The sequence below is a fragment of the Acinetobacter terrestris genome (genome assembly GCF_004331155.1).
GTDB lineage: Bacteria > Pseudomonadota > Gammaproteobacteria > Pseudomonadales > Moraxellaceae > Acinetobacter > Acinetobacter terrestris.
In genome coordinates, this window is sequence record NZ_SJNZ01000014.1 from 57,672 (window position 1) to 110,626 (window position 52,955).

Sequence of the window (52,955 nt, forward strand, 5' to 3'; positions counted from 1 at the left end):
CAGGGCAGAGATATAAGCGACACGACATGAAATGTTGTTGGATTTTTTAAAAATCAACACCTTTAATTTAACATGATCTAAAATAAGCCCATGAAAACACTTAAATTACGCATAAAAGACAAACATTGCAAGGTGCTAGACCAATTAGCATCTGAGGTGAACTTTGTTTGGAATTATGTGAATGATTTAAGTTTCAAACACCTAAAAAGAACAGGTGACTTTTTCTCAGCATTCGATATGGCTAAATACACAAAAGGGACTTCAAAATTGTGTGGGCTGCATAGTCAAACGGTGGATGCAATCAGAGAAGAATATGCTGGTAAAAGAAAACAGTTTAGAAAAGCAAAATTAAAATGGCGTGTGAGTAACAAGAAGTCAGCAAGACGTTCACTTGGTTGGATACCATTTAAGAAGTCAGGGATAAACTATGCTGATGGCTATGTGCAATACGGCAAGCAGAAATTCAAGCTATGGGATAGTTACGGTATAGGCAAATACAGCGTTAGAACAGGCTCATTTGTTGAGGATAGTCGTGGGCGCTGGTATGTGTGTCTTGTTGTGGATAGCCCTAAAGCTGAGAAACCCACCGCCCCCAAAGCGATCGGGATTGATCTAGGCTTAAAAGATTTAGCCACCTGCTCAGATGGTACTGTGATTTCAAATCCTAAATTCTATCGAAAATATGAGAAGAAATTAGGTATAGCTCAACGAGCAAGAAATAAAAAACGTGTACGTGCATTACACGCCAAGATTACAAACTGTCGTAAAGACCATTTGCATAAAGCAAGCACTCTGCTTGTGAAAGAAAATGCACTGATTGTTGTTGGTGACTTAAGTGCGAAAAAGCTGGTGAAAACCAAGATGGCGAAATCTGTTTTGGACACAGGATTTTCAGCAATCAAAACAATGCTCAAGTATAAATGCGAGAACGCAGGGGTATTGTTTAAAGAAGTCAATGAAGCCTATACCACCCAGATCTGCTCGTACTGCAAGAAAATATCAAGCAGTAGTCCGAAAGGTAGGGTTGATCTTGGAATGAGAGAATGGACATGCCAGAACTGCGGTACAGTCTGGCAGCGGGATTTGAATTCCGCCCTGAACATACTCGCGCTTGGGCATGAGCGTCTAGCAGTAGGAATCCCCTTGCTTTAGCTGGGGGAGGATGTCAACATCCCACTCTGAAAGAAGGTTTAAGAACTGCCTTGAAAGATGCCAGAAGACTGTTAAAGGATTGATAAAGGTTTCAACGTTCAGCCAGCACTTTTGATAGTCTTTTGGTATGGGCGATCAATCGGTCCAGCCAGCGTTTTGCAGCAAGAAGCTTTAAACTTCTTGCTGCACTCAGCCGGTTTAAGGTGGCATATTGCATCACCTCTTCACGTAAGGTTGCGCGGTTCTCATCGGTCCAGTGTTTAAGATTGGCCAGTTCCTGTTTAAAATTATCAATGACTTCAGCATTTTCTAAGAATTCCAAACTGGTTGCATAATGATCCAGAATATTTAGGAAATCTAAAGCCACTTGATAAATATGGGGTTGGGTCCGAATAACCAATGCATAGGAAACACCTTCCAAATCACTTCGCAGAACATGCATATAAACCATCATGCGTAATAAAAAGGTCAAGCGTTGTTTATCTTGTTGATATTCTGGAACCACAATTTTCTCTAAATAGGCTTCTAGCTGTTCAATCACTTCATCTAATTGCTGGAATTCTTTTGGGCTAACAGTCGCCCCATCCTGAAAAGCACGACGCAATATCTCAAACATCTGAATCAGGCTTTGATACGCTACTTTTTCTGCAGCGATGATGGCCACACTTGGAATCTCCAGATTGGATTCATCCAGAATTTCGAGCACCCCGGAGGTTTTCTGAGGTAAAAACTTACAAATGAGGTCATTAAATTGATGGATCAAAGGTATAAAAATACATGCGCCCATTACACTAAATAAAGTATGGAAGGCCGCCACTATAACGACCTCATCCCATGCAGCAATAGATTGAATATGATAATAGGTCCAGTTAAATAAGGGCAGCAATACAAAGAAAGCAAATACCGCACTGACCACATTAAAAACCACATGCACCGCTGCAGTCCGCTTGGCATTAACCGAGCCACCAATAACAGCCAGTACTGCAGTTGCCACTGTCCCGATATTTTGTCCAATCACCAGTAATAAGGCTTGCTGCAGGTCAATTGCTGTACTGGCTAAAGCAGCTAGAGTCGCAGTAATGGCGGCACTGGAAGACTGCAGCAAGACCGTCATGATCAGGCCAATCCAAACCAGAAACAGCTTTTGCCCAAATGAGTGATAGTTAAAAATTGACAAATCGACTTGTTTAGCAAATCCTGACATCGCAATCTGTAATTGATCAATTCCAAAGAAAATCAGACCAAAACCTGCCAGTACAAAACCCAATAATGCTAAACGGCCATGGGTTAATAATTTTAACAGCGCGCCTAAAGCAATCAGAGGCAAGGCAAAAGTGGCAATAGAAAACTTAACCCCGAGCAAAGCCACCATCCAACCGGTACTGGTTGTTCCGATATTGGCACCAATAATCACCCCAATCGCTTGGGTAAAACTCAATACTCCTGCCCCGACAAAACCAATAGTCGCAAGGGTAGTGGCTGTAGAAGATTGGACAATCAAGGTCAGACCAATACCAGAACACAGTGACTTAAACGGTGTCCCTGTAAATTTGGTCAGCCATATTCGTAAAGTTTCACCTGCCATTTCTTTAAGACTGTCGGTCATTAAAATCATGCCAATTAAAAATAAACCAATACCGCCACACAGCTGAGCAATAATTTCGAGCACAGTTCTCTCAATATGTATTTTTTACAATCAGAATACAGTCTGATCAAGGTGATGTCATTAAGAGTGGCGATGGAATAGCTAAAATAGGATGTGCTCGGGACAATCCCCCCGGTAGTCTTTGAGTGACTTATTACTCGGTTATAGAGGAGGATTAAATATTCTTCTTGGTGATTTTATCAGTTGATGCCTAGAATCTAGCGCGTACAGTTACGCCCCTCATGCTTGGCTTGATACAGTTTTTGATCCGCCATTCTCAGAACGTCCTCTACATCTTCAGAATTTCGAGGCCAGTAAGCGATACCAATTGAAATGGTCACCGTTCCCATATCCTCCATCTCTGTGAGTTCAACCGCTTTTCGTAGCCGTTCCGCAGCCTGAAAAGTAATTTCCGGATCCGAAGTAGCCATTAAAATAATAAACTCCTCCCCCCCTGAACGGCAGCAGATATCATTGTCTCGAAAATGATATTTCATTACGCTCGCCAGCCTTTTTAAGACCACATCGCCTTTGTCATGACCATAGGTATCGTTCACCTTTTTAAAGAAGTCGATATCCACCGCCAGCACAGCAAACTCGGTACGCATACGCACAAATTCTTCAATAAACAGCTTCATCCCACGGCGATTGTACAAACCGGTCAGCGGGTCGCTATTCACGGACTGATTCAGCTCATCAATTTTTTCATTAAAATTCTGACAGCTCAGCATCAGGGAGTTTTTGAATTGATCGACTTCAAAATACAAAGGATCAATTTTGTTAATTTTTTCCTGAATATCCGTCCTGTTCAACATACTGGCCATTTTCGCCAAATGATTTAAAGGCAGTGCAATAAAGCCAGATAAACGCCAGACCACAAAGAAAATGAATAGATAAAATAGTGTAATTCCGATGGACACTTTGAAAATGATGCTGTTGGCCTGAGCAAATAGCTCATCAATCGGCTGCTGCGATACCACAATCCAGCTCACGCTGGGAATATGCGAGAAACCGACAAGACTATCTATTCCTTTACTGTTCATCAGACGGAAAGCTCCATCCTGTTGATGAAGCATAGCTGTTAATCCATCACTGGCCTGAACTTTCTGGCCAATTTGCCGAGTATCTGCATGAAAAATGATACGTTTTTGGTCATCCATGACATAGGTATAATTTTTCTTGTAGCCATATTTGGAGGCCAGCATTTCACTGACCAAATTCTTGCTCTGCAGATAAATCGTGCCCGCAATAAAACCCAGATATTGCCCTTTGTCATCAAAGATCGGTTGAGAAACAATGACAATCAGTCTTTTGGTCGAAGACCAGTACGGAGAAGAGATATAAGTTTGCTTACGCTTGAGCGACTCGGTAATACCATGTGTTTTCTGGATATGTTTGGGATCAATCTTTAAGGTCGTCGGGAAAAATGAAACGACATGGCCTTGCCTGTCAGCCAGAAAAACACTATTGAAATTTCCAGACTGGCTTTTTAGGCGCGCCGCTTCACTGCTTCTCAGGCTTTCACTGGAAAAATTTTTGCCCAGCAGGTTCGCACTAAATCTTAAATTTTTTAATATTTCCTCAAACTGATAATTGGTATGCGCAGCAATTCTAGACGAATATTCTGCATTTAATGCCAAGGAATTATCCATTAGGCGTGCTTTAACTGTTTGGTTTATAAAGAATAAAGAAAAGATAAACAGACAGGTCACACTTAGAATAGTTAAAAGTAAGATTAACCTGCGCAGATTTAAGTTGAGCGCCCATAAAACCTGTCTCACTAGATCAATCCTAAGTGATTATTTGTGATACTTATATCATAAAAATTATTTCATAAATCATTTTTTATTCAGATCTAAGTTATAGATTTCAGTCATTAAATTGAATTTAAAGCCAAGTCTTTTACTTCTGTTTCGATAGCCTTCGACAAGGATCTTAAAGGTTTTCAGGCTGAATCATTGGCATACCCCACCACTTTAACGATGTTCAAGTGTGGGGGATTCTGAAAGCAAAACTATTGTGTGACTTCCTTACGGAGTTCACTTGCTTTCTGCTTCTTCGGGGAGCCTTTACTATATTTAATAACCCCCAATTAAAACGGACACTCAAAATTAAGACCTAGGCATAGAACTAGAGTTAAGGAGTGTCTTATGGAACGTATCGAAGTTATTACATCCGTCCAGCGTCGCAGACGTTATACAGGTCAAGAGAAAGCGCAGTTTGTTGCCATGACCCTGCAACCCGGATCATCTGTTTCTTCCGTTGCCAGACAGTATGGAATTACTCCAAGTTTACTGTTTAAATGGAAAAAACTCATGCAAGATGGTGGAGTGACTGCCGTGGAAGCCAATGATCAGGTCGTCAGTGTTTCAGACTACTGCTTTAATGACATAACACTTTATCCAAGCCTATGCGAATGTAGAAAATGTAGAAGAGGTATTAAAGCAAATGAAATTGCATATGCGGCGGGTGTTCAAGTAGAAACAAAAATCCTAAAAAGCGTACTGTTTGAAGAGGGTATTGTTGAAACTGCCAAACAGCTTGAAACTGATCTCATTGTGATGGGATAGCATGGTCGTAAAGGTTTTAAAAAATGGATACTCAGAAGTGTGGTCACAGCTGTACTTTGCTCAACGGAATTGCCAGTGATGGTCATAAAATCTTAATGTCTATATAACATGTATACTTAAAATATCAGGAGTCTAAAAAATGGCGAGTTCTAAAAAAGAATCTCAAACAATGAAAATTGATATTGGCATTTCTCATAGTGATCGTGCCAAAATTGTTGAAGGTTTATCCAAACTATTAGCGGATAGCTATACCTTATATTTGATGACCCATAACTTTCATTGGAACGTGACTGGGCCACAATTCAATAGCTTACATAACATGTTTATGACTCAATATACGGAGCAATGGAATGCCCTGGATATCATTGCTGAGCGAATTCGTGCTTTAGGCTTTCCTGCTCCTGGAACCTATAAACAATTTGTAAAATTAACCGCAATTAAAGAAGTAGAAGGTATTCCTAAAGCCGATGAAATGATCAGCCTGCTGGTTAATGCACATGAAACTGTGGCACGCACTGCTCGAAGTCTCTTTTCCACCGTGGATGAAGTTAATGACCAGCCAACAGCTGATCTGATCACACAAAGACTTGAAGTCCATGAAAAAACAGCCTGGATGTTAAGAAGCCTTTTAGAAGAGTAAGCAGCAAGAATTTGTCTCGCCATTTTTTATACACATGGCGAGACAGGTTATGCCTGATTTAAGAAAAAATTAAGCTTTTATTCACCTATCACTGCTGAGACTGGCGTAAATATCAGCCAAGTGTAAAAAATAGCGGACAGTGAGTGTGGTTTTCCGATTGAATCTTGCGTGTTGGCTTTTTTATTCACAGATAAAATCAGTTACGAATTGCTATCACGCTTATAAATATCCAATTGTCAGTAAATAGGGCTAAGCTAGACGTTGCTCAGAGGGGAGCGTTTTTTTGCATCCCATCGACAATAGGTCAAAATGAGATTGGAAATGACAACGAAGAATTTGGATCAAAAGCAACCTTTATATACTCCTTATGCCGGTACCACCCTTTTAGAACTGCCCTTGTTAAATAAGGGTTCTGCATTTACTGAACAAGAACGTAGTCACTTCAATTTGCACGGCCTTATTCCGCATGCAATTGAAAGCATTGAGGAGCAGAGCCAGCGTTCCTATCAACAATATTGTGCTTTTAATGATGCCATCAATAAGCACATTTACCTGCGCAATATTCAAGATACCAATGAAACTTTGTTTTATCATTTAATTGAACATCATTTAAGTGAAATGATGCCGATCATTTATACCCCTACCGTAGGAGAAGCCTGTCAGCGTTTTTCCGATATTTATCGCCGCCATCGCGGGATTTTTATCTCCTACCCAGACCGGGCGTATATTGATGATATTTTACAAAATGTGAATAAAAAAAATGTCAAAGTCATTGTGATTACCGATGGTGAACGCATTTTAGGTTTGGGTGACCAAGGCATTGGCGGGATGGGCATTCCGATTGGAAAACTGTCTTTATACACTGCCTGTGGCGGCATAAGTCCTGCTTATACCTTACCGATTACTCTAGATGTCGGGACCAATAATCAGCAGTTGCTGAACGATCCTATTTATATGGGCTGGAATCAGCCACGCATTAGTGGAGATGAATATTATGAATTTGTTGACCATGTGATTGCAGCGATTCAGCGTCGTTGGCCAAAAGCGCTGATTCAGTTTGAAGACTTTGCCCAAAAAAATGCCATGCCTTTGTTGAGTAAATACCGCAATCAAATTTGCTGTTTTAATGATGATATTCAAGGCACCGCTGCGGTATCCGTAGGTAGCTTAATTGCTGCTTCGCATGCTGCAGGCAAGCAACTGAAAGATCAGACGGTGGCTTTTTTGGGTGCAGGTTCAGCCGGTTGTGGGATCGCGGAACAAATCGTGGCACAAATGGTGACTGAAGGCTTAAGTGATGAACAGGCACGTACGCGTGTTTATATGGTAGACCGTTTTGGACTGATCACTGAAAATCAGCCGAATTTGCTTGATTTCCAACGCAGGCTCGCGCAAAAACCTGAAAACGTGGCGCATTGGGGTAATGCGGATGAGATCATTTCTTTATTGGATGTGGTACAAAACGCCAAACCCACAGTGTTGATCGGTGTATCGGGTCAATCAGGTTTATTTACTGAAGAAATCATTAAAACGCTGGCGGCCAATTGTGAACGTCCGATTGTTTTGCCATTATCGAATCCAACTTCACAAGTTGAAGCCGTGCCAGCAGATATTTTGCAATGGACCGAAGGCAGGGCACTGATCGCGACCGGCAGTCCATTTGCGCCTGTGAATTATCAGGGCAAGATTTACAACATCTCGCAATGTAATAACTCTTATATCTTTCCGGGTATTGGTTTGGGAGTGATTGCCTCGGGTGCAACTCGGGTAACTGACAGTATGCTGATCGCATCGAGCAATACCCTGGCAGCATGCTCACCGATGTTACGACATCCGGAAGCCGATCTATTGCCAGATTTGAATGAAATCCAGCAGGTCTCTAAAACGATTGCATTTAAAGTGGCCAAAGCAGCCATGGAAGCCGGTGTTGCTCCGCTAATCAATGATGAGCTGTTAACGCAAGCCATTGAAGCAAATTTCTGGAAGCCAAGCTATCGTGATTATAAGCGTGTGACATTCTAATCCTACCTAAATATGGCGCTATGATTATGTAGATGAGTCACTTTTAATCTTAAACCGAGTTAGACACATAGCTCGGTTTTTTAAATCAAGGATCATTGTTCAGTTGCTGTAGATAGCATGATGTGTATAGATTGCAAGGAGATCAGGGATTAAAGTAGAAAAGTTTAGAGCAGCTAAATCCACGTTATCTTTAATTATCTTAAAAAATACTTTTATATTCTTGTGATTAAAAATATAAAGTTTCCAGTTTATTACAAAGCAATTTATTAATTTGTTTGGTGAATATGTTATAAATTGTAAACTTAGTCACAGTTTTGTGAGATTGCATTTTTGAAACGGTTTCTTTTGTCCCTTAAATTAAATCTTCGTAAATTGATTCTGATTTCGACCATTATCAGTGTTTCGTGCTTATTTATTGTGTCTGTATTTATTCTCAATTATGTGATTAAAGAGCAACTGATCCAGAACTCGCTTTCTGTTAATGCCAAATATGCTTCAAAGGTTGCCACCAGCGCAGATCAGCATTTCGATGATATGCTCAAAGAGTTAAAATATAGTGCTGATTTATTAGGACAGGATTTTTCTAATCGTCAATTAACTGAGGAAGAAGTCAAGCGTCTTAAAAATCAATCCAGCAAATTTAATAGTTTATTAATTGTGGATAAGCAAAAAAGAATTGTCTCTTTTGAACCGAAAAGCCTGAACCTGAATACCCAGATTTTATATAAAACAGAAGGGATTTCTGAGTCCTTAAAGCATAAAACCACCTATATTTCTGCGCCTTATTGGTCGGTGAAACATAATCTGGTGGTACTCCTGTCTCAACCTATTTATGACCAGAATAAAAATTATCAGGGCATGATTGGCGGCTCGATTTATTTACAAAAGAATAATCTGATTCAGCGGATGCTCTCCACCGAGTATGATTTTAAAAAAAGTTATATGTATGTGATTGATCCCAATAATCGCATTATTTTTCATCCTGATCCGAGCAGAATTGGAGAAAAAATTCTCAATAATAATCGTCTGGACTATATGGTGAGCACACAGACGGGGAGTGTCCGCCTGATCAATAGTCGTGGTGTGGAAAATCTGGCAGGTTTTGCCTATATTCCGAGTATGAATTGGATCGTGGTCTCCCAGCAACCAACGCAAGAGTTGTTAAAACAGGCCAATGTGATTCTTTTAAAAGTTTCAGTCGGGATGTTTATTTTTTATTTCTTTATATTCTTTATTGTCTGGAGAATGTCGCGCTTTATTTCTTCCCCTTTAAATAGCTTGGCTAAAATGGCCAGCATGCTCAATCAGCCCGACATACAAGATAAAATCAAACAGATTGATCCATGGTATTTTGAAGTATTAAAATTTAGAACCTCTTTACTGCTCAGTTCACGGACATTCAGTGAAAAGATTACCGAGCTGCATCAACATGTGAATACTGATCCACTCACAGGTTTATATAATCGTCGTGGGATGAACATTTTCTTAAAAGAGTTAGTCAAACTAAACAGAGATTTTGCTGTCCTTGCCATTGATATCGATTTTTTTAAAAACGTCAATGATAGCTATGGTCATGATCAGGGCGATGAAATTTTAAAGATACTAGCAAGTTTTATGAAAAGTAATTTCAGAGACGAAGACATTTGTTGCCGTTATGGTGGAGAAGAGTTCATTGTATTAATGACGACTTCCGATTTTAAAGTGGCCTATAATGCGGCAGAACGCTTAAGAAAGACCATGGAAGCAAGCAATATCAATTCTATTGGCCCGATTACCATATCTGTTGGAATTGCATTCTGGCCTCACAATTCAGATGAAGTGAAGGAAGTGTTTAAAATGGCGGATAACAAGCTTTATGAAGCTAAAAATAGAGGACGCAACTGTGTTCGTCATTAGAGAGCGGATCTATATTTATTTTCATAATAATTCTACCTGTTCATAACTCAGTTTGAGCTCCGCAAGGGAAGCAGGTCTAGCAAAATAGTAGCCTTGAAAATAATCACATTGATATTTTCTGAGAAACTGAGCTTGAGCTTGAGTTTCTATGCCTTCCGCAACCACTTGTAATCCCAGTTTATGGGCCATGACAATAATGGCTGCAACAATAGCACCATCTTTTTCATTTTCAGGTAAATGTTCAATAAAACCGCGATCAAGTTTTATCTCATCAATAGGTAAAGTCCGTAGATAGCTCAGACTGGAGTAGCCTGTTCCAAAGTCATCTACAGACACTTTGACACCTAAATCACGCACAGCATTTAAAATTTCTGAAGAACGATCAGCACCCGCAATTAACATGGTTTCAGTGACTTCAATTTTTAACAATTCAGGTGGCAATTGCGTATCTGCAAGCGTTTTTTGCAAGTCATGCAGAAAGCCTGTGCGTCTAAATTGTAAAGGAGAAAGATTGACTGCCACACTGAGTGTAGCCGCATGTTTCTTATTCCATTCCACAATATCTTGACAAGCTTGTTGTAAAACCCACTGGCCAATCACTACAATTTGACCAGTTCTTTCAGCAAACGGGATAAAGTCTGCTGGAGAGATCAAACCTCTTTGTGGATGCTGCCAACGGATTAAGGCTTCTACACTTTTTAATTGGCCTGAGTCAGCATCAATAACCGGTTGATAAACTAGCTTAAACTGTTTTTCTTCGAGGGCGAGCATTAATTCATGGCGCATATGCACGTAATCAATTTTTGGGGTGCGGGTTGCATTAAAAGCATACCAATGCCAGGTATTTCCACCTTCTTTTTTTGCTTCACTCATGGCATGTATCGCATGATGCAGCAATTGTTTAGACTTCTCTATCTGAGGGTCATTATCTGCAATGCCGATACTGGCACTAATATGGATTTTATGATTATCAATATCAAATGGAACAGATAAACTTTTTAATATTCGCTCTGCAATAACAGCAACCTCTTTTAAGTCATGACATTTATTCAGAAGTATGGCAAATTCATCTCCTGAAAAATGAGACACCACATCCTCTTCTTGAATGACCTGACGCAGGCGATTTGCTACTGCACTCAGGAGTTGGTCACCAATGAGGTGCCCCAAGCTTTGATTTAAAGGTTGGAAGTCATCCAAATCTATATACATGACAATTAAGGATTGATGACTCTCATGTTGTATGCAAAATGCGACGTCGAGTGTTTCTTCAAAGGTATGATGATTAATTAATCCAGTTAAATTATCGTGGGTTTGCTGACGCTCTATATATTCGCTATTTGCCCGTTGTTGAGTGATATCTTGCTGAATTCCAATAAAATGTGTGCAAAAGTTTTTGTCATCAAAAACCGGTCCTAAGATCAGTTGATTCCAGAACCAGCTACCATCTTTGCGATAATTTTTTAAGACCACCTGAATTTCTTGCTGTTCTTTAATCGCATTTTGTATTTTATTAACCGTTTCGGGTTCTGTATCAGGACCTTGCAGAAAACGACAATTCTGGCCTATCACTTCTTCTTTCGTATAACCGGTCAGGCTTTCAAAAGCAGGGTTCACATATTCAATGGCTTGGTTCTGGGTGGCATTGGCCAATACGATGCCATGAGGATTAGCATCGACACTACGTTTAAGCAGGCGTAGCATTTCTTCAGTTTCACGCCGATCTGTAATATCTCGAGCGATACCGAATACGCCAACCACCTGTTCAGCTTGTTTAATCGGTAAATAAGTGACATCTAACCAGTGACATTCCCCCAAGGCATTCAGTGCTTGGATTTCGAGGTGCTGACCATTGCCTTTCACCGCTTTTTCAAAAGCAGTTTGAGCTATGGATTGAGATTCAGCACAAATAAATTTCGAGAAATGTAAGCCTAGGGTCTGTTCAAGACTAAATTTAGAGAGGTCTTTAGAGGCAAGGTTAACGTCAATAATGATGCCTTCTAGATTATGTTCAAAAATTGCATCTGGATGGTAAGTGAAAAAGGACCGGTATTTATCATTAAGAGCCAGTCTTTGTTGTCGTTCTGCATGAAGATCCATGCTTAATGCAACTAAAGAGGCTGCATGACGAATTAACTTAATATGAGTATCATTGGGACATTTAGGAGAACGATAATATGTGCCAAAGGTACCATACAGTTTTCCTTGCACATTAATAATAGGCGTAGACCAACACGCATTTAGATTTTCTTCTTGAATCAGGTTTTTGAGAAATTCCCAGTTCTTATCAATCGCTAAATTTTCACAAATAATGAGTTTACGATGAAAAGCGGCTGCTCCACACGCACCTACATTTGGCCCTATTTTTAGATCAGTGATCGCTTCTTTATATCGATTAGAAAAATGCTCTGTACCGCTGATCAAATTTAATGTTTGTTCAGTTTCTGAATACAACATGATGGATACCATGGAGTTCGGTATCCGAGCTTCTAACCATTCACTGACAGTATGAAAGATGACTGTTAAGTCGGCATGCTGCCCAATTAAATTAAAAATCGATTGAGTATCTAAATAATTCGCTGTTTGACTCATATCACCTCCCATTCTTGAGTTGTATTGCGCATTTTTGATAGATTCTCAACTGAAATTTATTAAATTTTAGATCTAAATATTGATTACTAGTCTCACTTAAACAATATAACAAAAATGTGATAATTCTCACATATAATTATCTACAAGTTTTATAGATATGAGACTTAAAATTAGACAATTGCATACATCATGTAATAGCTCTCAATTGAGATGAATAATCTCAATTAAGAATGATTCGTGATGCGAGGGTTAGTGAGGGTTCTATCATCTTACCTAAATAATAATATTTATAATAATCAACTGGATAGATGGTATTAAAGTGAGTGATGATATATTAAATAAATACTTATAAAATATGTAGATATCATTAAAATTTTTATTTCGTGAAAAATATACCCTCACTAAAAAAGCCTACCAACATTCGCATGTGGTAAGCATTTGCCGTAATAAGTTCGGCTAGAGAGGGCTATACAAATATCTTATTGTGGTTTTTGCCACATTTTCGGCACACTTTAATCACATTACCTTTACCGTCTTGTTCATACTCATAAGCATGTAAACAGAACCACTCTTTTAAAAATGAAAGCATTGAATTCTCCCTTTAATCCCAGCGAATTTAAAGGAATTAGCGCTTTATTGAGTAAGCGACTAACGCACTAGTCCAATGAGAATAATAATGATGTCCAGGTGAATTTTTTGTGAAACTAAAGGCAAGAATCTATTTAGATATTGCATAAAAACAACTTGGTTTTTTTAAGATCTCAATTTTATTTAATTTTTCACAGTTTGTTCACATGCCTTTAGTGTATTTTTGAAGAATTGAATACCTAACAGGTCATAAAATGAAAAGCTTGCTCAAACCTCTTTTAGCTACTGGCTTAATGGCATTCGCTAGTCTAGGTTTTTCTCTCACTGTTCAAGCAGAATCCATAAAACCCAAAGCAGTAGAAAGTATTGATGTTCATCAATATGCGGGGAAATGGTATGAAATTGCGCACTTACCTATGTATTTCCAACGCAACTGTGTGAGTGCCACGTCAGCGCAATATACGGTCAATCCCGATCAAACGATTGGGGTCTTAAATAGCTGCCGGACTGAAACAGGAAAAATCATCGCTTCACAAGGGCTAGCTTATCCTCAAAATAAGGGAATGAGTGAACTGAAGGTGAGTTTTCTTCCAGCCGGTTTGAGATGGTTGCCGTTCACTAAAGGCGATTATTGGGTGTTAAGAGTGGATCCTGAGTATCAGGTTGCGCTCATCGGTGGACCGACTCATAAATACTTATGGATTTTATCTAAAAATTCTCATTTGGATGAAGCGACTTATCAATCTTATTTAGAAACAGCGCGTCAGTATGGATATGATCTGTCAAATTTAATCAAAACACCACAACAGTAAGGGCTCACTTCATACTGAGCTAATCTGGGTTGCCTCAGTAGAGAATAGGAAATGAGCTTCACATAAATTTCATATCGCATTTCCTAGAATGAAAAATATAAATAAATATTCAATATCCGGAAGAAACAATGTTTAAATTTTTTCTACGCTGGATGGATAGCTGGTCGGGTGATGCGAATACTCCAACAGGGCAACCCGTCAGGCATGCTAAAGACATCCAAATTCAATGGGTGCGAATCTTGCCATTTATTTTATTGCATATTGCCTGTCTGGCAGTATTTTGGGTCGGTGTGTCGTGGTTTGCAGTGGTGTTTATGCTGTTTTTTTATCTGCTCAGGATGTTTGCAATTACGGCATTTTTTCACCGTTACTTATCTCATAAAACCTTTCAGACTTCGCGGCTTGTTCAGTTTATTTTTATCTTGATAGGCACCATGAGTGCTCAGCGCGGTCCTTTGTGGTGGGCGGCCCATCATCGTTACCACCATCGCTTTACCGATACCGAGCAAGATCCGCATTCATCTACCCATGGTTTTTGGTATAGCCACGTTGGATGGTTTCTGAATGAGCAAAATTTTAGTACCCGTAAAGCAGTGATTAAAGATTGGCTTAAGTATCCTGAACTGATCTGGTTAGATCGTTTCAGTCTTCCGGTGGTCTTAACAACAGCCGTTGGAATCTATGCTTTAGGGGAGTGGCTGGCTGTCGCATATCCAGTATTGGCTACCACTGGACCCCAGCTTTTGGTCTGGGGCTTTGTGATTTCAACCGCATTACTAATTCATGCCACATTGTGTATCAATTCCTTGGCCCACCTATATGGTTCACGGGATTTTGAAACCCCAGATCATAGTCGTAACAATCTATTCCTTTCGATTATTACCTTGGGTGAGGGTTGGCACAACAATCATCATTATTATGCAGGCAGTGCCCGCCAGGGCTTTTATTGGTGGCAAATTGACGTGACTTATTATCTGCTGAAACTCATGTCGTGGTTTGGGTTGGTGTGGGGATTAAAACCGATTCCTGAACGGGTATATACAGCAAGCATCCGGACAGCATCAAAAATTAAAATCAGTTCAAATAAAGTTGAACATGGGGAAGGTTCATGAAAATTGCCATTATTGGGTCTGGCATTTCAGGTTTGTATGCTGCATGGAAACTTTCGGGGCAGCATCAAGTTACTGTATTTGAGAAGAATATATACTTTGGTGGTCATACTGATACCCATCAGTTTCAGATTGAGGGGCAGCAAGTTGCCGTAGATAGTGGCTTTATTGTATTTAATGACTTTAATTATCCGTTATTTAGTGAAATGTTGGCTCAACTTGGGGTGGAAGCCCAAAGCAGTGACATGGGGTTTTCAGTCAATAATCTGGTTACTGGGCTGCAATATAATCCGTCTCAGAAATGGTCTTTATTGACCCGTCCACAAAACTTTTTCAATAAAAAGTTCCGCCGCATGCTTTCTGACTTGCTGCGTTTTTATAGTGATAATAAAGATCTATCTGTGGCTGATTATGACCCTGAACTTAGCATTGAAGCTTATTTGAATCAAAATGATTACTCGGAAGAATTTCGTCAAGAACACCTCTATCCGATGTGTGGTGCCTTATGGTCGAGTCCGGTCGATCAGATCGGTAAAATTCCATATAAGTTTGTGATCAGTTTTTTTCAGCATCACCGGATGCTGCAGCTAAAAGAACGCCCACAATGGCAAACGGTCAAAGGTGGCTCAGCAACCTATATCCGTGCGATTCAGCAGCAATGTCCATCGATTCAGTGGAAAAATTTGGCGGTAGATGGGGTTACCCGGCATGATAATCAGGTGTTGATTGATACTGCCGAAGGATTGCAAACCTTTGACTGGGTTATTTTTGCCAGTCATGCCGATGACAGCCTAAAACTGCTCAAAGATCCGACTGCCCTAGAGTTAGATGTGCTGAAAAATTTCAGTTATCAGGATAATCATATGGTGGTGCACCATGATGAATCCATCATGCCGAAACAACGTTCGCAGTGGGCCAGTTGGCATGTCCATGTCACACCTGATCAGAGCACATCAACACCGTCTGAGCCTGACATTCATTATGGCTTTAGCTACTGGATGAATAAGCTGCAAAATTTACCTTGCAAGACCCAAATCTTTTCTACCCTAAATCCCAATATGCCTATAAACCCAAGTCAAATCCTGGTAGAACGGCATTACCGTCATCCGGTTTTTGATGAAAAAGCCATTAAAGCACAATCGCGCTGGCAGGAGATTCAAGGACAAAATCGAAGTTCATTTTGTGGGGCCTATTGGGGCTGGGGATTCCATGAAGATGGCGCCCGCAGTGCAGCCCGTGTGGTTGAACAATTGACTCATTTGTCATGATTGGCCATGGAGCTCACAGATGTTAAATACCTCGCTTGCAATTGCAGACGTGAAAATTCGTCACAGACGCTATGCGCCAAAAGCACATGCTTTTGAGTCGAATTTAAGCTATTTATGGTTTGATCCCGATCAACTCGAGTCGATTACTGAAAAGTCATGGCTTTGGTCATCGCGGCACTGGAATGTTCTGACCTTATATCCGCATGATTTTCTCACGGCCTATCAGGGTACAGTTCGAGAAAAAGTTAAAAAAGTGCTGCTGCAATATGTCGGCACGTTATTGTTGCCCGATTGGCAGATCCGTATTCTGGCTTTACCCCGCTGTCTGGGTTTTCGCTTCAATTCGGTGGTGTTTTATTTCATTCTGAATCAAGACCATCAACCGCTCTTTATTTTAAGTGAGATTACCAACACGCCATGGAATGAACGCCAGGTCTATGTGCATGACTGCCGTGATCAGGTTCAGGTACACGGTGATTTTCAGGGCTATACCTTTGATTTTGAAAAATCCTTTCATGTATCGCCATTCATGCCGATGGATATTGATTACCGCTGGCGATTTAATTTTTCTAATCACCTTAATGTGATTCACATGCAGTTGTTTCAGCAGCAACAACTGATCTTCGATGCCAGCATGCGCTTTAGCTTAAATGCCATCACATTTCCTTCACAGCAGCATGGTTATGCTCTAATGCATAGTATTGGGCCTTTTAAGATGGTGGCTTCCATCTATTTTCAAGCCTTGCAGTTATGGTGGAAAAAAGTTCCATTTCATCGGCATCCAAACAAAGATAAGGACAGATAAGTCATGCTGAAAACATTTATTTACGGTGAGCAAGATGCATTGCCATGGGTGTTAAGACGGGTATTTAAACTGCGTCATGGTCAGATCCATTTTCATGGGGTATGGACCGGTACAGTCGGTGAGCCTTCTGACTTAAATGTAGATATTCATGTGCATAATGCTGAATTAATTGACCTGATTATCAAAAATGGTGTTTTAGGTGCAGCGGAAGGTTATATTCGCGGCGATTGGAGTAGTGATGACTTAGTTCAGCTGATTCAACTCCTGGCACGCAACCGTGATGTATTAGATAAAATTAATCAAAACATTATCGTGCAAGCCAGTCAGGTCGCGCTGAAAAGCTGGTACAAGACCCGCCAAAACACGCTGAAAGGCAGTCGTAAAAATATTGCAGAGCATTACGACCTCAGTAATGACTTTTTTAAACTGTTCCTTGATTCTTCCATGATGTATTCCAGTGCAGTATTTAAAGATACGCACACCAGTCTGGAACAGGCCTCTGATGATAAAAAAGAACTGATCTGTCAGAAATTACAGCTGAAACCGCTCGATCATCTGGTCGAAATTGGCAGTGGCTGGGGTGGTTTTGCCATTTATGCGGCACAGCATTATGGCTGTCAGGTCACCACCATTACCATTTCTCAGGCCCAGTATGATGAAGCCGTTAAACGTATTGAGGCTGCCGGTTTAAGTCACCGTATTGATGTACAGCTTAAAGACTACCGTCTGCTGGATGGCAAGTTCGATAAATTGGTTTCGATTGAAATGATTGAGGCGGTCGGTGAACAATATCTTCCGACCTATTTTGAAAAATGCCGGGCCTTGCTTAAGCCACATGGTTTGGCACTGATTCAGGCCATTACCATTGAAGACGCGCGCTATAAAAAAGCACTGCATACCGTGGACTATATTAAACGCTATATTTTTCCGGGCAGTTTTATTCCCTGCATCAGTGTTTTAACGCAAAGTGCCTCTGAACAGAAGTTACGTTTGAAGCAGCTGGATGATATCGGTCAAAGTTATGCCCAAACCCTGCATCACTGGCGTGAACGGTTTTTAGCGGCTCAGGGTCAGGTCAAGGCATTGGGTTTTGATGACAACTTTATTCGGATGTGGGACTTCTATTTATGTTATTGCGAAGGCGGCTTTAAAGAAGGCGTGATTAGTGACGTGCATATGCTGTTTGAAGTCAGTCCTTATTAAGTTGGCTTAACCCACAGAACTAGGAGACAAGATGATGCTATGGAACTTATTCTTGCTGAATGTATTGATCATGTTGTGCTGCTGGGTGGTTGCTATATTTAATAAACGTGCCGGTATTGTCGATGTGGCCTGGAGTTTTTGTATTGGGTTAAATGTGCTGTTAAGTGCGGTATTGATTGAAACTGCACCTGACTGGCTTCGTGTTTTTATCGGTGTATTGAGTGGCTTCTGGTTCTTACGTCTTTTTTGGCATTTGCTGCGGCGTTATCAGTCAGAACAGCAGGAAGACCGCCGCTATGCCAATATGCGACGCGCCATGGGCAAGTTTCAACATCTTGGCTTTTTGGCTTTTTTCATCTTTCAGGCAGGTTTAGCGATTCTTTTTTTCCTGCCGATGTGGCTGCTGTTAAATACCCCTGCAGAACAGTGGGGAAGTGAGAGCATGATTTTGCTGGTTGTCTCTGCATTGATTATGGTTATCGCATTGATGGGTGAAACAGTCGCTGATCAGCAATTGTATAAATTTAAACTCAATCCTGAAAATCATGGCAAAACCATGGACCAAGGCTTGTGGAGATATTCGCGCCATCCCAATTATTTCTTTGAATGGTTGCACTGGTTTGCTTATCCCATCTTAGGTTTGGCTGTGGGTTTATATGGGTTATGGATTTATCCCGTGCTGATGTGGCTGTTTTTATATTACATCACCGGGATTCCGTTTAACGAGCAACAAGCCCTGAAAAATCGTGGACAAAATTATCGCGATTATCAACAACGAACATCTATGTTTATTTTGTGGAAACCCAAAAAGTAGGTACTCCCATGGATTTTATCATTCATAAGTCATTAAAATTAGTTGAAAGTGGACTGATTCCAGATCAGGCCATTCGCGCTGCAATCCGGGCACTGAGTAAAAAAAGGCTGATTCAGGAAGGGCGTTATGATCCTGAACAGGCGGCTCAGCGTTATATGGATGTGCTGAATTTGCTGAAAAACAGTGAAATTGCCGTGGCTACAGACAAAGCCAACGAGCAACACTATGAATTACCGACCGAGTTTTTTCAGGCGGTACTGGGCAAGCGTTTGAAATATAGCGCCTGTTATTTTCCCAGTGAACAAACAACGCTGGATGAAGCAGAAGAAAATGCCCTACACATTTATGCAGAGCGTGCCCAGTTAAAAGATGGTCAGCACATACTTGAGTTAGGTTGTGGCTGGGGATCTTTAACCTTGTGGATGGCAGAGCATTATCCCAATGCAAAAATTACCGCGGTATCTAATTCCGCGACACAGCGCCAGCATATTATGTCTCAGGCACATGCGCGTGGGCTCACCAATCTGAATGTGATGACCTGTGATGTGAATGTACTTGAACTTGAACCTGCTTCTTTTGACAGGGTGGTTTCGGTGGAAATGTTCGAGCATGTGCGTAATTATCAGCGCCTGTTTGAAAAAATTCAGGGCTGGTTAAAAGCCGATGGTTTACTGTGGTGTCATATTTTCTGCCATCGTTTTTTACATTATCCTTTTGAAATCCAGTCCGAATATGACTGGATGTCGAAGTATTTCTTTACCGGCGGTCTTATGCCTTCGGCCTCTACCTTCCTGCACTTTCAGCAGCATCTCGAGCTGAGTCAGCACTGGCAATGGTCAGGTGTACAATATCAAAGAACAGCAAATGCATGGCTAGACAATATGGATCGCCAGCAGGCTGAACTGAAGCCTTTATTTCAGCAGGTCTATGGCAAAGATGCAGATGCCTGGTGGCAACGCTGGCGCATTTTCTTTATGGCTTGTGCTGAACTGTTTGGTTTCGAGCAGGGGCAGGAATGGGTGATTGGTCACTTCCTGTTTAAAAAGAAAGGCGTATAATTTCCTCAGCTTTATCATAGCGGTCAGTTTATGTTGAAACCCGATTCAAATACTACCGGCACACACCCATTAAGCAAGGTGTTCAACCGATATTACTGGTTGCAGATTGCACTAATCGCCCTGTCTGTGGTGATTGGTCTAGCCTGTAGTGCATGGGTGATCAAAGGTTCACTGCTGAAAACTGCACTTGAACAGGAAATGGATCATTACTGGACCCGGGTAGAACGTAATCCCAAAGCCGACTTGCCCGATACCAAAAACCTGTATGGTTATCGCTGGACAACAGAAACTCCGCCAGTCCGCTTTCAGTCCATGCAGCTTGAGGACGGTGTGCATCGTATTTTCATTGATGGCAAGGAGCGCATGACGGTTTATGGCGAGCGCAATGGTCAGCATGTGTTACTGGTGTTTGGGGAAAGCAATGTCAATAAGCTGATCTGGTTGTTTGGTCTGGCTCCGCTGATGTTCAGCTTATTTGTACTGTATAGCTTTCTACTCTGGTCCAATCGCCGTGCAAAACGTTATTTTTCTCCGATTACCCGACTGGCGAATGCACTGGAGCATATTGACTGGGCACATCAGAATAAACAGCTTTCGCCTTTTCTGGGCATTCATACCAATGGCAACATGGAAGCAGAATACCTCAAACAGGCACTGGAAAAATATCATCAGGTCCTGAATGAGTTTATACAACGTGAACGTGAGTTTACTGGAGATGTGAGTCATGAGCTGCGTACTCCACTCACCATTTTAAAGGGTAATGTACAGCTTTGTCAGACGCGTTATGGACATGATAAGGCATTGATACGCTTAAACAATACCATTGAAGACATGCAACTGCTGGTTGACACACTACTGGCGATTGCACGTAATAAAACTAATGATTTAAGCACTGAACTATGTATGTTGTCTGAAATCATTGAAGATTTAGTCACAGATTTAGATCCAGTCAGTGCAAGTAAAGGCATGAGCATTGAAGTGCAAGATGAGGTCGGAGAACAACCGCGTTTGCTGTATCCTTCAATGACCAAAATGGTACTGAGCAATATTTTACGTAATGCACTGAACTATTCTCAAGGATCAGAAATTCATATTATTCAGCAAAAAAATAAGATCGTGATTGCAGACAATGGCATTGGCATTAGCTTACCCAATAATGTCAAGGTACAAGCCTTGAATGACTCGCAACTCTCTCTCACCGCCAAGGGGCATGGTATAGGCTTACAGCTGGTTCAAAAACTATGCAAACAATTGGCATGGCGAGTGGAGTTATTTGACCGACAGTATTATTTAAGTACCCATAGCGAGCTCAATCTGGCAGATACAACGGGACTGATTGTGGTGGTGTATTTACATTAAGCTGCGTTGTCATTTTAACTTTCAAGGGCAATTTTTAAACCCACTCCAGACACGGTATGAATCAGTTTTTGCGCAAAAGGTTTGTCAATGACTTTACGCAAATTATAAATATGACTGCGTAAAGCATCGCTTTCCGGCTCTTCATCGCCCCACAGTTCCATCATGATTTCCTGCTTGCTAATGACTTTGGGAGAATGGCGCATGAGAATTTTAAGCAATTTAAATTGAATCGGCGGTAGGTCAAGAGTCAGACCGGCACGACTGACTGTTTGAGTTGAACTGTCCAGAATCAAATCGTGAATCTGTAGTTTACTGTTAGATACCTCACCTAATGAGCGTTTAATCAGGGCACGAATCCGCATCACCAATTCATTAAAATCAAACGGCTTCACCAGATAATCATCGGTTCCGGAGGCAAAGCCTTTGAGCTTGTCATCCAAAGTGTCGCGAGCGGTAAGCATTAGTACCGGTAAATCCAGATCCTGCTCATGACGCAGCCAATCGCATAAATCATAGCCTGAACCATCGGGCAAATTAATGTCCAGTAATAATAGGTTATAATGCTGATTTTTTAATAAATGACGTGCAGCATCTAGAGTCCGTGCATGATCAATGATATAGCCGTGTTCTTCTAGAAATTCGCATATCGTTGCTGCTAATTCAAAGTGATCCTCAACCATGAGGATAAAGTGATTGCCCATAAGTCGATGATTAAACCTTTAATTTAATAATTGCTGCTTTAATTTAGCATTAAAAGGCGTCGCACCAAACCAAATATTAAAATATTGATTTATTTGAGTATCACTCACTTTCCCAAGGACTTTCTGGTTCAGTAATAACGTCATTTTTTGTGCAGTATGTTGGTAATTTAGACGATATAAATCGCCTTTTTTGACAGGTTTGTACCATTGGGTAATCTGGTTTAGTGCCATGTTTGGGTTATAGCCTGCAACGTTCTTTTTCAGAAAATGAGTAGCTGCCCGTTTAAATGCCCATTCGGGAATATCATAACTATAGGCAAAATCCAGTTGAATACTTTGAGTGTCCCAGGCTTTTTCACAGTTTTCAGCAAAATAGCTGACCTGTCCCACATTTTTTGTCGTAACGATCAAAGGCGCTGTATTACATTTTTTTAATGTTGCAGCACCCGCTGGTACATTAACAGCTAGGATGGCCGTAGCCATCAGAGTTAAAGCGATTTTTTGAAGGGTAAGATCCATCCGTATGCTCCGCCGACCAGGGGTAGTGAACGATAAAGACCATTTGCAGGATCCCAAAAATCTTGTTGGAAAATAATCTGATTTGCCGGATTTATTTTAATTTCACTTATACCATAAGAATCCATGGTTTTAGTGCGACCAAACATCTTAAAGTCATAGGCCATTTGCCAGTGAATGTAGGCAGAATCCTGATGATGTGTAGCACTGATCAGTTTGACGCTGACATTACTTACCCGATTATTCATGCCTTGAAAATGTTGCACCAAATCTTTTTTTTGAGAAAATTGTGAGAGGGTATCGTTAATAAATAATTGATCTGCATATAAATTACTGGCTTGTTCCACGAAGGCAGGAGTGCCTAAGGTATTAAATGCAGCAACAAAACGAGTGCCGATATCTAAAGCTTGTTGATCTGTTAAATTCATACCCTGAATTTTATGATCTGCCTGAGTATAGTCACTGCTATAACTTGGAACGGTTTTGCAGGCGGCTAGACTGACGAGCGCCAAGGTCGAGACCAACAGTGTTTTTATAACCTTCATCACAATACTCCTTCCTTTTTATTTAATTTAAAAGAAGAGATGTGAAGGGCACGTGAACAGCTTATATATTTATCCGTTGGAGCGTAAAACTTCACCCTTTAGGTCGGGGAGGATGTCAACTCCCCATTAACAGATCTTGCTGAATATCCGCCTGTTTACGCAAAAAATCCCATACCAACTTAATTCTTGGTTCATGCTGTAAGTCAACTAAAGTGAGCATCCAAAAAGTATGTGCAAAATTCACCTGTTCACTGAGCACCTCTTCTAGTTCGGGTTTATCGTGGGCGATAAATCGCGGCAAAATTGCCAGTCCGGCACCCGCACTGACGGCAATTTGCTGCGCCAGAATACTGTTACTGCGAAAACAGGCAGTCAATTGCAGCGGCAAGCGTTCCAGCGAATACAGTGCTGAGCTATAGACCAGATCATCAATATAATCGACAAAACGGTGCTGAGTTAAATCTTCTACACGATTAATTTTGGGGTTTTGTTGTAAGTAGTTTTTACTGCCATACAGCTTTAAACAGTAATTTGACAGACGGGTAATGATATAGGGGCCAGATTTGGGCCGGTCGATTGAGATCACAATATCTGCTTCACGATGTGACAATTTAATCGTTTTCGGCACGGGAATAAGGTCGATGGTTAAGGAGGGATAATGCTGAGAAAACTCGGCCAATAACCGGGCTAAAAAAGCCGTTCCAAAGCCTTCTGGTGCACCAATCCGCACCCGGCCATGTAAGGGATTCAATGGCTTATCAATTTGAATAAATGACTGTTCCATTTGTTCTACACGCGGCACCAGTGCCAGGCCTTCTGATGTCAGCTCATAACCTGTCGCTTCGCGCTTAAACAGTTGAATACCCAGGGTACTTTCCAGAGCCTGAATCCGCCGTGCCACGGTACTGTGTTCTACCCCAATCAAGCGTGCTGCATTGGTGAGTGTTTTAGCACGCGCTAAAACCAAAAAGAAACGTAAATGATCCCAATCCACTTTCATCTTCTATTTAACATCCTGTTAAATTCCTGTGCAAATTTGCACAATCATCGTGCATCATTTTCTATTGGTGGTCAAAGTGTTCTTTGTTAGTCTGCTGAAACAGCGTAAAAATAATACGCTAAATACAGCCAGTAAAGGCAGATACAACGACAATAACAAACCAGCACGGAGCGACCATGAACGCCATTCATCATCCACAGCAAAGTACCGGATTCACCACTGCAAAACTCCTTATTAATGGTGAATTTGTCGAATCAAAAACCAGTCATTGGCAAGATATTGTCAATCCTGCCACTCAGGAAGTTTTGGGTCAGGTGCCATTTGCGACCGCAGAAGAAGTCAATGCTGCCATTGCTGCCGCACAAAATGCCTTTGCCAGCTGGCGCCAGACCCCGATTCAGGCACGTATGCGGATTATGCTGAAGCTGCAGGACCTGATTCGTACTAACCTAAAAAGTATTGCCCAAGTATTAACGGCGGAACAGGGCAAAACCCTGGCCGATGCCGAAGGTGATATTCAACGTGGTCTGGAAGTGGTGGAACATGCCTGTTCTATCGGTTCACTACAAATGGGCGAGTATATTGAAGGGGTGGCACGTGGTGTCGATACCTATACCTTGCAGCAACCACTGGGTGTTTGTGCGGGAATTACGCCGTTTAACTTCCCGGCAATGATTCCACTGTGGATGTTCCCGATGGCGATTGTCTGCGGCAATACCTTTGTCTTAAAACCTTCGGAACAGGATCCGCTATCGACAATGATGCTGGTTGAACTGGCGATTCAGGCAGGCGTACCTGCAGGGGTACTGAATGTAGTACATGGCGGTAAAGAAGTGGTCGATCTACTGTGTACCCATCGCGACATCAAGGCCATTTCCTTTGTCGGTTCGACAGCGGTCGGTACGCATGTATATAACCTGGCGGGACAACATGGCAAACGTGTACAGTCGATGATGGGGGCCAAAAACCATGTTGTGGTGATGCCAGATGCCAATAAGGAGCAGACCTTGAATGCTTTGGTCGGTGCAGCCTTTGGTGCAGCAGGCCAGCGTTGTATGGCGCTTTCAGTGGCGGTGATGGTCGGTGATACCAAGCACTGGGTTGATGAACTGGTTAATAAAACCAAAACTTTGAAAGTCAATGCAGGCCATGAACCGAATACCGATGTTGGACCGGTGATTTCAACCCGTGCCAAAGCTCGTGTAATCGATCTGATTAACAGTGGCGTTGAACAAGGTGCTGAACTGCTGCTGGATGGCCGTGATGTACAGGTTTTAGGTTATGAAAAAGGCAATTTTGTCGGACCAACGATTTTTAATCAGGTCACCACCGATATGCGTATTTACAAGGAAGAAGTATTTGGTCCGGTACTGGCGATCATGCATGTCGACACTTTAGAGCAAGCAATTGAGCTGATTAATGCCAATCCATTTGGCAATGGCGTTGGACTCTTTACCCAAAATGGCCACACTGCACGTACATTCCAGAACCAGATTGATATCGGTCAGGTCGGCATTAACATTCCAATTCCTGTACCTGTGCCTTTCTTCAGCTTTACCGGTTCACGCGGTTCAAAGCTCGGCGATTTAGGTCCTTATGGCAAGCAGGCGGTACAGTTCTATACCCAGACCAAAACCATTACCAGCCGCTGGTTTGAAGATAACCAGGAAACCACAGGTGTCAATACTACGATCAGTTTGCGTTAAGGAGCATGAGCATGAAGATTGCATTTATTGGTTTAGGCAACATGGGCGGCTCTATGGCGCAAAACCTGCTCAAGTCGGGCCATCAGGTGTTTGGTTATGACTTAAGTGCAGTGGCGTTGCAGCATTTTGCTGAAGCGGGCGGTGTGGTCTGCGACAGTCCGCAAGCCGCCGCGAAGCAGGCGGATATCGTGGTCAGCATGTTGCCTGCAGCCAAGCATGTCCGTGAAGTTTATCTCGGTGAACACGGTATTCTGGAGGTACTTCAAGCGGGCAGTTTGTGTATCGACAGCAGCACCATTGACCCGCAAACCATTCAGGAAGTGGCTGCAGCAGCTCAGGCCAAACAGATTCGCGTCTGTGATGCACCGGTATCAGGCGGCACTTTAGGCGCCAAAGACGGCAGCTTGACCTTTATGGTTGGCGCAGATGTCGCGACCTTTGAGGCAGTCAAACCGGTACTCAGTTGTATGGGCAAAAATCTGGTGCATTGTGGGGATGTGGGAACAGGACAGGTGGCAAAAATCTGCAATAACCTGATTCTCGGTATTTCCATGACCGCCGTTGCAGAAGGAATGGCACTCGGTGCCAAACTGGGGATTGATCCACAGGCCTTGGCCGGGGTGATCAATAGCTCAACCGGCCGTTGCTGGAGTTCTGAAATCTATAATCCGTGGCCGGATATTTGCGAAAATGCGCCGTCATCGCGAGGTTATACCGACGGTTTTGCAGCACAGCTGATGCTCAAGGATTTGGGCCTAGCCGTAGATGCAGCGCAACAGGCTGACCAGCCGATTGTACTCGGGAGCATGGTGCAGAAACTCTATCAACAGCTTTGCCAGGAAGGTAATGCCCATCTGGACTTCTCCAGCATCATGCATCAATACACCCCCCAACCTGCTTAAGAATTAAATCATCATGATGGAGCAAGGATCTGCTCCATCAAAAATACCCTGTCAGTAATAACTATAAATTCAGGCTGAGGTTTACTATGCTAAATTATCAAAAAACGGCTCAAGATTTTGATTTAAATACGGTTACAAGTCAGCTTTTATCCGGGTCAGCGCAGGCGGTGAATGCCTGTTATGAATGTTGTGACCGCCATGCCGATTCCGATGCCATTGCCTTGTACTGGTATGGCAAAGATGGCCGCAAAGAACAGTATAGCTTTCGTGAGCTGAAAAAATATTCCAGCCAGTTTGCCAACTTTTTAAAATCTCAGGGAATCCGCAAAGGCGACCGGGTCTCGGGATTATTACCGCGTACCCCAGAGCTGATCATTACTATTTTAGCCATCTGGCGGATTGGTGCGGTGTACCAACCTTTATTTACCGCCTTTGGTCCCAAAGCTATCGAGCACCGTATTCAGCTAGCGCAAAGCAAACTGGTGGTGACCGATTTGGCCAATCGGGATAAATTATCCGAGATTAGTCACTGTCCGGCCATTGTAACGGTACATGCCGAAACACAGGCCGAAGCTTATCCGCACGATCTCAGTTTCTGGACGGTGTTGAACCGCCAGGCTGAAAACTGTGAACTGGAAATGCTCAGTATGGATGAGCCATTTTTACTGATGTTCACCTCAGGCACCACTGGGCCTGCGAAACCGCTCAAAGTTGCACTCAAAGCACTGATTGCTTTTGGCGGCTATATGCAAAATGCCATCGGTCTAAGCCCTGAAGATGCGTTCTGGAATATTGCCGATCCGGGTTGGGCCTATGGCTTGTACTACGGTATTACAGGACCCTTGCTGCTCGGGCATTCCACCTTGTTTTATGAAGGGGGTTTCAATGCCGAAAGTGTCTGCGAAATCGTCAAGGAATATGGCATCACCAATCTTGCCGGTGCACCGACTGCCTACCGCATGCTGATGGCAGCAGACCCTGCGCAAATGGCGCAACTGCGCGGTAAACTGCGTGTGGTCAGCAGTGCCGGAGAACCCTTGAATCCGGAAGTGATCCGCTGGTTTAAAGAAGCCCTTGATGTATCGATTTATGACCATTATGGCCAAACCGAAGTTGGCATGGTGGTGTGTAATCATCATGCCCTGGAGCATCCGGTTCATGCGGGTTCAGCAGGCTTTGCCAGTCCAGGTTATCGAATTGCAGTCGTCGATGAACAAGGTCAGGAACTCGCTGCTGACACCCCGGGAATCTTGGCGATCGATATCAGCCAGTCCCCAATGATGTGGTTTTCCGGCTATGAAGAAAGCCGCAAATCGCCCTTTGTCGGACATTACTATTTAACCGGTGATACTGCAGAAATTCATGCCGATGGCAGTATGAGTTTTGTGGGTCGTAGTGATGATGTGATTACCACCTCTGGTTATCGGGTCGGTCCATTTGATGTGGAAAGTGCCTTGCTGGAACACGATGCCGTCATTGAAGCCGCGGTCATTGGCGTACCTGATCTGGAACGTACCGAAATCATTAAAGCTTTCGTGATTCTGGCCCATCATTCTAAAGCGACTGCTGAGCTGCAAGAAGAATTGGGGCAGTTCGTGAAAAAACGTCTGTCTGCACATGCCTATCCACGCCTGATTGAATTCGTTACTGAACTGCCAAAAACCCCGAGCGGCAAAATTCAGCGCTTCTTATTGCGTAATCAGGAAATCAACAAGCAGCAGCAAACGAAGACTGCATAACCAGCCCAAGCCACCAGATTGAATAAAAGATCGAATTAAAGAGATTGAAGGAAGAATCGATGCAATTTACGGAAGAACAACAACTGATTCAGGATATGGCAAAGAGCTTTGCCCAGGAACAGATTAAACCGCATGCCGGTGAGTGGGATCAAAAAGGCATATTCCCCAAAGATGCCTTGGCTCAAATGGGAGAATTGGGTTTTCTGGGCATGCTGATTCCGGAAGAATGGGGCGGTTCGGGTACCGGTACGCTGGCTTATGTGCTGGCTTTAGAAGAAGTGGCGGCTGCCGATGGAGCCACCTCTGCGATTATGAGCGTACACAACTCGGTCGGTTGTGTACCGATTCTCAAGTTTGGTACGGAACAGCAAAAGCAGCAATTTTTAAAGCCTTTGGCTCGAGGTGAAATGATTGGTGCTTTTGCCTTAACCGAACCGCATACCGGCTCGGATGCGGCTGCGATTAAAACCCGTGCGGTCAAGGACGGCGATCACTACATCATTAATGGTGCCAAACAGTTTATTACCTCTGGGCATAATGCCGGGATGATTATTGTTTTTGCCGTGACCGATCCAAGCGCGGGTAAAAAGGGCATGAGCGCATTTTTAATCCCGCGTGATACTCCAGGTTATGAAGTGATCCGGGTAGAAGAAAAACTCGGCCTGCATGCTTCAGATACCTGTCAGATTGCCTTAACCGATGTCCGCATTCATGAAAGTTTAAGACTCGGTGCTGAAGGTGAAGGCCTGAAAATTGCCCTGGCCAATCTGGAAGGTGGACGCATTGGTATTGCCGCACAAGCGGTGGGTTTGGCCCGTGCCGCTTTAGAAGAAGCCACCAAATATGCACATGATCGGGTGGCTTTTGGCAAACCGATTTTTGAGCAGCAGGCGATTTCTTTCAGGCTTGCCAGCATGGCCACCGAAATTGAAGCAGCACGACAACTGGTCCATTTTGCCGCACGTAAAAAGGAAGCCGGTGAAGCCTGTTTAACCGAAGCCTCCATGGCCAAGCTATTTGCTTCGGAAATGACAGAACGTGTCTGTTCCAAAGCGCTGCAGATTTTTGGCGGCTACGGTTATCTCAAAGATTTCCCGATTGAACGGATTTATCGCGATGCGCGTATTTGTCAGATTTATGAAGGCACCAGCGATATTCAGCGCCTGGTAATTGCACGCAGTTTATAATTTTAAAGGGATTTTTATCATGCAATGGCAAACGATTTTATTGGAACAGCGTAACGGTGTCGGACTGATTACCTTAAACCGTCCGCAAGCGTTAAATGCACTGAATAACCAGCTGATTGTTGAAGTCAATCAGGCCCTTGATCAGCTGGAAAAAGACCCGAAGATTGGCTGTATTGTCATCACCGGTTCAGAAAAAGCCTTTGCTGCCGGGGCCGATATTAAAGAAATGGCGGACCTAAACTTTCCGCAAATTTATCTGGATGATTTTTTCAGTCTGGCCGACCGGATTGCACAGCGCCGTAAACCTTTAATTGCAGCGGTGAGTGGCTATGCCTTAGGCGGTGGTTGTGAACTGGCGCTGATGTGCGACTTTATTTACTGTGCCGATAATGCAAAATTTGGCTTGCCTGAAGTCACCTTAGGCGTATTACCCGGCATTGGTGGAACCCAGCGTTTAACTTTGGCGATTGGTAAAGCCAAAGCCATGGAAATGTGCCTGACCGCACGGCAGATGGGTGCACAGGAAGCCGAGCAAAGTGGCTTGGTGGCACGGGTATTTGCCAAAGAAGAGTTACTGGAACAGACCTTGCAAGCCGCAGAAAAGATTGCCGAAAAATCACTGACCGCGGTGATGATGATTAAAGAGTCGATTAACCGGGCCTTTGAAGTCAGTCTGGCCGAGGGACTGCGTTTTGAACGACGGGTCTTCCATTCTATTTTTGCCGGTTCTGATCAGAAAGAAGGCATGCAGGCCTTTGTCGAAAAACGCCCGGCCAAATTTACCCATCAATAAAACTCAAACAGCAAACTCAAACAGGAAAATAATAATGAGTATTGAAAATAATTTAGCCATTCGCGTACAGGGCAGTCTGGGCATTATTAGCCTGGACCGTATCCAGCATTTAAATGCCTTAACCCTGCCGATGATCCAGGGCATTCAGGCACAATTAGATCAGTGGCGTCATGACCCAAAGGTGCACGCCATCCTGATCAATTCCAACAGCCCAAAAGCTTTCTGTGCTGGGGGAGATATTCGCTATCTGTATGACAGTTATCAAGCGGGAAATACCCAATATCAGGATTTTTTTGCCACTGAATATACGATGCTGAGTACGCTACGCAACTTCCCTAAGGCCGTCATTGTGTTGATGGATGGTTATGTGCTGGGTGGCGGCTTTGGCTTGGCTCAAGCCTGCCATATCAAGGTGAGCAGTGAAAAATCCCGTTTTGCCATGCCAGAAACAGTGATTGGTTTTTTCCCCGATGTGGGAGCGACCCATTTTCTGTCCAGACACGATGAAATCGGGGTTTATCTGGCGCTAACCGGTGATCAAATCAGTAGCAGTGATGCGCTGCATTTGGATCTGGTCGATTACCATGTCCCAAGTGAACGCTTTGCTGAATTACAGGCTACCTTCATTGCTGCACCTGCTTTGAACCCGACTGAAATCAGAAAAATTATCAGTACGTTCATTACCGATCCTGCAGAAAGTGAGTTACAAAAACGTGCAGACCTGATTAATCAGCATTTTGCCTATCAAAATCTCGATGAAATTGAACACAGTCTGACCTATGAAAAGGGCAGTACAGATCAGGCCTGGGCAGATAAAACCTTGACCACCTTGCAACAACGTCCTGTCATGGCAAAAAAGACCAGTTTGAAGTTACAGCAGGTCGGGCAGAATCTGTCGCTGGAAAAATGCATGCAGTTAGAACGAGATTTACAGGATATCTGGTTAGAGCAGGGGGATTTTATCGAAGGTGTGCGAGCGCTCATTATTGATAAAGACAAGAATCCGCAGTGGCAAACTGACAATTCAAAATTTGAAAAAACCCTGGAGAAAATCTGGCCAGTATGGACTAAACAGCATATAGATTCGCTTTGTTATAAATAACGAAGATGGTCACGGACGACACGGTTAAAAAATACAAGAGGGATATATGGAACCCGTACAAGAATCACAAGCTCAAGCTAAAAAGTCTTCGCACCGGCTAGCGGGTGTCTCCAGCATGGTGGGCACCACCATTGAATGGTACGATTTTTTTATTTACGGTGCAGCTGCCGCATTAATTTTCAATAAACTTTTTTTTCCTAACCTCGATCCCTTGATGGGGGTCATGGCCGCATTTGCCACTTATGCTGTCGGATTTATTGGTCGGCCTTTGGGCGGCATTGTCTTTGGTCATTTTGGAGACAAAATCGGCCGTAAAGCAATGTTATTGACGACGCTCATTATGATGGGTATTCCTACCGTTCTGATTGGTCTATTGCCGACCTATGAAAGCATTGGCTATTGGGCGACGGTATGCCTTGTGATACTGCGCTTTATCCAAGGTATGGCAATGGGAGGAGAATGGGGCGGCGCCGTTCTGATGGCAGTCGAACATGCACCCGAAGGAGGCAAAGGCTTTTGGGGCAGTTTACCTCAGGCAAGTGCCGGTGGCGGACTCATGCTTGCATCGATCGCACTGGGTCTGGTGTCCATGTTGCCAGAAGCCAGCCTATTTAGCTGGGGATGGAGAATTCCATTCCTTGCCAGTATCGTACTGTTAGGCGTTGGCTGGTATATACGAGTCAAAGTACCCGAATCCCCAGATTTTGAAAAAGTTAAAGACCAGGCACAAGAAATTAAAGTACCGGCTTTACAAGTTTTCAAAAATCATCCCCGGGAGCTGATAACGATTATTTTTGCTCGTGCAGCTGAGAATGCATGGTTTTATATTGCTTCAACCTTCGCACTCGCCTATACCACGACAAAACTCGGTATTCCCCGTCAAGACATCCTTTTCGCAACGATTTGTGGGGGTGGCCTGATTATGATTATGACGCCTTTATTTGGACACCTCTCAGATAAGGTCGGTCAGAGAAACATGTTCATGTTTGGTCTGGTGGTGCTTTTATTTTATTGTTATCCATTTTTCAGCATGTTGGATACCAAAGACCCTCTATTGGTCTGGACTGCAATCGTATTGGGCATTGGTGTGGTCTTCCCACTGATGTATGCACCACAATCACAGTTGTTTGCGCGACAATTCCCGACTGAAATTAGATATAGCGGTATTTCGATTTCTGTGCAGTTTGCCGGAGTCATTGGTGGAGGCTTAGCTCCGCTGATTGCAACTAAACTTTTAAGTGTGGGTGAGGGCAGCCCGCATTTGATTATTAACTACATCATGGGCATGGCGATCTTTGCAATCTTCTGTACATTCTTTATGAAGGGTGACCAGTTCAATCGTCATCCCTCAAAGGTAATGCTAAAAAATGCAGCGGAATCGGATTTATCCAGTTCCTAATCGGCATGAACCATCATCAACCCATTAAAAAAATGGGGAATGACAGGTTTATATTGAGCGAAATTTAGCGACTCGGCTCAACTGGAATTTTAAGCAATTTAGTCCCGGTTGGGCAGCGGCCGTTTAAGTACAGGCTTTAATAGGTCAGTTAGATTGCACGTGGAGAAAACCTGACAGGCTTTATTAAAAGCAGCCTTTATTAAAATGCAATTCCACGCAAAGGCTTAAAGGCTCCCAAACAATCAAAAAATATCCTTTTATTAGAAAAGTTTTGTAGTCAGGCTTATTAACAATCTCCGAGCTTGATCATCGATTCCGCATCATCATCTGCCAATTATTCATCTTTATTTCATTACTATTATGTAGCAGTGGTTCTATTTTAGTGCTGATCGAATAAAAACAACGCAGCATTTAATTATTAATATCTAAAATAAACATAGGTTTAAGCTTAAATAATGACAACTGGCACATTATTTGAATAACTCAATCTGACTTTACAAGAAAATGCCTTAAAAAGGGTCGGAGAATAAATGATGATGCAACAAAAATTGATTTCTAAAAGTTTATTTACTGCTGCATTGCTGGCAAGCATTACGCTTGCAGGATGCTCAAAGCCAGCTGAAAAAAGTGAAGCCACCCAGCCTGAAACGAAAGCAGCTGCTCCAAGTGGCGATACGATCAAAGTGGGTATTTTACATTCTCTTTCAGGCACGATGGCAATTTCTGAAACCTCATTAAAAGATACCGCTTTAATGGCGATCAATGAAATTAATGCAAATGGGGGAGTATTGGGTAAAAAACTGGAAGCTGTCGTGGTCGACCCGGCTTCCGATTGGCCTTTATTTGCAGAACGTGCACGTCAGTTAATTACTCAAGATAAGGTGGCGGTGATTTTTGGTGCCTGGACTTCAGTATCGCGTAAATCTGTGCTGCCCGTAGTTGAAGAGCTGAATGGCTTAATGTTCTATCCGGTTCAATATGAAGGACAGGAACAATCCAAAAATATTTTCTACACCGGTGCTGCACCCAACCAGCAAGCGATTCCCGCAGTTGAATATCTCATGAGTGAAGAGGGCGGTAACGCCAAGCGTTTTGTATTGTTGGGCACAGACTATGTCTATCCACGGACCACCAACAAAATCCTGCGTGCATTCTTAAAATCTAAAGGTATTGCTGAAAGCGATATTATGGAAGAGTACACACCTTTTGGTCACAGTAATTATCAAACCATTGTGGGGAATGTAAAGAAATTTGCTGCCGGTAAAAAGACTGCGGTTATTTCAACCATCAATGGCGATTCCAACGTACCGTTCTACCGTGAATTGGGTAACCAGGGCATAAAAGCGTCGGATATTCCGGTTATGGCGTTTTCAGTGGGTGAGGAAGAGCTTCGCGGCATTGATACCAAGCCGCTGGTGGGACACTTGGCAGCCTGGAACTATTTCATGACCGTGAAAAATCCGGCCAATACTCAATTTACTGATAAATATAAAAAATTTGCAGTGGAGTATAAATTGCCCAATGCAGCCAAGGTGGTCACCAATGATCCTATGGAAGCAACTTATGTCGGCATTAACATGTGGAAGCAAGCGGTAGAAAAAGCGGGCTCCACAGAGGTCGATAAAGTACGTGAAGCAATGGCGGGGCAAACTTTTGCAGCTCCATCGGGTTATACCTTGAAAATGGATGAAATCAACCATCATTTACATAAGCCGGTCATGATTGGCGAGATTCGTGGCGATGGTCAGTTTGATATTGTGTACAAAACCCCGAGTGCTATAAAAGCGGAGCCATGGAGCCCGTATATTCCTAAATAAGTTTTCCCAAAGCCTGTTGCATCTGCAGCAGGCTTTTTTGATTTATTTTTCCCTCATGGAAATAACACTTAATAGGGAGGTTTAGCATGATTCATCGAATAAATTACCCCATTATTCTATTCATTATGACTCAATTTTTTTTGCTGCAAAATTTGCATGCAGAAACACCCCATGCTTCTTCAGCAGAAAATTCTCAAGTCATTACGCCGCTTGAAAATACGCATCAGCTCGCTGCTTCATCGGGTGATGCGATTCAACAATTTGTCCATGCAGGATTTTCTGAACGTCGCACCATGTTAAACCAATGGCCAGCCAGCATTGAAGAACTGGATCGTTTGGTGGCCTATGTAGACAATAATGAACTGTATACCGATGGTTCCGGACACACCTATATTTTAAAAAATGATGAAAAACTGTTTAGCTATCCAGATGAACAGGTTTTAGAGACCTGGCCAGCAGATTTATCCCAGGTCACCTTGGTGAACACCTTGCGTAAGGCATTGAGCTTTGGACAAGCCAAAGTCAGATTACAGTCCGAAGAGGCTTCGCAGCGTTTAGAAGCCATCGATATTCTAGAAAATAATCTATCCGAATTAGATCCGGCAATGGTCAATGCGCTGTATTTAAATGAAACGAATCATCAGGTTAAAGCCCGATTAGAACAACTCAAGGCACGTCTGGACTATGGCAGTACAGATGTATTGGTCAAGATCCAGGCAGCAAAAGTACTCAAACAATCAAATCGTCCCGATGTACTGGCTTTGGTTGAACAAGAACTCCAACAACCGAATTTAAATCCAGAATTAAAAGCGGCATTAGTGGATGCCAAAGGAAGTATTAAAACCCGGCTTCAAGCCAGTGAATGGACAGGACATATCTTTTCAGGTTTGAGTACCGCTAGCATTTTATTATTGGCGGCCTTAGGTTTAGCCATTACTTACGGTTTGCTGGGGGTCATCAATATGGCGCATGGCGAACTGATCATGATTGGTGCCTATACCACCTATGTGGTACAGAGCCTGTTCAAGAGCCATTTTTCAGGATATGTCGACTGGTATCTGATTGCTGCAATTCCCGCAGCATTCGTGGTCAGTGCATTGATTGGCATGTTGATTGAAAGGACCGTGATTCGTCCCTTATATGGTCGTCAGCTTGAAACCTTGTTGGCAACCTTTGGGGTCAGCTTGATCTTAATGCAATTGGTGCGGATGATTTTCGGTGCACAGAATGTTGAAGTCTCCAATATTTCATGGCTTTCTGGGGGGATTTCAATCACCCCCAGCCTGATGCTGCCTTATAACCGCATTGCTATTATCGTCTTTACTGTGGCTGTTTTTCTGCTCCTGGTTTATCTGCTGAATAAAACCCGTTTTGGCCTATTCGTTCGTGCCGTTACACAAAACCGTCAAATGGCACGTGCCGTGGGGATTCGTTCAAGCCGTATTGACATGCTGGCTTTTGGTTTGGGTTCAGGTCTGGCAGGCTTGGCAGGGTGTGCCCTGGCACAGGTCGGTAACGTTGGCCCGGACTTGGGTCAAAACTACATTATCGATGCTTTTTTAGTTGTAGTCGTCGGTGGTGTAGGACAAGTCTGGGGGGCCGTTCTTGCCGCACTGGGTTTAGGCATCAGCGGTACCGTTCTAGAGATTGGCATGGGTGCGGTACTGGCAAAAATTATTTTACTGGTTCTTGTGATTTTGTTTATTCAAAAACGCCCACAAGGTTTATTCGCCATTAAAGGCCGATTTGTGGAGTAAGTACGATGAAAATCACATCATTCCTGTCCGATCAACCGTATAGCGCAGTGGCCATTGCCGTGTGCTTTGCCATCATGCTGATTTTACCCTGGTTCCATTTGCTGCCAAGCGATTCAAGTCTGCATCTTTCTGCATACTGGGTGACCCTCATTGGCAAAATCATGTGCTTGGCCCTGGTGGCTTTGGCGCTTGATTTGGTCTGGGGCTATGCCGGCATTTTAAGTCTGGGGCATGGCCTGTATTTTGCTCTCGGGGGTTATGCCTTTGGGATGTACCTGATGCGTGAATCCGCAGGGGACGGCTTGCCTGACTTCATGCGCTTTTTAAGCTGGACGGAACTGCCATGGTACTGGGTCGGAACAGAACATATTTTATGGTCACTCACCTTGGTGATCCTGGTTCCCGGACTGATCGCTTTTATCTTCGGGTATTTTGCTTTCCGTTCAAAAATTAAGGGCGTGTATTTTTCTATCATCACCCAGGCCATGACTTTTGCAGCAGCCTTATTGTTCTTCCGCAATGAAACCGGCTTTGGCGGGAATAACGGTTTTACTGGTTTTAAAACCCTGTTAGGTCTGGATATTACCTCGACCTCAATGCGTGCCAGCTTATGCTTTATCACCGCATTGGTCTTACTACTGAGTTTTATCGGCTTACGTCATTTGATGAATAAGCCTTATGGACGTGTATTGGGGGCAATTCGGGACAGTGAAAACCGTCTGCAATATTTAGGTTATCGAACTCTCTGGTACAAGCTGTCTGCATGGGTACTTTCTGCGGTCATCGCAGGTATTGCTGGAGCATTGTATGTACCACAGGCCGGGATTATTAACCCGAGTGAAATGAACCCTGTGAATTCTATTGAAATGGCGGTATGGGTTGCGGCAGGTGGTCGGGGAACCTTGATTGGACCCATTCTGGGGGCAGGTTTGATTAATGGCGTGAAGACCTATTTCACTGTGGCTTATCCAGAAGTATGGTTGCTCATTCTCGGAGCACTGTTCATCGTCGTGACCATTTTCCTGCCTAAAGGGGTGATTGGTATGTTCGACCGCTTTAAAAAGGAGAAAAACTAAATGTCAGATTTAGGATTAAACGCACCACAACATGGCGGTCAACTGGGTGAAGGCTATGGACGTTTAAGAGCAGCCGGACCTGACTTTAGCCATGGCATCGCTTTATATTTAGAAAAAGTCAGTGTCTGGTTTGATGCATTCCAGGCCTTAAACGATTTGTCGCTTTACATCAATGAAGGTGAATTGCGCTGCATCATCGGGCCGAATGGAGCGGGTAAAACCACGCTGATGGATGTGATTACCGGGAAGACCCGACCCACACAAGGCACAGCATTTTTCGGTCAAAACTATAACCTGGCAAAAATGAGCACCGAAGAAATTGCTGAAGCCGGGATTGGTCGAAAATTTCAAAAACCCACCGTTTTTGAAAATTTCACCGTGATGGAAAACCTGCTCTTGGCCGCACCTAAAAATAAACAGGTGAAGAAAAGTTTTTTTAGCAAGCTCGAGCCAGATGCTCAACTGGCTTTGGAACAATCTCTCGAGCAAATTCGATTGAAAGAATTGATCAACAAGCCAGCAGGTTTATTGTCGCATGGCCAAAAGCAATGGCTTGAAATTGGCATGTTGTTGATGCAGCGTCCAAAACTGATTTTGCTGGATGAACCTGTGGCCGGGATGACCGATGCCGAAACGGAACACACGGCTGAACTCTGCTTGGAATTGAAAAAAAGTCATACCTTGATTGTGGTGGAGCATGACATGAGTTTCATTAACAGTATCAGCGAAAAAGTGACGGTACTCGCGCAGGGGGCAATTTTAGCGGAAGGGACATTGGCGGAAGTTCAGGCCAATGAAGATGTAATTGAAAAATATTTGGGACGTTAAGGAGCAGGCCATGTTAGAAGTCAAAGACGTCAATCAGTTTTATGGTGGCAGTCATATTTTACGTAATGTGTCTTTCCAGGCTCCTGTGGGTAAATGTTCGGTTGTGCTTGGACGCAATGGCGTAGGAAAAACCACTTTATTGAAATGTTTGATGGGCATCTTGCCGATTAGATCGGGACAGATTCTACTGGATGGAAAAGACATTTCAAGAATGAGTCCCGAACAACGTGTTCGCGCTGGCTTGGCCTATGTTCCACAAGGACGGGATATTTTTTCGACCTTGACTGTAGAAGAAAACATCCTGATTGGCATGGCGAAATTTTCAGGCGCTAAAACCCGGAAAGTGCCTGAGCATCTTTACGAGATTTTCCCTGTACTTGATCAAATGAAACATCGCCGTGGCGGAGATTTATCCGGTGGTCAGCAACAGCAGCTTGCCATTGCCCGTGCCTTAGCTTCAGAACCGCGTGTGTTGATTTTAGATGAACCCACTGAAGGAATTCAGCCATCGATTATTAAAGATATTGGCAAGGTAATTCGTAAACTTGCTGATGGCGGGGAAATGGCCATTATTTTAGTGGAGCAGTTCTATGACTTCGCTGAAGAGCTGGCGGATGGCTATACCGTGATGGCGCGTGGACAAGTGATTGCGCAGGGTGCGGGGAATGAAATGCCAGAGAAAGGAATTAAGGAGCTGGTGGCAATTTAGCTATTTTTAAAAAATGGAGGAGCTGTCCTCCTTTTTTCATATGTTTGCTTCATCATGAAAGCATCTTTATTTGAACAGTATCCTAAGCAAGGACTAGCTGGGATTTAAACCCTGAAAAAGTAAAGTCTTTCCCAAGCTTCGCCGATGAATTTTGAACGGCTATCATCCGTGTCATTTAAAAATAAAAGATATCCCATCGGGAATTTTTTAATCCATCTACGCGCTAATACCTGATCTTTAAGAACAACTTGGTATGAGAATTGCTTAATAATCATAATGATGCACTTTTATATCCAGCTTGCTCTTATTGCTTTATTTTGGATCAAAAGGTGAAATCAAGAAAGACTGAAATGGAGCGAAAATGAAAATTTATACTCAACGATTAGAACAACTTAAGCCTAAACAGCAGTTCGAGACGATTGAATTAACTTTTGACGTGCGTCAAAAGAGCCGTTTTCGTGCAACTTTAAAAAATGGGGTTGATATTGGTGCAGATTTGCCGCGCAACGGCATTTTGCGTAGTGGTGCTTATATTGCTACAGCACAGGGCGATGTACTTCAGGTGAATGCACAAGCTGAAAGCCTCATGCAAGTGACAGCACAATCTGAATTTGATCTGTTAAAAGCAGCTTACCATTTGGGCAATCGTCACGTTCCTTTAATGTTAACGCCTACTGCACTTTATTTTGAACCCGACCATGTACTGGCGGAGATGGTGATGGGTTTAGGACTCAGAGTGACAGAAACGTTACATCCTTTTGAACCTGAAAGTGGCGCCTATGCCCAACATCAGCATGATCATCGCTTAAGCCCAATTAAAGCCTTACATCATGTCCATCACTAATGCAGCCCAGTTGCTGAGTCTGCTCACACTATCATCTACGGCCTTGCCCATTGGAGCATATTGCTATTCGCAAGGGGTGGAAAGTGCGATTGAACGCGGCATGATTCATGATGAAACATCCAGTATTGCATACTTTGAGGAAGTGCTCGAGATGCTGTTAATCCGTTTCGAATTACCGTTGTTAAAGCGCCTAATGCAATGCTTTGATGACACAGCGCAATTTGAATATTGGGCCAATATCTATCGTGCAAGCCGTGAAAGCAAAGAGTTGCTCGCCGAATCGACCCAGTTGGCTTTTTCACTCAATGCCTGGATTCGCGACGTTTTAAAACAACCGGTCATGGTCAAAAAACAGCTCGGGTTTATGCCGGTGTATGGGCATTTATGTGGCACTTTAGCGTTGAACTCAGCCGATGTACTCACGGCTTATACCTTCACCGTATTAGAAAACCAGGTGTTGGCTGCGGTCAAAACAGTACCGCTAGGACAAATGAGTGGACAACGGATTTTATGGCATTTACATGCGCTTATACCTGACGCCATTCAGCGTGCCTTGGCCTTAGAAGATGGTGAAATCAGTAGCGCTTTACCACAATATGCCATGCTCAGCATGCAGCATGAAAACCAGTATTCAAGATTGTTCAGATCGTAAATAGAGAAATCAAAGCAATAACAGGGGAAATACAGATGTCAGAACGTAGTCCATTACGGGTTGGAATTGGCGGACCGGTCGGTTCAGGTAAAACAGCGCTAACCCTCAATTTATGTCAGGCGTTGCGTGAAAAATACAATATGGCCGTGGTCACCAATGACATCTATACCAAAGAAGATTCTAACTTCCTGACCCGTCATGAAGCGATGTCTCCAGAGCGCATTGTGGGCGTAGAAACGGGCGGTTGTCCGCATACCGCCATTCGTGAAGATGCGTCAATTAACCTGGCGGCGATTGATGACTTGTGTGAAAAATTCGAAGGGTTAGAGCTGATCATCATTGAAAGCGGTGGCGATAATTTAGCGGCAACCTTTAGTCCAGAACTGTCTGATTTAACCTTGTACGTGATTGATGTCGGTGGCGGCGAAAAAATTCCACGCAAAGGTGGTCCGGGTATTACCAAATCTGACCTATTGATTATCAACAAAACAGATTTGGCACCTATGGTTGGTGCCAACCTGGATGTGATGGATCAAGACGCCAAACGCATGCGCGGCGAAAAACCATTTCTATTTTCCAATATGAAAACCAAGGATGGGCTTGAATCCATTATTTCTTTTATTGAAAAGCAAGGTTTGTTTAAGGCTTAAGCAGGAGCACGATGTCAATGTTAAAAAAAATAATTGCTGTTGGGTTAAGCAGCTTACCGATGATGGTGATGGCACACCCGGGTCATGCCCATGAAAGCAGTTTTTGGACGGGCTTTAGCCATCCTTTTACCGGATTAGATCACCTGATGATGGCCATTGCTTTTGGGGTATTGCTTTGGAGCGCCACTCAACGCTGGAAAGTCGCAGGCTTTTTCGGTTTAGCGGCAGCGATGATTGCAGGATTTGTTTTAGGACAGCTGCAAGTGTTGCCGAATGTTTTTGCAGAATATGGCATTGTTTTGTCTTTGGCGGTGGTGGCGACAGCACTATTGATGAAATCCAATCGTATTTTTGCTGTCGCGACCATGGTGCTCGCAAGTTTCCATGGCGTGGCACATGGCAATGAACTGGGACAATCAGGACACATGCTGCAACTTATGTTGGGGATGGTCAGTGCGATGTCGATTATTTATCTGATCGGTTTAGGCTTAGGGGCGTTTACTCAAAAATACCTGCCACAGGGTCGCAAGATTATTGCAGCATTGGCAGCAATCCTTGCTGTTATTGGTCTCGCTTAATGCGTTTTAAGCAGTATTGATCATGAATATGTTGAGCTCAGCCATTACACAAACAGTAGATGTGCAGAACCCATCGCAGCTTTGGTATGCGTGCCTCGAGCTTGGTTTTCGTTATCAGGCTGCGCAGCAACGCACGACCTTGGCACATCGAAAACATTCGGGTCCGGTTCGGGTACAAAAGATGCTTTGGCCGGAAAAGAGCGGAATCTGTCATGCCATTATTGTGCATCCTCCAGCAGGTATTGCCGGAGGCGACCACTTGACTTTTAACCTGCAGGTAGATGCCGATGCTCATGCCCTGGTGACCACGCCCGGTGCCGGGAAATGGTACAAAACCAACGGTAAATCGGCCTTTCAGCATATTCAGATTCGCTTAAAGGATAACGCTATTTTTGAATGGCTGCCGCAAGAAACCATGTTGTTTAATGGCGCACATGCGCATTCTGAAACCGCCATTCATTTGGATACAGCGTCCAGTTTTATCGGCTGGGATATGTTGGTGATTGGTCGCCAAGCCTGTGCAGAGCAGTTTACGAATGGTCAATACCGCAATCATTTTAAGCTGCTACGCGAAGATAAATTGCTGCTAGCGGACAGTTTGAATTTTGTCGGCAATGATCGCTGGTTAAGCTCATGTCTGGGGATGAATGGTCAGGCCGTCATGGGCAGTTTTTGGGCTGTTGCACCGGAAAAATATCGTGCCACTGTGTATCTAGAAGAATATGTTGCCGTAATTCGTGAGCTGATTACGCGGATGAAAATTAATGTCACTTTGACGGTACTCGGCGATGTCATTTGCGCACGTTTTTTAGGAGACGATGTACGGCAGTGTCATGATGCTTTTGCTGCTATTCGGGCAAGGTTAAGACGTTACTGGTTTGATTTAGATGAAGAGTTTCCAAGAATCTGGCGGACATAGTTTAATTTTTATTAGCCCTCCTCCCAACCTTCGTCAAATGGAGAAAGAGTATTTTACATTGACGTTATGAGTGTTTTCCCTCCCTTTGGGAGGGAGTTAGAGGGAGGGGTAAAAGGTGAAGGTTTTAAATTACCTCTCCCTTGCGAACTCAGAATATATTCTGAGGATTCTCATTTCCTAAGAGAAAAGGGAATTTAAGACATACCTTGCACATATTTTGCTTAGTCATAAATACATGAATTAGGAACCGTTTATGGAACTGAATCCTACAGAAAAAGACAAACTGCTGATTTTTACTGCAGGCTTAGTCGCAGAGCGTCGTAAAGCCCGTGGCTTAAAACTCAACTATCCTGAGGCGATTGCCTATATTTCTGCGGCACTGCTTGAAGGTGCACGTGATGGCATGAGCGTCAGTGAACTGATGCATTTTGGCACAACCTTACTTAGCCGTGATGACGTAATGGATGGTATTGCCGAGATGATTGCTGAAGTGCAAGTGGAAGCCACCTTTCCTGACGGTTCAAAACTGATTACTGTCCATCAACCGATTATTTAAACAAAAATAAGGATAAGCCGATGATTCCGGGTGAAGTCATCACGCCTGATCGTGATATTGAATTAAATGTAGGACGTGAAACCTTGAAAATGAGTGTGGCCAATGCGGGCGACCGACCAATTCAGATTGGGTCACATTTTCATTTTGCTGAAGCCAATGATGCTTTGCAATTTGACCGCAATGCGGCACGTGGCTACCGGCTGAATATTGCTGCCGGTACGGCTATACGGTTTGAACCCGGGCAAAGCCGAAATGTTGAACTCATTGCATTGGCCGGAAAACGTGAAGTTTATGGCTTTGCAGGACGAGTGATGGGTAAGCTCGATTCATAAAAATTACATCAGAATGATAAAGGTTTATAAATCATGAAAATGTCACGTCGCGCGTATGCCGAAATGTTTGGTCCAACGGTAGGTGATCGGGTCCGCTTAGCCGATACTGAACTGTTTATTGAAGTTGAACAGGACTTCACCACTTATGGTGAAGAAGTAAAATTCGGTGGCGGGAAAGTCATTCGTGATGGCATGGGACAATCGCAGCTTTTGTCATCAGAAGTGGCTGACACTGTCATTACAAATGCCCTGATTATCGATTGGTGGGGCATCGTCAAAGCCGATGTTGGCTTAAAAAATGGACGAATCTGGAAAATTGGTAAAGCCGGAAATCCTGATATTCAGCCCAATATCACCATACCTTTAGGTGCAGCAACCGAAGTGATTGCCGGTGAAGGTCAGATTTTAACTGCAGGCGGTATCGACACACATATTCACTGGATTTGCCCGCAACAAGTTGAAACGGCACTGATGTCTGGAACGACTACCATGATTGGCGGTGGTACCGGACCCGCGGCAGGCACATCTGCAACCACGGTTACACCGGGACCATGGCATATTGCCACCATGCTACAAGCCATTGATGACTTACCCATGAACATTGGTTTGCTCGGTAAAGGCAACCTAAGTTTGCCCGATCCGATTCGTGAACAGATTGAAGCGGGCGTGGTTGGATTGAAATTGCATGAAGATTGGGGATCAACGCCTGCAGCCATCGACAATTGTTTAACGGTCGCGGACGAATATGATGTGCAAGTGGCCATTCACACTGACACCCTGAATGAAAGTGGTTTTTTGGAAGAAACTTTGGCGGCATTTAAAAACCGCACAATTCATACCTATCATACCGAAGGTGCCGGTGGTGGGCATGCACCGGATATTTTAAAAGCGATTGGTCAGCCGAATGTCTTGCCATCTTCAACCAATCCAACCCGTCCGTATACTGTGAATACGATTGATGAACATCTGGATATGTTGATGGTCTGCCATCATTTAGACCCCTCTATTTCGGAAGATGTGGCTTTTGCAGAAAGTCGGATTCGCCGTGAAACCATTGCTGCGGAAGATATTTTGCAGGACTTGGGTGCCATCGCGATGATGTCATCTGATTCGCAAGCCATGGGACGGGTTGGTGAAGTCATTATTCGTACCTGGCAAACCGCACATAAAATGAAAGTGCAGCGCGGTTCATTAGACGGCGACACTGCCGCACATGACAATAATCGCGTCAAACGTTACATTGCCAAATATACGATTAACCCTGCCATTACCCACGGTTTAAGCCATGAAATTGGTTCAGTTGAGGAAGGTAAACTGGCCGATTTAGTGCTCTGGAAACCGGCATTTTTTGGTGTGAAACCGGCCATGATTATTAAGGGTGGGATGATTGCAGCAGCACCGATGGGGGACATTAATGCCTCTATTCCAACGCCGCAGCCTGTGCATTACCGTCCGATGTTTGGGGCAAGCGCACGCGGTGTGCATAACACCTGTATTACCTTTTTGTCACAAGCCGGAATTAACAATGGTGTGGCGGAAAAGTTAGGGCTGAAAAAAATCATTTCACCGGTTAAAAATACCCGAAATATTTCTAAAGCCGATATGAAGCACAACACCTATACACCGGTTATGGAAGTGGATCCGGAGATTTATGAAGTGCGTGCGGATGGGGTGCATTTGACTTGTGAACCGGCGGAAGTGCTACCGATGGCGCAAAGGTATTTTTTGTTTTGATTTACCTCTCCCTGATCCTTACTTGCGCTAAGTTTTAAAGCTGTGCTTTAAAACTTGCTCAGGAGAGGGAATTTCCATTATTTAAATAAATGTCACGCGATATATCGTGGGTCATTCATTTAAGCTGCTTATGGATAAGTACGGGGTAGCTGGTATGACTATAGTTTAAAGTTACATACTTGAATACAGAGTTTGTTCTTATTCATAAAGTAGGCCCCTTCATTTGTTCAGATTAAGCAGTCAAGCTAATCAGATTCGTGGAACATTGTTCAAAGAGTAGGCGTGGAACATGAGAAATCATAAAAAAAAGCCCATTCGAGGGTGAATGGGCTTTTTACAATTTCATATCATACTGATTTTAAAAGATAAAAAAATAGAATTTCGTATAAGGTGTATTATGTTAATTTAAGAAATACTAAAATAAACGTCTTTTTAATAGGTTTTAAAAAGTAAGAATATTATCCCAATAAGGAGGGCTTCCAATTTCCTTTAATATAAAATCTAAAACGGTTCTCACCTTTTTTGAACGAATTCTGTTTTCAGGAGAGACTAAATGAATCCCAACAACATAAGGTTCTACTGTGCAAAGCCATTTAGGGAGCAATTTAACCAATTGCTTGTTTTTAAAATAATCTTCTTCAAAAATCCATGTAGGGAATAATACAATCCCTCTACCTTCCAATGCCGCTGAAACCAACACTTCAGCATTGTTACTCTTTAAAGGACCTTGGGGTTCTATTTCAATAGGCTTGTCGAGTTCATTTTGGCGAAAGTACCATCTTTGACTCCCCGAAACGCCTTTATAAACAAGGCATTGATGTTTCTGAATATCTTGAGGTGTTTTAGGTGTTCCGTAGCGCTCAAGGTATTCAGGGCTCGCACACAATACGTAGGTCTGATCACATACTTTTCTTGCGATCAGTGCTGAATCTTGCAGTGATCCAATCCGAATCGTAATATCGGCACCTTCTTGGACAGGATCAATAAATGTATCTGTCAGGATTAGTTCCACTGAAAGGTCGGGATAGATATCATGCAGTTGATTAACAATGCGAGATATATGTAATCGCCCTAGGGCAACTGCGGTATTAATACGTACCAATCCTCTCACATTTGAATTTTTCCCTGTGGCCTCTTCGTTGGCAAAGTCCAACGTATCGAGTACCTCCTTGATTTGGATATAGTACTTCTCCCCAATTTCAGTCAGCCGAACGGATCGTGTATTACGATAAAAAAGCTGCTGTCCAATGTCTTGTTCAAGTTTAGAAATAAACCGAGATACAGAAGAAGAGGGAACTTGAAAATGTTTGGCTGTCGCAGAAAAGCTGCCAGTAGTCGCGACCATTGCAAAGTAACGTAATGCTTTTAACTGCATTTATATTTTTCCCCAAAATATATCAAGTAAGACTATTGTTGTGATTATAGCAATTATGTTTTGAAAAATGATCAATTGTAGCTTTCTAACAACCCAATATAATTCACATCTCTTCTTCCCTCATAAGTAATGTATGAAACAGTTATGGATTTTACCATTGGTCTTTTTTGCTGGCATGGGGCTATCTATTGAAGCTGGTTTGCTGGGACCATTGGGTGAAGAAATTGGGCATATTTGGGCCACATTAGGCATTTTTGCGTTGGGTTCTATTCTATTAACATTTGGTCTTATTTTTGGTCGTCCACGACTCTCTCTTATGTTCAAACAACCACGCTGGCTACTTGCAGGCGGCCTGTTAGGTCCAATATATGTCGTCTCTTTAACTGTAGCTACGCCCCTCATTGGCGTTGGTTTGACAATGGTAGGTATTTTATTTGGTCAAGTAGCTGCCAGCCTAATTATTGATCATTGGGGCTTATTAGGCAGTAATAAACGAGCTGTAGACAAGTATCGTATCGGGGCGCTCATTGCCATTTTAGCTGCGCTCTGGCTCATTTAATAAGGAAGTTTTCCAATGATTTATATAATGTTACTCGTTGTTATTCTTGGTGGAGCTGTCTTATGTGCCCAGTCATCAATCAATGGTCGTCTAGGTTCAGAAGTAGGAGTGTTAGAAAGTTCTTGGTTAACATTTGTGATGGGCACACTTATTAGTTTCTTAATAGCATTCTTCTTTGAACCACAGTATTCTTTAAATTTATTTACTGCTCCAAGATGGCAGCTAACAGGCGCATTTTTTGGTGTTACCTATATGTTAATAGTTGTGTTTGCTATGCCTAGACTTGGTGCTGCTGCAACAACTGTTGCTGTAATAAGTGGACAGTTAGTAATGAGTTTATTAATTGATAATTTTGGCTGGTTTAATAATGCTGTTATCACTATGGATGGATCGAGAGTTGCTGCTCTTGTACTGTTAGCTATCGCTCTATTTTTTATCTATAAAAGTAATGTTACAGCTAAAAGTCCGCCTACCATCCATTCAGTCGATCTAGATAATAATTGTTAGAAGCTAGAACTTCCCTCCATTTAAAATAATGGTGCTGATGCAAATGTAAAAAACTGAGACAATTCAATTTTTTATCTTCTTTAGTGAACTAAACCTAGATATCGGTAGGCAGGAGAGTTTTTGGTATAGCGTAAATACTCAGGGCTGATTTTTCCAGAAGCTTGAATTAATCGTATGTCAATAAATTTTATGTCTTTCGATATTCTTATGAATGGCTGTGGTAATTGCTTATAATCCTTAAATACAGGGGTATTTTCTGGAAAATTGGCAGGGTCAAAATTAATGCTTATCTCACTCAAATTTTGAGTTTTTGTCTGAAACATTTGTACAGGTTTAATTTTTGTTAAGATAAATAAACGCGCGAATTGTAAAACTGCCTTCATAACTACTGCATTATCTTGGATCAGACACATAGGTTCAGCTTTAAATGAAGTTTGATAAAGATTTTGAACGAGACTTACAGAGTCGAGCTGCTGCGTTTTAATTTGTTTACCAGATTTAATCTGTACCCAAGTATTATATTCACGCATCGTACCGCCTGCAGATACATCAAAAATATAAAATTTCAGTTTTTATCAGGGCTGTAGGAAATATTTAATTTTCCTGCTTTAACTAATTGGGTAAATCCATAGAGCAACAAGTAAATTGATGAAAAAGCCCTTTCATGAGTGAATAATTTTTTATAACAAAATATCTTTCTGATTTTATATGATAATTTAATTAAGGTACTGTCCCCAGTAGAAATATCCGCTTTTAGCTACCTCTAATATAGATGCAATCAGTGTATTCAACATATAGATTTGTTATCATAATAAAATATCAAAGCAAGAATATTTCGCATGAGCAGTAATTATGAATATATATATACATTTTTTCATGTGTCGGGATCAATATTACCCACTCATAAAGTTTTCAAAAGTTTGACAGATAATCAAGCTAAATTAGTTTTTGCGGATAATTCTTTTTTGTATGCTGTAGTTTCGGATTGGATATCTAATAATAGGCATTTGGATACTAGAAAATCGACTTGGCAGGATGAATCCAAATTATTTTTATCAAATGAATTAAAAGCATTAACACTCTATAGAACGCGTAATCCATCTTTTAAAACTGACATAATTTAACCTGTTAATATAAAGACAATTAAGACGCTATGCTTTAAGTCAATGGGGTTTTTGGTTTTTCATTTTGCCCCGATGATATTTATTTGTTTTATGAAAGAAAACCTCATGTAATAATTTTGATATATGTCATACTTGGAATATACAAAATATATAAAAGGTTAGAATGTTTCACACCAACTCCTTGTTAACGATAGAACAAATTTATAATTTTTTAAAAGAATCTCCAGATTTCATGAATTATAGCCAATTTGATAAGTTGAAAGTTTTTTTCTCTGAACTTCATGACCATGAAATGGGTGACTTTGAGGCGAATAAACCATTAAAATTTACACTAAATTTTGATAAATCCTGGCTAGTAATACATGCTATAGCTGCTCCAATTTTTAATAATAAAGAATTATTTCTGAACTGGGTCTGTATACGATTGAACGTAGCGATTTAAACTAAAAGGACTGAGTTTTGTAGAATACAGAAATCAGTCCTTAAAACTCGATTAATCAACCGTCCACTTTCAGGGACAGATAAGCAGGAATTAAAGCCATAAATGTAGGCTGTCTCATTCTTCCAGTGATGTAATAAGTTCAGATTTCATTTGACGTTTATGTTCAAACATCTTTTTATCTGCTTGTTCAGCCGCTAAAAGTAGCCCACGGCTCGGTTGACGCATAGAAAAACCAATCGCTATACTAATTGTTGTATGTGAAAAAGCATCTACGATTCTCTTGAAAAGCCTTTCTGCTCCTGCCTTATTATTTTCTCTGCTTAGAATGACAAATTCATCACCGCCTAAGCGAGCCACAATATCATTGCTACGCACCGTATCCCTTAACACATGGGCCGCCTGCTGAATGAGTTGATCTCCTACAATATGCCCTAAGTTATCGTTTACTTCTTTTAGATTATTAATATCAATAAAAAACACCGCAGCAGGATGACCATAATGCTTACAACGCTCTTCCTCTTTACTCATTAACTCATCCCAGGCTCGACGGTTATATAATCCCGTTAATCCATCTCTAAAAGCTTTCGTCCTTAAATGCTTAAACTCACGAGCATGTTCATTTTGACGAAGCTCGGCTTGAAGAATTTTACTCAGTAAGTTTCCAAGCAATTCGATTATTTGAATATCTTGAACTATCGTTTCAGGTTTTGGATGAGGATCAATTGCACACAAGGTACCAAATAAGCTGCCATCTTCATTGAGGATGGGCTGACCTATGTAGGATTTAATACTTACTTGTTGACTAATCGGTGCACTGGAATACAAGGGAATGTCTTCTGATCGAGGAGCGATTTTCGGTGCTTTTCCTTTAACCATATGAGAGCAGAAAGAATCTGCCCATTTAAATACCTGTCCTGGTTTAACACCATAACCATGGTCTTCGCTCTGCAATACGATCCAGTCTTTGCCTTCTACCCGAGTGATCATCCATAAATCAAATTCAAAGCGCTTATGAAGAAACTGCAAAATAGCTTGGCCTGCTTCTTCAAAATTTTTAAAGTTTATATTGTTCATCTGATCAACCTATGATACTGATTTAAAAATAATATATCTCTATGATTTAATTAAAAATAAAATCATAGACATAAGCTGATGAATTACAGTAACCAAATTTTTAAAGCGTATCTATGAGCAAACTTAAAAAAATGCTACCGTACCTTTGTTAATAAAATATTTTTAGACTATTAGAGCTTGAAGGTGATTTTATAAAATCACTATTTTATTTTCTATTGGTCATGTCTGAATCGCTCTTTTTTAGCTTCTCCGACTAATTTTCTTAATTCCTTATTCTTTTTATTAGCCTCTTCTACTAGCATTTTTATTTCAACACTCCTTCTTCTTTTTTCTTCTTTAAATATATACAGACCTAAACTAAGGGTGAAAACTGTTAATAATGAAGCAGTCATAACTACTTTTTGCATATTTTCTCTTTTACGATAGTATTTGAAAAATATCAAATTTTCTTAGTTCTGAAGAAAGCACGTGTATGTACTTTTAAATACTGATTGTGATTTTAACCGCAACAATATTCTTCAGCATTCGGTTATTTTTGACTTTGAGTTACTCTGAGTCCAGTAGTTGATCTTACAAGTAGCGTTTTGAATGCCTAAACTGGCGATTTCGCTAAAGTGAGCAGAAACATCTGAACCTGATTCTGGCTGGATGAAACCTTGAGTTTCGTTAAACCGTTTTACAGGACTATTAAAAATATTTGAGTTTTAAATAATAAACTCTATGAATTTTTAATCATGTCATTGACTGGTTATAACGGGGGGAAATAATAAAGAATGGAACTTAAAATCTGAAAAAACGAAGGATTATGACTAAAACTGCGATACTTAAAGTAGATTTACCGAAACAATACTTTTTTACTTATTTAAGTGAATTATATAGGAAATAAAATAATTAATCAAGTTAACTGATAAGTATATTTATTTTATTTATAAGAATCTTGGTTTACGAAAATTTAGACTTACTAAATAGTTTTACCTATCCATCTTCCTTTCTCCTAACCCGGGAAAGGGTAGCTTATCCTGACTTCCAAACACGTGATGGAAGTTTACAATATTCTTCTTAACTTATTGTTTTTGGGCCACAGGTTATTTTTTATGTTAATCCACTAAATGTTATTCAATATGTTTCGGTGGATGATGATTTATCTGGTAGGGCAGAAAAATAAAAAGAAAAAATTTGATAAAATAATTACTTGGTTAATTTTTCAGATCGCAGCTAACAATTGTATCTTTAATTTAATAACTTCATCAAACATTAAAAATCCAAGTCAAAATTAAAATTTATTATGAGTTATTATTAACATCAAGAAGATAGTAAATATTATTAAAAACAATAACTTATATTATATATGAGGTGATTTTATGGTAGGTAATAATCATTATTATAAGTGAATATAGTGGTGTTTACCTGAACCCGGCATTGCTATCTATCTAATCTACACACATTAGTCCTAAGCCCCCCTTATGAAATAACTTCTTAGATTAATACAAATGTAAAAAAACTATATCTGGTTTACTTGTTGGTCTAGTTGCAGCCTCTTTCACAATGATTACGATGGCCGCTCCAGTATAGGATTATCAACATCCACCTGCTAAACATCATATTAATAAAAACCCCAACCACTAAAACATGATTTTAAAATAGGTTCAGATCAAAAAGTACCTTTATAACATAATGTGAAAAATGAGCATTCGGATCATAAAAACCAGAATTGACACTAATAAAATAAAAAGCCAATAAGTCTAAAAACTGATTGGCTTTTTCTCGTAATCTCGTTGCTTTGAAATAAGAATTTAGATTTATCTATTTAATACATAACTACTAAGCATAACTCGCTATAATTTAGTTCTATCTAGCTATATCACTTCTTTATGAAAAAACACTGGTAATGCTCCCCGCAAATAATTGGACTTAAAAGTAGAAAATCGAATACCCTTGATTTAAGGAGACTTTCTATGAAAATATCTAAATATTCAGACAGCTTAATTATGAGTATTTTGAAACAAGCTGAAGCAGGAACACCTGTTCCAAACCTTTGCCGTGAGCATGGAATGAGCACCGCAACTTTCTATAAGTGGAAGTCTAAATATGGCGGAATGGATCTTTCCATGATGACTAGGGCGTGTCCTCATTTGGCTTTGCACCAAATAAACAAACAAGCCAAGAACAACATGGACTTATAATTACGAGCCAACTTTTCAAAACGAGTGGCAATACCACGAAAATGCTTTAATCGGGCAAAGGCATTTTCAACAAGATGCCTTAGACGATAGAGGTAGTGATCAAAGTCTATATTTGGTTT

At 42.0% G+C, this 52,955-nt stretch carries 45 protein-coding genes and 3 pseudogenes; 36 read left to right on the top strand and 12 right to left on the bottom strand.

Features of this window, described 5'->3' with window-relative positions; translation table 11 throughout:
• Positions 1-90 precede the first annotated feature (90 nt).
• Positions 91-1,152, top strand: a complete 1,062-nt coding sequence (locus E0H81_RS09470) for an RNA-guided endonuclease InsQ/TnpB family protein (protein ID WP_131318433.1) — start codon at positions 91-93, stop codon at positions 1,150-1,152.
• A gap of 91 nt (positions 1,153-1,243) precedes the next feature.
• On the opposite strand, the gene E0H81_RS09475 is transcribed toward E0H81_RS09470, so the two are convergent.
• Together E0H81_RS09475 and E0H81_RS09480 are read right to left on the bottom strand one after the other, a co-directional pair.
• Positions 1,244-2,821: a Na/Pi cotransporter family protein gene (locus tag E0H81_RS09475; RefSeq protein WP_131318435.1), complete on the bottom strand. Its 1,578-nt coding sequence runs from the start codon at positions 2,819-2,821 to the stop codon at positions 1,244-1,246.
• Positions 2,822-3,015: 194 nt separating this feature from the next.
• Positions 3,016-4,449, bottom strand: coding sequence for a sensor domain-containing diguanylate cyclase (locus E0H81_RS09480; protein ID WP_235943617.1), 1,434 nt, complete (start codon positions 4,447-4,449; stop codon positions 3,016-3,018).
• A gap of 498 nt (positions 4,450-4,947) precedes the next feature.
• Here E0H81_RS09480 and E0H81_RS16210 point away from each other — a divergent pair.
• The 4 genes and pseudogenes from E0H81_RS16210 to E0H81_RS09500 form a co-directional block, all read left to right on the top strand.
• Positions 4,948-5,172 (top strand): annotated as a pseudogene (locus E0H81_RS16210) (transposase); the annotation flags it as partial.
• 334 nt (positions 5,173-5,506) lie between these two features.
• A complete protein-coding gene (locus E0H81_RS09490; protein WP_131318441.1) occupies positions 5,507-6,007 on the top strand; it encodes a Dps family protein in 501 nt (166 codons plus the stop codon).
• Positions 6,008-6,328: 321 nt separating this feature from the next.
• Entirely contained in the window at positions 6,329-8,029 is a 1,701-nt protein-coding gene (locus E0H81_RS09495; protein ID WP_131318443.1) for an NAD-dependent malic enzyme, read from the top strand.
• A 330-nt stretch (positions 8,030-8,359) separates the two neighbouring features.
• Positions 8,360-9,925, top strand: coding sequence for a sensor domain-containing diguanylate cyclase (locus E0H81_RS09500; protein ID WP_131318445.1), 1,566 nt, complete (start codon positions 8,360-8,362; stop codon positions 9,923-9,925).
• Positions 9,926-9,946: 21 nt separating this feature from the next.
• Here the strand turns inward: E0H81_RS09500 and E0H81_RS09505 are convergent, their stop codons facing one another.
• Positions 9,947-12,514, bottom strand: coding sequence for a bifunctional diguanylate cyclase/phosphodiesterase (locus tag E0H81_RS09505; protein ID WP_131318447.1), 2,568 nt, complete (start codon positions 12,512-12,514; stop codon positions 9,947-9,949).
• An 842-nt stretch (positions 12,515-13,356) separates the two neighbouring features.
• On the opposite strand from E0H81_RS09505, the gene E0H81_RS09510 reads away from it, so the two are divergent.
• The 8 genes from E0H81_RS09510 (at position 13,357) to E0H81_RS09545 (ending at position 21,530) form a co-directional block, all read left to right on the top strand.
• On the top strand, positions 13,357-13,914 hold the full coding sequence (locus E0H81_RS09510) for a lipocalin family protein (protein ID WP_131318449.1): 558 nt from the start codon (positions 13,357-13,359) through the stop codon (positions 13,912-13,914).
• Positions 13,915-14,042: 128 nt separating this feature from the next.
• The gene (locus tag E0H81_RS09515; protein ID WP_131318450.1) at positions 14,043-15,026 is read left to right on the top strand and encodes an acyl-CoA desaturase; all 984 of its coding nucleotides are present in this window, start codon (positions 14,043-14,045) and stop codon (positions 15,024-15,026) included.
• Positions 15,023-16,291, top strand: a complete 1,269-nt coding sequence (locus E0H81_RS09520; RefSeq protein ID WP_131318452.1) for an NAD(P)/FAD-dependent oxidoreductase — start codon at positions 15,023-15,025, stop codon at positions 16,289-16,291. Before E0H81_RS09515 ends, E0H81_RS09520 begins: the two co-directional genes overlap by 4 nt.
• Before the next feature lie 19 nt (positions 16,292-16,310).
• Positions 16,311-17,096, top strand: coding sequence for a DUF1365 domain-containing protein (locus tag E0H81_RS09525; RefSeq protein WP_131318454.1), 786 nt, complete (start codon positions 16,311-16,313; stop codon positions 17,094-17,096).
• Between the two features lie 3 nt (positions 17,097-17,099).
• A complete protein-coding gene (locus E0H81_RS09530) occupies positions 17,100-18,299 on the top strand; it encodes an SAM-dependent methyltransferase (RefSeq protein ID WP_131318456.1) in 1,200 nt (399 codons plus the stop codon).
• 34 nt (positions 18,300-18,333) lie between these two features.
• Positions 18,334-19,113, top strand: a complete 780-nt coding sequence (locus tag E0H81_RS09535; RefSeq protein ID WP_131318511.1) for a DUF1295 domain-containing protein — start codon at positions 18,334-18,336, stop codon at positions 19,111-19,113.
• Between the two features lie 8 nt (positions 19,114-19,121).
• Positions 19,122-20,171, top strand: a complete 1,050-nt coding sequence (locus E0H81_RS09540; RefSeq protein WP_067723709.1) for an SAM-dependent methyltransferase — start codon at positions 19,122-19,124, stop codon at positions 20,169-20,171.
• Positions 20,172-20,201: 30 nt separating this feature from the next.
• A complete protein-coding gene (locus tag E0H81_RS09545) occupies positions 20,202-21,530 on the top strand; it encodes a sensor histidine kinase (RefSeq protein WP_131318458.1) in 1,329 nt (442 codons plus the stop codon).
• Between the two features lie 14 nt (positions 21,531-21,544).
• On the opposite strand, the gene E0H81_RS09550 is transcribed toward E0H81_RS09545, so the two are convergent.
• The 4 genes from E0H81_RS09550 to E0H81_RS09565 all read right to left on the bottom strand — a co-directional run bounded on the left by E0H81_RS09550 (position 21,545) and on the right by E0H81_RS09565 (position 24,292).
• Complete coding sequence (locus E0H81_RS09550) at positions 21,545-22,231, bottom strand: response regulator transcription factor (protein WP_131318460.1); 687 nt, start codon at positions 22,229-22,231, stop codon at positions 21,545-21,547.
• 18 nt (positions 22,232-22,249) lie between these two features.
• Positions 22,250-22,750, bottom strand: a complete 501-nt coding sequence (locus tag E0H81_RS09555; RefSeq protein ID WP_131269412.1) for a chalcone isomerase family protein — start codon at positions 22,748-22,750, stop codon at positions 22,250-22,252.
• Complete coding sequence (locus E0H81_RS09560; RefSeq protein ID WP_131318463.1) at positions 22,720-23,292, bottom strand: nuclear transport factor 2 family protein; 573 nt, start codon at positions 23,290-23,292, stop codon at positions 22,720-22,722. The genes E0H81_RS09555 and E0H81_RS09560 overlap by 31 nt, the downstream gene beginning before the upstream one ends.
• 115 nt (positions 23,293-23,407) lie before the next feature.
• Complete coding sequence (locus E0H81_RS09565) at positions 23,408-24,292, bottom strand: LysR family transcriptional regulator (protein WP_131318465.1); 885 nt, start codon at positions 24,290-24,292, stop codon at positions 23,408-23,410.
• A gap of 176 nt (positions 24,293-24,468) precedes the next feature.
• Here E0H81_RS09565 and E0H81_RS09570 point away from each other — a divergent pair, with 176 nt between their 5' ends.
• From E0H81_RS09570 to ureC, 20 genes and pseudogenes are all read left to right on the top strand, one after another.
• Positions 24,469-25,998: a CoA-acylating methylmalonate-semialdehyde dehydrogenase gene (locus E0H81_RS09570; RefSeq protein ID WP_131318467.1), complete on the top strand. Its 1,530-nt coding sequence runs from the start codon at positions 24,469-24,471 to the stop codon at positions 25,996-25,998.
• Positions 25,999-26,009: 11 nt separating this feature from the next.
• A complete protein-coding gene (gene mmsB, locus E0H81_RS09575; protein ID WP_131318469.1) occupies positions 26,010-26,900 on the top strand; it encodes a 3-hydroxyisobutyrate dehydrogenase in 891 nt (296 codons plus the stop codon).
• An 86-nt stretch (positions 26,901-26,986) separates the two neighbouring features.
• A complete protein-coding gene (locus tag E0H81_RS09580) occupies positions 26,987-28,639 on the top strand; it encodes an AMP-binding protein (RefSeq protein ID WP_131318471.1) in 1,653 nt (550 codons plus the stop codon).
• A gap of 59 nt (positions 28,640-28,698) precedes the next feature.
• The gene (locus tag E0H81_RS09585; protein WP_131318473.1) at positions 28,699-29,826 is read left to right on the top strand and encodes an acyl-CoA dehydrogenase family protein; all 1,128 of its coding nucleotides are present in this window, start codon (positions 28,699-28,701) and stop codon (positions 29,824-29,826) included.
• 19 nt (positions 29,827-29,845) lie between these two features.
• Positions 29,846-30,619, top strand: coding sequence for an enoyl-CoA hydratase (locus E0H81_RS09590; protein ID WP_131318475.1), 774 nt, complete (start codon positions 29,846-29,848; stop codon positions 30,617-30,619).
• 34 nt (positions 30,620-30,653) lie between these two features.
• Positions 30,654-31,721: an enoyl-CoA hydratase/isomerase family protein gene (locus tag E0H81_RS09595; protein ID WP_131318477.1), complete on the top strand. Its 1,068-nt coding sequence runs from the start codon at positions 30,654-30,656 to the stop codon at positions 31,719-31,721.
• Positions 31,722-31,767: 46 nt separating this feature from the next.
• The gene (locus tag E0H81_RS09600; RefSeq protein ID WP_131318479.1) at positions 31,768-33,120 is read left to right on the top strand and encodes an MFS transporter; all 1,353 of its coding nucleotides are present in this window, start codon (positions 31,768-31,770) and stop codon (positions 33,118-33,120) included.
• Positions 33,121-33,656: 536 nt separating this feature from the next.
• Positions 33,657-34,937 carry an urea ABC transporter substrate-binding protein gene (gene urtA, locus E0H81_RS09605; protein WP_131269431.1) on the top strand — a complete coding sequence of 427 codons (1,281 nt, stop codon included), beginning with the start codon at positions 33,657-33,659 and terminating at the stop codon, positions 34,935-34,937.
• Between the two features lie 230 nt (positions 34,938-35,167).
• A pseudogene (gene urtB, locus E0H81_RS09610) lies at positions 35,168-36,694 on the top strand (urea ABC transporter permease subunit UrtB); the annotation flags it as partial.
• A gap of 5 nt (positions 36,695-36,699) precedes the next feature.
• Entirely contained in the window at positions 36,700-37,770 is a 1,071-nt protein-coding gene (urtC, locus tag E0H81_RS09615; RefSeq protein WP_131318483.1) for an urea ABC transporter permease subunit UrtC, read from the top strand.
• Positions 37,771-38,598, top strand: a complete 828-nt coding sequence (urtD, locus tag E0H81_RS09620) for an urea ABC transporter ATP-binding protein UrtD (protein ID WP_131318486.1) — start codon at positions 37,771-37,773, stop codon at positions 38,596-38,598.
• Between the two features lie 10 nt (positions 38,599-38,608).
• Entirely contained in the window at positions 38,609-39,307 is a 699-nt protein-coding gene (gene urtE / locus E0H81_RS09625) for an urea ABC transporter ATP-binding subunit UrtE (RefSeq protein ID WP_131318488.1), read from the top strand.
• 361 nt (positions 39,308-39,668) lie between these two features.
• A complete protein-coding gene (gene ureE / locus E0H81_RS09630; RefSeq protein ID WP_131318490.1) occupies positions 39,669-40,151 on the top strand; it encodes an urease accessory protein UreE in 483 nt (160 codons plus the stop codon).
• Complete coding sequence (locus tag E0H81_RS09635) at positions 40,138-40,803, top strand: urease accessory protein UreF (RefSeq protein WP_131318492.1); 666 nt, start codon at positions 40,138-40,140, stop codon at positions 40,801-40,803. Before ureE ends, E0H81_RS09635 begins: the two co-directional genes overlap by 14 nt.
• A 35-nt stretch (positions 40,804-40,838) precedes the next feature.
• On the top strand, positions 40,839-41,453 hold the full coding sequence (gene ureG, locus E0H81_RS09640; RefSeq protein WP_131318494.1) for an urease accessory protein UreG: 615 nt from the start codon (positions 40,839-40,841) through the stop codon (positions 41,451-41,453).
• Positions 41,454-41,464: 11 nt separating this feature from the next.
• Entirely contained in the window at positions 41,465-42,031 is a 567-nt protein-coding gene (locus tag E0H81_RS09645; RefSeq protein WP_131318496.1) for a HupE/UreJ family protein, read from the top strand.
• A gap of 22 nt (positions 42,032-42,053) precedes the next feature.
• On the top strand, positions 42,054-42,950 hold the full coding sequence (locus E0H81_RS09650) for an urease accessory protein UreD (RefSeq protein WP_131318498.1): 897 nt from the start codon (positions 42,054-42,056) through the stop codon (positions 42,948-42,950).
• Positions 42,951-43,203: 253 nt separating this feature from the next.
• Positions 43,204-43,506 carry an urease subunit gamma gene (gene ureA / locus E0H81_RS09655; RefSeq protein ID WP_131318500.1) on the top strand — a complete coding sequence of 101 codons (303 nt, stop codon included), beginning with the start codon at positions 43,204-43,206 and terminating at the stop codon, positions 43,504-43,506.
• A 20-nt stretch (positions 43,507-43,526) separates the two neighbouring features.
• Positions 43,527-43,838, top strand: a complete 312-nt coding sequence (locus E0H81_RS09660; protein WP_131318502.1) for an urease subunit beta — start codon at positions 43,527-43,529, stop codon at positions 43,836-43,838.
• 33 nt (positions 43,839-43,871) lie between these two features.
• Positions 43,872-45,572, top strand: a complete 1,701-nt coding sequence (ureC, locus tag E0H81_RS09665) for an urease subunit alpha (RefSeq protein ID WP_131318505.1) — start codon at positions 43,872-43,874, stop codon at positions 45,570-45,572.
• Positions 45,573-46,014: 442 nt separating this feature from the next.
• On the opposite strand, the gene E0H81_RS09670 is transcribed toward ureC, so the two are convergent.
• On the bottom strand, positions 46,015-46,947 hold the full coding sequence (locus E0H81_RS09670; protein ID WP_131318507.1) for a LysR family transcriptional regulator: 933 nt from the start codon (positions 46,945-46,947) through the stop codon (positions 46,015-46,017).
• Positions 46,948-47,080: 133 nt separating this feature from the next.
• Here E0H81_RS09670 and E0H81_RS09675 point away from each other — a divergent pair, with 133 nt between their 5' ends.
• Together E0H81_RS09675 and E0H81_RS09680 are read left to right on the top strand one after the other, a co-directional pair.
• Positions 47,081-47,506: a DMT family transporter gene (locus E0H81_RS09675; RefSeq protein ID WP_067723222.1), complete on the top strand. Its 426-nt coding sequence runs from the start codon at positions 47,081-47,083 to the stop codon at positions 47,504-47,506.
• 15 nt (positions 47,507-47,521) lie between these two features.
• Positions 47,522-48,013, top strand: coding sequence for a DMT family transporter (locus E0H81_RS09680; RefSeq protein ID WP_131269391.1), 492 nt, complete (start codon positions 47,522-47,524; stop codon positions 48,011-48,013).
• A gap of 80 nt (positions 48,014-48,093) precedes the next feature.
• On the opposite strand, the gene E0H81_RS09685 is transcribed toward E0H81_RS09680, so the two are convergent.
• The 3 genes from E0H81_RS09685 to E0H81_RS09700 all read right to left on the bottom strand — a co-directional run bounded on the left by E0H81_RS09685 (position 48,094) and on the right by E0H81_RS09700 (position 51,060).
• Entirely contained in the window at positions 48,094-48,543 is a 450-nt protein-coding gene (locus E0H81_RS09685; protein ID WP_131269390.1) for a hypothetical protein, read from the bottom strand.
• 1,150 nt (positions 48,544-49,693) lie between these two features.
• Positions 49,694-50,653 carry a sensor domain-containing diguanylate cyclase gene (locus E0H81_RS09695; RefSeq protein WP_131318509.1) on the bottom strand — a complete coding sequence of 320 codons (960 nt, stop codon included), beginning with the start codon at positions 50,651-50,653 and terminating at the stop codon, positions 49,694-49,696.
• Positions 50,654-50,865: 212 nt separating this feature from the next.
• A complete protein-coding gene (locus tag E0H81_RS09700; RefSeq protein ID WP_131269386.1) occupies positions 50,866-51,060 on the bottom strand; it encodes a hypothetical protein in 195 nt (64 codons plus the stop codon).
• A gap of 1,548 nt (positions 51,061-52,608) precedes the next feature.
• Here E0H81_RS09700 and E0H81_RS09710 point away from each other — a divergent pair.
• A pseudogene (locus E0H81_RS09710) lies at positions 52,609-52,773 on the top strand (transposase); the annotation flags it as partial.
• A gap of 8 nt (positions 52,774-52,781) precedes the next feature.
• Here E0H81_RS09710 and E0H81_RS09715 read toward each other — a convergent pair.
• The coding region (locus E0H81_RS09715; RefSeq protein WP_165492614.1) for a transposase at positions 52,782-52,955 on the bottom strand (174 nt) is incomplete at its 5' end.

Bases quoted from the DNA above. Each gene is read 5' to 3' on its own strand.
- E0H81_RS09515 (WP_131318450.1), top strand. From the start codon at position 14,043: ATGTTTAAATTTTTTCTACGCTGGATGGATAGCTGGTCGGGTGATGCG.
- E0H81_RS09670 (WP_131318507.1), bottom strand. From the start codon at position 46,947: ATGCAGTTAAAAGCATTACGTTACTTTGCAATGGTCGCGACTACTGGC.
- E0H81_RS09680 (WP_131269391.1), top strand. From the start codon at position 47,522: ATGATTTATATAATGTTACTCGTTGTTATTCTTGGTGGAGCTGTCTTA.
- ureA (WP_131318500.1), top strand. From the start codon at position 43,204: ATGGAACTGAATCCTACAGAAAAAGACAAACTGCTGATTTTTACTGCA.
- E0H81_RS09490 (WP_131318441.1), top strand. From the start codon at position 5,507: ATGGCGAGTTCTAAAAAAGAATCTCAAACAATGAAAATTGATATTGGC.
- E0H81_RS09645 (WP_131318496.1), top strand. From the start codon at position 41,465: ATGTCAATGTTAAAAAAAATAATTGCTGTTGGGTTAAGCAGCTTACCG.
- E0H81_RS09685 (WP_131269390.1), bottom strand. From the start codon at position 48,543: ATGCGTGAATATAATACTTGGGTACAGATTAAATCTGGTAAACAAATT.
- E0H81_RS09545 (WP_131318458.1), top strand. From the start codon at position 20,202: ATGTTGAAACCCGATTCAAATACTACCGGCACACACCCATTAAGCAAG.
- E0H81_RS09635 (WP_131318492.1), top strand. From the start codon at position 40,138: ATGTCCATCACTAATGCAGCCCAGTTGCTGAGTCTGCTCACACTATCA.
- urtE (WP_131318488.1), top strand. From the start codon at position 38,609: ATGTTAGAAGTCAAAGACGTCAATCAGTTTTATGGTGGCAGTCATATT.
- E0H81_RS09675 (WP_067723222.1), top strand. From the start codon at position 47,081: ATGAAACAGTTATGGATTTTACCATTGGTCTTTTTTGCTGGCATGGGG.
- E0H81_RS09505 (WP_131318447.1), bottom strand. From the start codon at position 12,514: ATGAGTCAAACAGCGAATTATTTAGATACTCAATCGATTTTTAATTTA.
- urtA (WP_131269431.1), top strand. From the start codon at position 33,657: ATGCAACAAAAATTGATTTCTAAAAGTTTATTTACTGCTGCATTGCTG.
- E0H81_RS09525 (WP_131318454.1), top strand. From the start codon at position 16,311: ATGTTAAATACCTCGCTTGCAATTGCAGACGTGAAAATTCGTCACAGA.
- E0H81_RS09470 (WP_131318433.1), top strand. From the start codon at position 91: ATGAAAACACTTAAATTACGCATAAAAGACAAACATTGCAAGGTGCTA.
- E0H81_RS09595 (WP_131318477.1), top strand. From the start codon at position 30,654: ATGAGTATTGAAAATAATTTAGCCATTCGCGTACAGGGCAGTCTGGGC.
- E0H81_RS09550 (WP_131318460.1), bottom strand. From the start codon at position 22,231: ATGGGCAATCACTTTATCCTCATGGTTGAGGATCACTTTGAATTAGCA.
- E0H81_RS09570 (WP_131318467.1), top strand. From the start codon at position 24,469: ATGAACGCCATTCATCATCCACAGCAAAGTACCGGATTCACCACTGCA.
- E0H81_RS09560 (WP_131318463.1), bottom strand. From the start codon at position 23,292: ATGAAGGTTATAAAAACACTGTTGGTCTCGACCTTGGCGCTCGTCAGT.
- ureC (WP_131318505.1), top strand. From the start codon at position 43,872: ATGAAAATGTCACGTCGCGCGTATGCCGAAATGTTTGGTCCAACGGTA.
- E0H81_RS09650 (WP_131318498.1), top strand. From the start codon at position 42,054: ATGAATATGTTGAGCTCAGCCATTACACAAACAGTAGATGTGCAGAAC.
- E0H81_RS09510 (WP_131318449.1), top strand. From the start codon at position 13,357: ATGAAAAGCTTGCTCAAACCTCTTTTAGCTACTGGCTTAATGGCATTC.
- E0H81_RS09520 (WP_131318452.1), top strand. From the start codon at position 15,023: ATGAAAATTGCCATTATTGGGTCTGGCATTTCAGGTTTGTATGCTGCA.
- E0H81_RS09700 (WP_131269386.1), bottom strand. From the start codon at position 51,060: ATGCAAAAAGTAGTTATGACTGCTTCATTATTAACAGTTTTCACCCTT.
- E0H81_RS09480 (WP_235943617.1), bottom strand. From the start codon at position 4,449: ATGGATAATTCCTTGGCATTAAATGCAGAATATTCGTCTAGAATTGCT.
- E0H81_RS09535 (WP_131318511.1), top strand. From the start codon at position 18,334: ATGCTATGGAACTTATTCTTGCTGAATGTATTGATCATGTTGTGCTGC.
- E0H81_RS09590 (WP_131318475.1), top strand. From the start codon at position 29,846: ATGCAATGGCAAACGATTTTATTGGAACAGCGTAACGGTGTCGGACTG.
- urtC (WP_131318483.1), top strand. From the start codon at position 36,700: ATGAAAATCACATCATTCCTGTCCGATCAACCGTATAGCGCAGTGGCC.
- E0H81_RS09495 (WP_131318443.1), top strand. From the start codon at position 6,329: ATGACAACGAAGAATTTGGATCAAAAGCAACCTTTATATACTCCTTAT.
- E0H81_RS09660 (WP_131318502.1), top strand. From the start codon at position 43,527: ATGATTCCGGGTGAAGTCATCACGCCTGATCGTGATATTGAATTAAAT.
- E0H81_RS09530 (WP_131318456.1), top strand. From the start codon at position 17,100: ATGCTGAAAACATTTATTTACGGTGAGCAAGATGCATTGCCATGGGTG.
- urtD (WP_131318486.1), top strand. From the start codon at position 37,771: ATGTCAGATTTAGGATTAAACGCACCACAACATGGCGGTCAACTGGGT.
- ureE (WP_131318490.1), top strand. From the start codon at position 39,669: ATGAAAATTTATACTCAACGATTAGAACAACTTAAGCCTAAACAGCAG.
- E0H81_RS09695 (WP_131318509.1), bottom strand. From the start codon at position 50,653: ATGAACAATATAAACTTTAAAAATTTTGAAGAAGCAGGCCAAGCTATT.
- ureG (WP_131318494.1), top strand. From the start codon at position 40,839: ATGTCAGAACGTAGTCCATTACGGGTTGGAATTGGCGGACCGGTCGGT.
- E0H81_RS09580 (WP_131318471.1), top strand. From the start codon at position 26,987: ATGCTAAATTATCAAAAAACGGCTCAAGATTTTGATTTAAATACGGTT.
- E0H81_RS09565 (WP_131318465.1), bottom strand. From the start codon at position 24,292: ATGAAAGTGGATTGGGATCATTTACGTTTCTTTTTGGTTTTAGCGCGT.
- E0H81_RS09585 (WP_131318473.1), top strand. From the start codon at position 28,699: ATGCAATTTACGGAAGAACAACAACTGATTCAGGATATGGCAAAGAGC.
- E0H81_RS09600 (WP_131318479.1), top strand. From the start codon at position 31,768: ATGGAACCCGTACAAGAATCACAAGCTCAAGCTAAAAAGTCTTCGCAC.
- E0H81_RS09555 (WP_131269412.1), bottom strand. From the start codon at position 22,750: ATGGATCTTACCCTTCAAAAAATCGCTTTAACTCTGATGGCTACGGCC.
- E0H81_RS09540 (WP_067723709.1), top strand. From the start codon at position 19,122: ATGGATTTTATCATTCATAAGTCATTAAAATTAGTTGAAAGTGGACTG.
- mmsB (WP_131318469.1), top strand. From the start codon at position 26,010: ATGAAGATTGCATTTATTGGTTTAGGCAACATGGGCGGCTCTATGGCG.